This is a genomic window from Lactobacillus sp. B4026, from assembly GCF_026535825.1.
Taxonomy (GTDB): Bacteria; Bacillota; Bacilli; order Lactobacillales; family Lactobacillaceae; genus Lactobacillus; species Lactobacillus panisapium.
Window position 1 is genome coordinate 346,030 of the sequence record NZ_JAFNPD010000001.1, and the last position, 57,671, is coordinate 403,700.

38 protein-coding genes and 2 tRNA genes (2 of these 40 only partly in view) are annotated in these 57,671 nt (G+C 37.1%); 34 read left to right on the plus strand and 6 right to left on the minus strand.

The features are described 5' to 3' along the window. The 4 genes from J3U69_RS01720 to J3U69_RS01735 all read left to right on the plus strand — a co-directional run. Positions 1–991 carry the 3' portion of a glycoside hydrolase family 1 protein gene (locus tag J3U69_RS01720; protein ID WP_267412840.1) on the plus strand. Its footprint begins 443 nt before the window's first position, so only the last 991 of its 1,434 coding nucleotides appear in the window; the start codon falls outside the window, past its left edge; it ends in the stop codon at positions 989–991. 2 nt (positions 992–993) lie between these two features. Continuing rightward, positions 994–1,314: a PTS sugar transporter subunit IIB gene (locus J3U69_RS01725; RefSeq protein ID WP_220232978.1), complete on the plus strand. Its 321-nt coding sequence runs from the start codon at positions 994–996 to the stop codon at positions 1,312–1,314. Between the two features lie 164 nt (positions 1,315–1,478). Beyond that, positions 1,479–2,945: a GH39 family glycosyl hydrolase gene (locus J3U69_RS01730; protein ID WP_267412841.1), complete on the plus strand. Its 1,467-nt coding sequence runs from the start codon at positions 1,479–1,481 to the stop codon at positions 2,943–2,945. A 248-nt stretch (positions 2,946–3,193) separates the two neighbouring features. Then, positions 3,194–3,370 (plus strand): hypothetical protein, encoded by a 177-nt coding sequence (locus tag J3U69_RS01735; protein ID WP_267412842.1) that lies wholly within the window; start codon positions 3,194–3,196, stop codon positions 3,368–3,370. A gap of 27 nt (positions 3,371–3,397) precedes the next feature. Here the strand turns inward: J3U69_RS01735 and J3U69_RS01740 are convergent, their stop codons facing one another. Continuing rightward, entirely contained in the window at positions 3,398–4,408 is a 1,011-nt protein-coding gene (locus tag J3U69_RS01740) for a serine hydrolase domain-containing protein (RefSeq protein WP_267412843.1), read from the minus strand. Positions 4,409–4,770: 362 nt separating this feature from the next. Between J3U69_RS01740 and J3U69_RS01745 the strand changes: the two genes are divergently transcribed. The 8 genes from J3U69_RS01745 (at position 4,771) to J3U69_RS01780 (ending at position 11,508) form a co-directional block, all read left to right on the plus strand. Further along, on the plus strand, positions 4,771–6,699 hold the full coding sequence (locus J3U69_RS01745; protein ID WP_267412844.1) for a beta-glucoside-specific PTS transporter subunit IIABC: 1,929 nt from the start codon (positions 4,771–4,773) through the stop codon (positions 6,697–6,699). 36 nt (positions 6,700–6,735) lie between these two features. Beyond that, positions 6,736–8,139 (plus strand): glycoside hydrolase family 1 protein, encoded by a 1,404-nt coding sequence (locus tag J3U69_RS01750; protein ID WP_267412845.1) that lies wholly within the window; start codon positions 6,736–6,738, stop codon positions 8,137–8,139. Between the two features lie 21 nt (positions 8,140–8,160). Further along, complete coding sequence (locus J3U69_RS01755; protein ID WP_267412846.1) at positions 8,161–9,024, plus strand: PRD domain-containing protein; 864 nt, start codon at positions 8,161–8,163, stop codon at positions 9,022–9,024. 201 nt (positions 9,025–9,225) lie between these two features. Further along, positions 9,226–9,297 (plus strand) — tRNA-Glu (locus J3U69_RS01760). Between the two features lie 8 nt (positions 9,298–9,305). Further along, positions 9,306–9,377 (plus strand) — tRNA-Gln (locus J3U69_RS01765). 290 nt (positions 9,378–9,667) lie between these two features. Next, positions 9,668–9,940, plus strand: coding sequence for a hypothetical protein (locus J3U69_RS01770; RefSeq protein ID WP_267412847.1), 273 nt, complete (start codon positions 9,668–9,670; stop codon positions 9,938–9,940). 127 nt (positions 9,941–10,067) lie between these two features. Continuing rightward, positions 10,068–10,451 carry a hypothetical protein gene (locus tag J3U69_RS01775; RefSeq protein WP_267412848.1) on the plus strand — a complete coding sequence of 128 codons (384 nt, stop codon included), beginning with the start codon at positions 10,068–10,070 and terminating at the stop codon, positions 10,449–10,451. A gap of 238 nt (positions 10,452–10,689) precedes the next feature. Then, entirely contained in the window at positions 10,690–11,508 is an 819-nt protein-coding gene (locus tag J3U69_RS01780) for a hypothetical protein (RefSeq protein WP_267412850.1), read from the plus strand. A 1,035-nt stretch (positions 11,509–12,543) separates the two neighbouring features. Here the strand turns inward: J3U69_RS01780 and J3U69_RS01785 are convergent. Continuing rightward, complete coding sequence (locus J3U69_RS01785) at positions 12,544–12,735, minus strand: winged-helix domain-containing protein (RefSeq protein ID WP_267412851.1); 192 nt, start codon at positions 12,733–12,735, stop codon at positions 12,544–12,546. Then, entirely contained in the window at positions 12,732–13,721 is a 990-nt protein-coding gene (locus tag J3U69_RS01790) for a Fic family protein (protein ID WP_267412852.1), read from the minus strand. Before J3U69_RS01790 ends, J3U69_RS01785 begins: the two co-directional genes overlap by 4 nt. A 218-nt stretch (positions 13,722–13,939) precedes the next feature. On the opposite strand from J3U69_RS01790, the gene J3U69_RS01795 reads away from it, so the two are divergent. Together J3U69_RS01795 and J3U69_RS01800 are read left to right on the plus strand one after the other, a co-directional pair. Continuing rightward, the gene (locus J3U69_RS01795) at positions 13,940–15,946 is read left to right on the plus strand and encodes a BspA family leucine-rich repeat surface protein (protein ID WP_267412853.1); all 2,007 of its coding nucleotides are present in this window, start codon (positions 13,940–13,942) and stop codon (positions 15,944–15,946) included. 889 nt (positions 15,947–16,835) lie between these two features. Continuing rightward, entirely contained in the window at positions 16,836–17,528 is a 693-nt protein-coding gene (locus tag J3U69_RS01800; protein ID WP_267412854.1) for a MucBP domain-containing protein, read from the plus strand. 373 nt (positions 17,529–17,901) lie between these two features. Here J3U69_RS01800 and J3U69_RS01805 read toward each other — a convergent pair whose 3' ends face one another. Then, positions 17,902–19,782, minus strand: a complete 1,881-nt coding sequence (locus J3U69_RS01805) for a beta-glucoside-specific PTS transporter subunit IIABC (protein ID WP_267412855.1) — start codon at positions 19,780–19,782, stop codon at positions 17,902–17,904. Between the two features lie 555 nt (positions 19,783–20,337). Next, positions 20,338–21,690: a Mur ligase family protein gene (locus J3U69_RS01810; protein ID WP_220232986.1), complete on the minus strand. Its 1,353-nt coding sequence runs from the start codon at positions 21,688–21,690 to the stop codon at positions 20,338–20,340. 145 nt (positions 21,691–21,835) lie between these two features. Between J3U69_RS01810 and J3U69_RS01815 the strand changes: the two genes are divergently transcribed. The 18 genes from J3U69_RS01815 (at position 21,836) to J3U69_RS01900 (ending at position 35,838) form a co-directional block, all read left to right on the plus strand. Continuing rightward, a complete protein-coding gene (locus tag J3U69_RS01815) occupies positions 21,836–22,435 on the plus strand; it encodes a thymidine kinase (RefSeq protein WP_103752223.1) in 600 nt (199 codons plus the stop codon). Between the two features lie 17 nt (positions 22,436–22,452). Continuing rightward, positions 22,453–23,541 (plus strand): peptide chain release factor 1, encoded by a 1,089-nt coding sequence (gene prfA, locus J3U69_RS01820; protein ID WP_103752224.1) that lies wholly within the window; start codon positions 22,453–22,455, stop codon positions 23,539–23,541. After that, on the plus strand, positions 23,534–24,382 hold the full coding sequence (gene prmC, locus J3U69_RS01825; protein ID WP_267412856.1) for a peptide chain release factor N(5)-glutamine methyltransferase: 849 nt from the start codon (positions 23,534–23,536) through the stop codon (positions 24,380–24,382). Before prfA ends, prmC begins: the two co-directional genes overlap by 8 nt. After that, positions 24,382–25,386 (plus strand): L-threonylcarbamoyladenylate synthase, encoded by a 1,005-nt coding sequence (locus tag J3U69_RS01830; RefSeq protein WP_267412857.1) that lies wholly within the window; start codon positions 24,382–24,384, stop codon positions 25,384–25,386. The genes prmC and J3U69_RS01830 overlap by 1 nt, the downstream gene beginning before the upstream one ends. Before the next feature lie 86 nt (positions 25,387–25,472). Continuing rightward, positions 25,473–26,102, plus strand: coding sequence for a uracil phosphoribosyltransferase (gene upp / locus J3U69_RS01835; protein WP_220221047.1), 630 nt, complete (start codon positions 25,473–25,475; stop codon positions 26,100–26,102). Between the two features lie 120 nt (positions 26,103–26,222). Next, the gene (gene atpB, locus J3U69_RS01840) at positions 26,223–26,936 is read left to right on the plus strand and encodes a F0F1 ATP synthase subunit A (RefSeq protein WP_220221048.1); all 714 of its coding nucleotides are present in this window, start codon (positions 26,223–26,225) and stop codon (positions 26,934–26,936) included. An 18-nt stretch (positions 26,937–26,954) separates the two neighbouring features. Continuing rightward, positions 26,955–27,179, plus strand: a complete 225-nt coding sequence (atpE, locus tag J3U69_RS01845; protein WP_220221049.1) for a F0F1 ATP synthase subunit C — start codon at positions 26,955–26,957, stop codon at positions 27,177–27,179. Positions 27,180–27,224: 45 nt separating this feature from the next. Beyond that, positions 27,225–27,737 (plus strand): F0F1 ATP synthase subunit B, encoded by a 513-nt coding sequence (gene atpF / locus J3U69_RS01850; protein WP_220221050.1) that lies wholly within the window; start codon positions 27,225–27,227, stop codon positions 27,735–27,737. Further along, on the plus strand, positions 27,737–28,285 hold the full coding sequence (gene atpH, locus J3U69_RS01855) for an ATP synthase F1 subunit delta (protein ID WP_220221051.1): 549 nt from the start codon (positions 27,737–27,739) through the stop codon (positions 28,283–28,285). The genes atpF and atpH overlap by 1 nt, the downstream gene beginning before the upstream one ends. Before the next feature lie 14 nt (positions 28,286–28,299). Further along, entirely contained in the window at positions 28,300–29,811 is a 1,512-nt protein-coding gene (atpA, locus tag J3U69_RS01860) for a F0F1 ATP synthase subunit alpha (RefSeq protein ID WP_103752232.1), read from the plus strand. Between the two features lie 10 nt (positions 29,812–29,821). Beyond that, positions 29,822–30,784: a F0F1 ATP synthase subunit gamma gene (locus tag J3U69_RS01865; RefSeq protein WP_220221052.1), complete on the plus strand. Its 963-nt coding sequence runs from the start codon at positions 29,822–29,824 to the stop codon at positions 30,782–30,784. A 23-nt stretch (positions 30,785–30,807) separates the two neighbouring features. Further along, positions 30,808–32,247: a F0F1 ATP synthase subunit beta gene (gene atpD / locus J3U69_RS01870; RefSeq protein ID WP_220221053.1), complete on the plus strand. Its 1,440-nt coding sequence runs from the start codon at positions 30,808–30,810 to the stop codon at positions 32,245–32,247. Positions 32,248–32,258: 11 nt separating this feature from the next. Continuing rightward, positions 32,259–32,696, plus strand: a complete 438-nt coding sequence (locus J3U69_RS01875) for a F0F1 ATP synthase subunit epsilon (RefSeq protein ID WP_103752235.1) — start codon at positions 32,259–32,261, stop codon at positions 32,694–32,696. Positions 32,697–32,767: 71 nt separating this feature from the next. Continuing rightward, positions 32,768–32,998, plus strand: coding sequence for a DUF1146 family protein (locus tag J3U69_RS01880; RefSeq protein ID WP_220221054.1), 231 nt, complete (start codon positions 32,768–32,770; stop codon positions 32,996–32,998). 82 nt (positions 32,999–33,080) lie between these two features. Further along, a complete protein-coding gene (locus tag J3U69_RS01885; RefSeq protein ID WP_220221055.1) occupies positions 33,081–34,070 on the plus strand; it encodes a rod shape-determining protein in 990 nt (329 codons plus the stop codon). A gap of 18 nt (positions 34,071–34,088) precedes the next feature. Further along, a complete protein-coding gene (yidD, locus tag J3U69_RS01890) occupies positions 34,089–34,382 on the plus strand; it encodes a membrane protein insertion efficiency factor YidD (RefSeq protein WP_220221056.1) in 294 nt (97 codons plus the stop codon). Positions 34,383–34,390: 8 nt separating this feature from the next. Next, positions 34,391–34,618, plus strand: coding sequence for a DUF2969 domain-containing protein (locus J3U69_RS01895; RefSeq protein ID WP_220221057.1), 228 nt, complete (start codon positions 34,391–34,393; stop codon positions 34,616–34,618). Positions 34,619–34,644: 26 nt separating this feature from the next. Continuing rightward, positions 34,645–35,838 carry an FtsW/RodA/SpoVE family cell cycle protein gene (locus J3U69_RS01900; protein WP_220221058.1) on the plus strand — a complete coding sequence of 398 codons (1,194 nt, stop codon included), beginning with the start codon at positions 34,645–34,647 and terminating at the stop codon, positions 35,836–35,838. Positions 35,839–35,894: 56 nt separating this feature from the next. Here the strand turns inward: J3U69_RS01900 and J3U69_RS01905 are convergent, their stop codons facing one another. Continuing rightward, positions 35,895–36,353 (minus strand): universal stress protein, encoded by a 459-nt coding sequence (locus tag J3U69_RS01905; protein ID WP_220221059.1) that lies wholly within the window; start codon positions 36,351–36,353, stop codon positions 35,895–35,897. A 1,556-nt stretch (positions 36,354–37,909) separates the two neighbouring features. On the opposite strand from J3U69_RS01905, the gene J3U69_RS01910 reads away from it, so the two are divergent. After that, positions 37,910–51,673 (plus strand): DUF1542 domain-containing protein, encoded by a 13,764-nt coding sequence (locus tag J3U69_RS01910; protein ID WP_267412858.1) that lies wholly within the window; start codon positions 37,910–37,912, stop codon positions 51,671–51,673. 392 nt (positions 51,674–52,065) lie between these two features. Then, on the plus strand, positions 52,066–57,671 hold part of the coding region annotated (locus J3U69_RS01915; protein ID WP_267412859.1) for a YSIRK-type signal peptide-containing protein (this coding region is incomplete at its 3' end). 5,294 nt of the annotated region lie beyond the right edge of the window; 5,606 of 10,900 annotated nt are visible.

The window sequence follows — 57,671 nt, forward strand, 5'->3', positions numbered from 1 at the left end:
TTATGCTAAAACAGTTCTAGAATTATTTGGGGATCGTGTTAAATACTGGCTGACGATTAATGAGCAGTCTCTGATTGCTAATGTGCCAGCGATGAATGGTATAACGGATTCAGATAAGCATCAGCTTCGGCAAAAAGGGGAAAATTCCAATTATTACATGTTTTTGGCTCAGGCTAAAGTTTATGCGTTATGTCATAAATTATATCCGGAAAGTAAAATTGGTCCTGCGGTTTCTTATATGACTAATTTTCCTTATGATCATACATCTGCCAATGCATTAAAAAGTAAATCAATGGAAGATATGATTTCTTTTATTGATATGGATGTCGCACTACGGGGAGAATTGCCATCATATTACAAACGCTATTTGCTGGATAGTAATATTGAGCTTGACGTGCAAGATGGCGACGAGCAGATTTTACAAAATGGTAAGGCCAACTTTTTAGGCTTGAATTGGTATTCAACTTCAGTTTTTAAATTGAGCCAAGAACAAAGTCCTAAAATGCTTGATGGGGTTATTTCAAATGTTGAAAAAGTTAGGGATGATCGCCTGATGAACTCTGAATGGGACTTTTCGTATGATCCAGTTGGATTACGTTTTGCTTTGCAAAAAGTTAACGACCGTTATCCTAATATTCCAATTATTATTACTGAATGTGGTTGGCCGGAACGGGAAGAATTAGAAGAGGGCAAGGTTCACGATACCAAGCGAATTAAATATTTAAATGGTCATATTTATGAATTGCGTGAAGCAATTAAAGATGGCGTCAATGTCATTTCCTTTAATCCGTGGTCATTTTTAGATTTATTAAGTGTGAATGATGGTATGGACAAGCGCTATGGCTTAGTTTTCGTTAACCGCGATAATTATGCCGAAAAAGATTTGGCACGTTACCCGAAAGATAGTTATTATTTTTACCAAAAGGTAATTGCAACTAATGCCCAAAATGTTGTGAAGTTGAACATTGATGAAGATAAAGAGGAGATTTAAAAATGGCTGAAAAAACCATTATGCTGTGCTGTTCCGCAGGAATGAGTACAAGTTTATTAGTAACCAAAATGAAAAAAGCTGCAGAAGAACAAGGTAAGGATGTTGAAATCTTTGCTGTTCCAGCAGCTGAAGCAGATGACAAAATTGCGCAGGGCAATATTAATTGCATTTTGCTCGGACCGCAAGTTCGTTATATGGAAAATGAATTCAAGCAAAAAGTAGAAGGGAAAAATATTGGTTTAGCCGTGATTGACATGCAAGCGTATGGCTTAATGGATGGCGCCAAAGTTCTTGCCCAAGCATACCAATTGATGGGTGAATAATAATAGATGAGTATAAAAAGTCATGCCTACTAGGCTGGCTTTTTTAATTTTAAAAAACTGGGATTTGAGCATAGTTATTCTGTTTTTTGACTATAGCAGGAAAATTTTAAAATCCATATACTTAATAATGTGAAAGCGCTTCACAAATAGTAGAGGAGAAACTTATGCTAAATTTTACAATTGATGAAAATAACAAGACAGATTTTCCCCATTATTGGGAAACATGTGTTGGAAGCTGCCATGCTTATACGGCGTTGAGGGAAGATTACCGTGAGCAATTAATCAAAGTTCACCAAGAATTAGGGTTCAAGTATGTTCGCTTTCATGGTATTTTCGATGATGAAATGAGTGTTTGCATCGAAAACTTTGATTTTAACGGCAAGTCTCAAGGGATTACATATAATTTTATTAACGTTGACAAGATCTTTGATTTCTTATTAAAAATTGGTATGAAACCCTTTGTCGAATTGAGTTTTATGCCTACTTGTCTTGCCTCAGGAAAGAATCGCGTTTTTCCGTATGGTGGCAATAATACAATGCCTAAATCGGATGCAATGTGGGAAGAACTTATTAATCGTTTTATTTGTCATTTAATCGAGCGGTATGGCAAAGAGGAAGTTGAATCGTGGTTTTTTGAGGTTTGGAATGAACCCAATTTACCATTATTTTTCGCCGGGAAACAATCAGATTATTTCCACCTATACCAAATTACGGCCTTAACAATTAAGAAAATAGATTCTAAGTTAAAATTGGGTGGTCCAGCAACTTCATTTAATTCATGGATCCCTGAAATGATTGCTTTTTGTGAAAAGAATCAGGTTCCACTTGATTTCATTACGACTCACCATTACCCAACAGATGATCCCTTATGGCAAAGTGGTTTGGGAATTGAGGAGTTTTTCAAAAACTCAGATCAAGAAAAAACAGACTACCATCGTGGCATCTTGAAAGAAATGACTATTAGAACGAGGGAGCAAGCTAAATCATATCCCCTTTATTATACCGAATGGAATGTTTCCGCAATGGTAGGTGATTTAATTCATGACGAACCTTATGCTGCTGCAATGGTAGCTAAAACATTAGCTGACAATAATGGCTTAGTTGATGGCTATTCGTTCTTTACTTTTACTGATATTTTTGAAGAGCAATATCAAAAGCCGGGAGTATTTCATGGTGGCTACGGCCTGCAAACAGTTCAGGGTATTGAAAAACCTGTCTACCGTATTTTTGAAATTTACCATCAATTAGGTACTAAGCGACTAAAAGTTATCAATAAAGATCAAGGAACAGCTGAGGTACTTGCAGTCCAAAAGCAAAAAGACTTACAGATACTAACATATAATCATAATGTTCCAAGTGAAAAAATAACATCAGAAAAAGTGGTGATTAATATTGCCAATCAGAAAAACTTCAAGGCTATTATACAAAGAATAGATCAGAATCATGCTAACTCATTTGGAAAATGGCAAGAAATTGGTAAGCCAGAATATCTTAAACAAGCAGAAATTGCTGAGCTTCGAAAAGCATCACAGCTACAAAAGCAAGAAATGGTAATTGAAAACGGTCAGATTACAGTTGAAATGCCACCTCATTCATGTGCCTTGATTACTATTCACAATTATTTCGTCTAAGAAGAAGATCAGTATAATCATAATTAAATTACATAACGATAAAATTGATTAAAATCGACAAATGTAGCCGATTGCTTTTACAAAAAAGTTTGTTAATGCTTACGATTGTAAACATTTTAGAATAATAACAAAATTTCACATTAAATTTTAAAAAAGCTTATTTTTGCGATTAAATAACCTGAAAAAGCCCCATTTTTGGCTTAAAAAACGGTATAATTGGCAGAGAAACGAAGGGAGCTTTTTTACCAATGATGTGTGATAATTTGTTTTTTAAGATTGTTTGGGTAATAGTTTACGGCATTACCGCTTACTTTACATTTACTAACCAGATGATGATGGCAATGTACTGGATGGCTGGAGGCATGTTTGCTCAAGCTGTTGTTGATCTTATTTATCATTTTTGGCCAAAGCAACGTAAATGCTAAAAAAGACAGTCAGAAGACTGTCTTTTTTTATTGGTCATTTTCTTTTAAAAAACTTTGGATGATTTTTTCTCGCATAGTCAGAAAAATTTGATTATGACCGGTGGGATGAATTCTATTAGTCAATAAAATCAACCCGGATTTACGCACGCGATCAAGCAAAAGCAAGACGCCTGTAAAGCCAGTGTGCAAAATCAAAGGATAGTGCAATTCAGGATCAAAACGAAGGTCCCAGCCCCAAGAACGGGGCTGAAGTCCTGCAGGATTTTTATTATCAAAGAGCTGGGCAATAACTTCTTGATTAAACGGTAAGACGTCTCGCTCGATTCCCAAGTAGCCCTGACAAATTTTGATTAAGTCAAGCATTGATGAAAAAAGTCCCGCAGAACCGCAATCACTGCCTAACTGGCGGGCTTTGGGATCATGAGGTACGCCTTGAAGCAATTGATCATTGAGCCAGACGGTTGGCACACAGTTATTTTTAACAGGGGAAAAAGTCGTATCTGGCAAATCCATTGGCGCAATAATTTCTGACATCCCCACATCTTGGACTGGGCGACCGTAGATTTTTTTAACGACCAAGCCTAACAAAATAAAATTGGTATCCGCATAGCGCATTTTATGTTCAAATTCGTCTGTCACTGGAAGATGAATGATTGCATTGAGCAGCTCGTCATGATTTAGCTGATCGCGGTGATCAATCCAACCGCGAATTCCGCTAGTATGTGTTAAGAGGTGAAAGAGCCTAACTCTTGGATCCTTAAATTCGGGAATAAAATCAGTCAATGGCTCGGTAAAATTAAGTTTTCCTTTTTGATATAGTTTTAATAAGATGTTTTCAGTAATCAAAACTTTTGTGAGACTGGCTAAATCGTATTGGGCAAAGGGACTAAGTTGAGTCACTTTGGGATATGTACTAGCAAAACCAATGGTTGAGGTAAATACTTGCTTGTTTTTAATAAAAGCATAGTTGACGCCAGGAACGATTCGCTCCGTGACCATTGATTCAATTAAGCTTTGAGTGGTTGAATAATCAATCATAAAATTTGTCCTTCGGTAAAATGTTTCTCATTCTATTATATACAATTACAAGGCTATTTTATGGTTTAAAGTTATTAAATCTAGGCAAAAAGGTTAAGACTTATAATTGTCTTAAGTTGCTAATTTGTTAGTAAGATTAACCTTAACTCATATATGTTAAAAAAATTGTTTTATGGTGTTTTTGATAAAAGCGCTTGCAGCTGCTTATTGATGATGCTATATTAGCTTTAATAAAAGAAAAACGTGATTTTGACGCGTTACTGGTAGAGCAGGCGAGATCAAATGTACGAAAGATAACCATCATTGATGGTGTTATTTTACGTACGTTTGATCTTTTTTTATTAGAAAAAAGAAGGGTTAATATGAATGAGCATCAGATTGCTGAACAAATCCTAAGTGAAGTTGGTGGCAAAAATAATGTGTCCGGATTAACGCACTGTTTTACTCGGCTAAGATTTGTGTTAAAGGACCAGAAAAAAGCGAATAAGGATGCGCTTGGTCAGATTGAAGGGGTAATCCAGGTTGTCGAGGCAGGAGGGCAGCTTCAAGTTGTTTTGGGTAATAAAGTCGAACAAGTTTATGACCAATTAATGCCTTTATTAGCTGAACATGTCAATGACGATCAATCTTCGCCAAAAGTTGGTTGGGGCACCAAAATTCTCAACGTGGTCACCGCGATTTTTACCCCGACAGTGCCAGCTATTGCGGCTTCGGGGATGCTTAAAGGTATTCTAGCAGTTGCAGCTTTAATTGGTTTAAATGCATATCATACCGATATTAAAACTTTTAATACCTATATTATCTTAAACGCTGCTTCAGATGCACTTTTCTACTTTATGCCAATTATATTGGCTCGTTCAGCTGCTAAAGTATTTAAGACAAACGATTATATTGCGATGACTTTAGGTGCTACACTTTGCTATCCAACGATTGTAGCTTTAATGACTGGTAAGAACAATGTGACTCTTTTTGGCATTGGCATTACCAAGGCTAATTATGTTTCGTCTGTTGTTCCCATAATTATCGCCGTTTTTGTCTTATCATATGTCGAAAAATTTATTAAAAAAATTATGCCGGATGTTTTAAAAGTGATTATGGTCCCAACGTTGTCACTTGTAATCATGGTACCGGCAACTTTAATGCTTTTTGGTCCGATTGGAATTTACTTTGGTGACTTTATTAATTGGGCATACCATTGCATTATGAATTTGAGTCCAATCTTACTTGGTGCATTTATTGGTGGTATTTGGTGCATCTTGGTCATTTTTGGCGCACACCGAGCTATTATCCCGATTGGGATTAACGATGTTGCCAAAACTGGTCGCCAGAATCTTTTAGCCTTTGCAGGAGCAGCTAATTTTTCGCAAGCTGGAGCAGCACTGGGCGTGTTTTTAAAAACTAGAAATAAAAATCTGAAGACTGTAGCAGCTTCAGCTACAGTTACCGCTCTGTTTGGCATCACGGAACCAGCTATTTATGGGGCTAATTTACGTTTGAAAAAGCCAATGGTTTACGCTGTTATTAGCGGCGCGCTAGGCGGCGCTCTAATGGGCTGGGGCGGCTCATACGGCAATGCTTTTGCCAACCAAGGAATTTTAACCATTCCTGTCTATGCTTCAGCTGGGACTAAAGCTTTCATTTGTTACGTTTTAGGTTGTCTAATTGCGTTTGGTGGAGCATGTTTAATGACCGTTATTTTTGGCTTTACTGATTTACCGGAAAAAGATTCTGGAAATACAGGTAAGCAGGCAATAAATAATAATGAGGAGGCCACAGCAACGAAACAAGAGAAGTTAACAACTATTGATCAACAGCTCGTTTTACAAGATTGCGACTTAAAGATTACTTCACCGGTCCAAGGAAAAGCAATTCCGCTTGCCCAAGTAGCTGACGAAGTATTTGCTTCCGGCGTTATGGGGAAAGGAATTGCGGTGTATCCTGATAAGGGAGAAATAGTTGCCCCCGCGGCCGCAACTATTAGTGTTTTATATCCGACAATGCATGCATTAGGGTTGATGCTAGATAATGGTGTTGAAATGTTAATTCATATTGGAATTGATACGGTTAAGCTGCAAGGTAAGTATTTTAATAAGCATGCTGAAGTGGGTGACCATGTCGAAAAAGGCCAAGTAATTATTACTTTCGATCAAAAAGCAATGGAACGCGAAGGATACGATTTAACAACATCGATCATCATTACTAATTCCAAAAAATACGCTGCAATTGGAGCAACTAAAAAGGATTACTTAAAAGAAGATGGTCCTTTGCTCTATCTCTTAACTAATGATTAACAAGCTACAGGTTTTAATTTTAAAAAGGAGAAACGAATGAAAAAATTTGCGAAAGATTTTTTATGGGGCGCATCATCTTCTGCCTTTCAAATTGAAGGTGCCTGGAATGAAGCGGGTAAAGGCGAGTCGATTGCCGACTTTAACTCTTTTAAACACTCAACAGAACAAGCAGATACTAAAATTGCTAGTGATTTTTACCATCACTATCGTGAAGACATTAAGTTAATGAAGGAGTTAGGATTAAATGTTTATCGTTTTTCTATTTCCTGGTCAAGGATCATTCCTGATGGTGATGGCGAAGTGAACCCAGATGGAATTAACTTTTATAATCAAGTGATCGATTGTTTACTAGAAAATGGGATTACACCTTTTGTTACGCTATACCACTTTGATTTGCCCTATGCGTTAGTTTTAAAGTATAATGGCTGGCAAGATAGGGCGTGTGTTGCCGCATTTAGACGGTATGCCCAGATTTGCTTCAATGCTTTCGGGGACCGAGTAAAAAATTGGCAGGTAATCAACGAGCAGAATTTAATGATTAGGGTCGACGAGCGCATGAACATGGATCATGTTCCGATTAAAGATAGGGAACGGATTAGGGCGCAAATGGATTATCATATGTTTTTGGCAAATGCATATGCAGTTAATGATTGTCATGCAATCATCCCAAATAGCCAAGTAGGACCGGCTGTTTCGGCTACCATGACATATCCGATTTCCAGTAAGCCCGAGGATGTATGGGCTGCCAAAATGAATGATAATTTCAAAACTAATTATGCTTTGGAAATGTACTGCATTGGCCGCTATCCTGGATATTATTTAGAATACTTAAATAAACTAGACATTTTACCGGACTTTGAAGCTGGGGATCAGGCGCTTTTGGAAGAAGCCAAGCCAGATTTTATTGCAGTAAATTATTATCGTACATTAGCTGCACGCTATTTTCCAGCTGACGAAAAGCATCCCTTAGGCAGTCGCAAACATGATGTTGACTTTGATTTAGCGGGCTATTTTAAAATTGAGCAGAATCCTAATCTTAAATCAACTGAATATGGCGCACAAATTGATCCATTAGGGCTGAAAATGGTTTTAAACGAGTATTATCATCAGTTTCGATTGCCACTAATTATTACTGAAAATGGTTTGGGTACAGGCGATCATTTAAGTGCTGATGGTAAAATTCATGATCAATATCGGATTGCATATTTACGAGATCATATTGCTGCTTGTTACGATGCTATTCAAGATGGCGTAGAGCTAGTTGGGTATTGTCCGTGGTCAGTGATGGATTTATTAAGCTCACATCAAGGATTTAAGAAGCGTTATGGCTTTATTTATGTCAATCGGACTGATGATAACTTAAAAGACATGCAGCGCATTCCTAAAGATAGTTTTTATTGGTACCAAAATGTTATCAAGAATAATGGTTTAACAGACTAAAAAAGATAAGGCGCAAGGTTAATGCAAGTATTGAAAGTCCTGAATAATTCACTTATTTTGGCGCTCGACAGATCAGGTAATGAATGTATCTTAATGGGAAAAGGAATAGGTTATCATAAGGCCATTGGTTGTCCTATTCAAAAAAAGGAAATTCAAAAAGTTTTTGTTCTTACAGATAATCTTACAGATAATAAGAAGTTAAAAGAATTTGTTCAGTTGGCAAATAATATTCCTGATCAGTATTTGACTTTAGTTAAGGAAGTCATTGATTTTGCCGCCAGTCAATATCAGATCAAAGTGCGTGATTATCTCTATTTGTCACTAGCAGATCATCTATCGTTTGTCGTTAAGCGGGTAAAAGCAGGTAAAAGTGGGCCAAATTTTGATTATCCAGATGTAATGGTACACCATCCAGAAGAGTATGAAATTGGCAAGTTTGCTTTGAGCTTAGTCAAAAAGAGACTAAAAATTGAATTACCTAAAAGCGAGGCGACAGTTATTGGGCTGCATTTTATTGATGCCGAAATAACTAGTTCAAAGTCCAATAAAAATAATAACGTTGCTCAACTAGTGTCCAATTTAGAAAAAATAGTTAAAAGGTCAATTGGTAGACCGATTGACACTGACACAATTACTTACACACGCTTTTTGACTCATCTTAATTATTTTGCCGAGCGAGTTTATGATCATAAATTATTTCCTGACGAAGATCGAGAAAATTTGTACCAAGACCCTGCTAATAAAATGCCGTTAGAAGTTGAAATTATTAATCATATTGCTAGCTTTATTGCTCAAAATTATCATCTGCAAATTACCAAGCAAGAAAAAGTTTATTTGTTAATTCATTTGCACAAAATTGTTGCTGAAGAGATAAACAAAGAGTAGTTTAATTTTGGCTGGTCATTAAGGCGATTAGTTTTATTGTTTCACTCCAAGATAAGCTGCTTTTTTATTATGCATTTTGAGATTGGTCAGGAAATGGGGAGAGTTTTAAGAAATGCCATATTAAAAATAAAAATCATACTTTATACGAGAAAATCTCTTGACATTAGCCTCGCCTTCAAGCATAATAATTAATGTTGATTTTGCCCGTTGGTCAAATGGTTAAGACGCCACCCTCTCAAGGTGGAGTTACGAGTTCAATTCTCGTACGGGTGATTTAACACTGGGATATAGCCAAATGGTAAGGCACAGGTTTCTGGTTCCTGCATGTTTCGGTTCGAGCCCGGATATCCCAATAATTGTGATTTGTCTTAGTTTCAACTAGCTTAAAACGTTGATACTAAGGCATTTTTATTTTTTGCGATTTTTTGAAAATAGCCTAAAATGAGCCAAAAAACTTCATATTAGACTTCATATTTTTAAGTAGACGTGCAAGTGGGCTAATCTTAGATATTTAGCTGAATTGGTATAGGTGCGCAATGAAAAACGTTGATTTAAAGGTAACTTCAAGAAGTGTCAAACGGTTTATAAACTTCTATTTAGAAATGTTTTGTCTACGAACGGGACTAAAAGGAAGGATCTAAATATGAATTTTAGTCAAAAAGACTTCATATTATTGACTAATGACCTTAATACTGCATTAGGCTTATATGTGATCTATCAAGCCATCAATAATTGTGATGCAAAATATCAGACTATACTAAAGAAGCTGTATTTTGATAATAAAAGACAGCTTGATGTAATGAGAGAGCTAAATATAACTCATAATACAGCGTGGAGATGGCGCCTAGATGCATACAACCAGTCTGCTGTTAACCTGATTAAGTTGCAAAAGCAGGTTGGTATCAACGATTTATAAGATTTACGAGTATTTGGATAGCAGGGTGTGTAATACGCTTTTTTATTATGTCTATGGTAAGATATCATGCTCAAGTAATTAATGACGCTTAGAGGGCCGAAATAAGCCTATTAGGAGGGATGGATAAATGGAAAATGTAAGAGTATTTCTTAAACATGATCTGGCAATGTTTGTTATTTGGTCAGGAAGGCGCAAGACTGATTTAGTATCTGATAAGGTTGATAAGCTAACCACTCTTGATGCAAAACGCACTACTAAAAAGATTGTTTTTGCTGAAAATATTACTTGGTGCAACGGTAAAGCTATCCAAGCATGCTCTGATAAATCAAGAAAAATACTAACGAGTATTTATTTACTTGATCATTTGAATAAAACAGCTATGAAAGAAATAGGTTATGGCCAATCTAGATATTGGGAATTAAAGCAAAAGGCACTAGATGAATTCATGGAAAACTTTGCTGAATATCAAAAAAAGATAGGGTTGGAATTATATATTAAGTTAGTCAAATAAAAAAGAGGTCGCATTTTTCGACTACCTAAATGAAAAAGCTGAACCATAAATATAACGAGATAGATTCATAGCAAGTGTAGATACAATTATATTTCAGCACTTCTTAGCATTTACGAGGGTTTTATTTTATAAAAAATAGGCAAAAATGTTGTTTTATATTTTTTAAGATCTGTACATATAAAAAGTGTATATAATATATAGTGAATTTTTAAAGTAGTGATTTAAGTGAGGTAGATACATGAGTGCTTTTACAGGTTTATTACAATTTGTTCCAAATATTGAAATTGCAAATCAGTTTTTAGAAAGTGACTTTTGTTTAAAAGATATACTTAGTTATAAGAAAAAAGATTTTAAATCAGATCATTGTAATAATGTTAAGTATGATAATTTGGAAGGTAAAATCTTAACTGTTGGTATAATTGAAAAATGTTGTTTTATATCTTGTTTTACAATACTAAAAGACTCGTTTTTCGAAGAATATTCACCATATAAATTAAAAAAGGAAGCTATAGAAGGTTTAGAAAGGGGCAATGTAAACGAGCATGGGAAAAAGATCCTAAGACCATTTATCACTATAAAAGAAGCAAATCTGAAGCCTGTAGATGATGAACTAAATGTTCAAACTGAGTCCTTTTTCAAAAGTAACAATTATAATGGACAACATTTTTCTGCTAATAATTATAAGGGACCACATTTTTCTGCAAAAAAAGTTAATTATCTTGCGGTTGGAGACTATTTAGTAAGAGGGAGTGAAACACAAGAAAAGCTTAAAAAAATTAGATCATCAAATAAAAAAGTTAAACGAATAGATACAAATAAATTAACAAATCAGCAGAAAAGTGATCTTTGTGATGCTCTAAAATTTATGTATTTAACTAAGTTAGAAAAGTATCAAGTTCAAAACGAATATAGAATGCTTATTATTTCTGATGAACCATTATCTGAAGAGTATTTAGACAACGATCTTTTAAGAGTACCTATTGGAAGAAGTCTACATAATTATATTAAGGTACATAAACATGAAGATATATATAATCTTACTAAGTTTGATTTATAAATGATTTTTAGTACTTGAAACGATTTGATATATATTGTTATTTAAGTATCATACAATAATTCAACTGTTTTTTCTGTTCATTATTTTGATATTTTTTTAAAAATGAAGTAAATAAGATACCTACATCGCTTATTAGCAAAGATTTGTTTTGCGACCTGCTTAAATTTGGGTACTGTTCAATAGTAAGTTTTTAAATGGGTAGCACAAGACGTGGTAAGATGTCTTAAGTTAGAGAAGTAGTTGTATGAATTATAGGAAAAATCAATTATGAACTTATCTTAATGTGCTTCAAGCTCAAATGTAAGGCCAATCAAGTTAACTTCGAAATGTGAGCACAGCCATAACGACTTTCTAGGTGAGTTTTAGATACTTATAGATGTTCAATGGGGGCAGTTGTTAGTATGTTCATACAGAGATTATCTGTTAAGCTGATGTACCGTTTTAACGCGTTATGTTTTTATGATAAGGGGTCGGTAATTTAAAGACTCCTTTAGATCAATAGGAAGTGGGGTCCTTATGCGCACTCTCTATAAAATTAAAGGCACTTCAATCTCTTAATACAAAGATCCACTGCCCTCCCTTTTAAAAAATATTAAAAAAGTGTCCGTCTAGAAAGCGAACACCACTTGTTGCGGCTCCTCACCAAGTAAAAAGGGGGCGGGGGATAAAATTACCATAACCTGCAATACTTGATTTGGTCCCGATGCATATCTTTATAAGCCTTAACAAAAGATTCAATCACTACCGATACAATGAAACCACCCAATTTGAATATTGCCCACAGATTTAATATTGCAACTGTAAATGGCCAAATGTTACTACTTAATGCCCTCCAAATATTATTAAACATATCTATTCCCTTTCGATTTCTAAGCATAAAGAAGCACTCATTCACGAGTGCTAAGTTGTATATTTTGATTAGTTTAGCCTATTCACCTGCTAACTTTTTTGTAAAAAATTTTGCACCAACTTGTTTCTTTCTACATTTCATGTTTTTCTCCAAATAAAAAGACGACTGTTAAATCGTCCTTTATTTTATATATCAAAATCTATTTCGTTAAAAAATTTAGTAGTTAATTTTCTCTTAATTGGTCTATTTTTTACTCTCTCAATATATCCCTGATTTTCTAATTCATCTAACTGATTTCGAATACTCTTTTTAGAATACTTCTTTCCCTTGTTGACTTCTAGTCTTAATTCGTCATCCTCGGCAATAACATTAATCATCTCATCATCCTTAATATCTCTATCAGTAGAGTTGAAGAAAAAACCTGTGAATAAACAAATAATACTGATGATTCAAAATCAGAAAATTTACTTTGCGCTAGCTTATCACCAATAAAGTCTAGAACTGCTTTAGAAGTTTCAAGTTCTTGTAATACATATTTTTGACCAGAAACTAAGTACTTTAGCAATGTAATTACAAAAAACGTTAATTCACCCTTATTTTTTTTGTTTTCTACCTCCTCAAAGCCTTTATAATAATTTATTTTTTTAAGATTTACTTGATATGAAAAGCTAAGAGCTGTATATGGATCAAGTTTTTTCCCTATATAACTACAAAAAATATATCTTCCTAATCTACCATTTCCATCATAAAATGGATGTATGTATTCAAAATAATAATGAGCTACACAAGCTTTCAAAATAGAATCATATTTATCTTCGTTTATAAACATTATCCAATTATTTAATTGTTCATCTATCCCTTGTTCACTAGTCTCAGGAAAATGAACAGTTTTAGTTGAAGTTCCTATTCTAACAAATCCAGCTCTAAACAATTTTCCATCAGGTAATTTCTTCTTAGGAATTTCACCCTCTAATAAAAAATCATATAAATCTCTGACATCTTGCAATTTATTTATTCTATTTACCTTTCCTTCTTTAATAGAAAAATACATTTTTGCAAATGACTTAAATCTTATTTTTTTATCATCATTGTCTTTATTATCTATTGCCTTATTTATTTTCTCAGTAGTTGAAGCGACATTCTCAATATCATTAGTTCCCTTAATTTCATTAAAAAGAATTTGATCAAAAAATTTATCACTGGCTATTCCTGGAAGTTTAGCTATTAATTTTTTTATTTTAAACGAATTGTTTCTAATAGAATTTAATAATGATTCATATTTGTCAATTGGTACTAAAAAAAGTTCAAATCTGTCAGAGCATTTTACAGTTTCACCTTCTTTTTTTTCTATCGGATTAATCATTAATGAAAACCTTCGTGTTCCTCTACTATTAAACCTTTTATCATATTCTTTATCTATGGGTTCGCCAGGGTGCATATACGAATAAATCTTCAATAACTCGTATTTATCCTCTAACTAAAATTGTTATTTTTTGATAGTTTTCTTCAATTTATAAAAAATGTGTTAAAATAAAATATGTATACAAGAATACATATAAAATATATAGAAAGGAAATCATTTTGAAAAAAGAAAAGAATACTAAAGCCTTTATTACAACTACAGTAGTCGGATTAGTATGTGGGCTGGCTTTAACGCAGCAGCAGGCAAAGGCAGCAACGATAGATCCTGCTGACAATCAAAGCAATACTGCAATTGTACAGGCACCGAAGACAGACCAAGGTGTTATACCAGCAGAAACGGATTCTCAAGCTAATACTGATACAGAAGATGATTCGGCTGAAAAAGCAACCGAAAACAAGCCAAAAGATAATGCTGGTAAAGATGTTGCTCCGGACAAGAGTGAAGCCGCAAATAAACAAACAGTAACTGCTAAGGCAGCAATAGATCCTGAAATAATTGATCAAGGTACTTGGGGGACAAGTAAATGGGAATATAAGCATGAAGGTGATGATTATGTTCTTTACCTGCATGAAGGAACTTTGGGGAAGACTAACATTAGTCAATTAAATGGTACTTTTGAAGTTCAATTAACAAAAATTAAGATTGATCGAGGTGTAGTTGCCAATCAAGATTCACAAGGACTATTTATGGACTTGAGCAAGCTGACCACAATTGATGGCTTAGAAAATTTAGATACGTCAAAAGCTACAAGTATGGATAGCATGTTTGATGGATGTAGTAATTTACGGAATTTAGATTTAAGCAATTTTAATACTTCCAAGGTTACTTCCATGGGTGCTATGTTTCAAAAATGTAGTAATTTAAAAACATTGGGGTTAAGTCATTTTGACACTTCTCATGTTACTAACATGGGTTGGATGTTTTATGAATGTAATAATTTAAAAACATTGGATGTAAATCATTTTGACACTTCTCATGTTGTTGATATGGCTGCTATGTTTTCTGGGTGTAGTAAATTAGAAACATTGGATGTAAGTCACTTTGACACTTCTAAAGTGGCTTGCATGCCTACTATGTTTGACGGTTGCGTTAATTTAAAAGCATTAGATTTAAGCAACTTTGACACATCTCATGTTACAGACATAAATTATATGTTTAACTTATGTAATAAACTTAATCACTTAGTTCTTGGAGCAAAAGCTAAGTTAACTTCTGATGTTAAATTGCCTGCTGTGCCTGCAGTTAATACCGTTGTTTCCGGCTCTAATCGAATTGTAACTGCGCCTTACTGGGTGGCAACTAGCGGTTATGCACAAGGTAAGCGTTATACATCGGATGAGTTAATGTCATTAACTGGGCGTGATCAAGTCACAACCTATGACTGGGTTACGCAAACAGTAGCGGCTGATACAACGCAAACTAAGGCAGTAACGCGTTTAATTGTTATTCATCAGCCAGATGGCTCAACTAAGACAGATGCGCAAACGGTAATGATTACTAGACCTGTAATAATTAAGCCAAATGGTTCAATTTCATGGGGCAGCTGGACAACAGCACAATGGACAGCACATGAAGTACCCGCTTTTGCTGGTTATAATCCAAGCGTTAAAGAGATACCTGCCCAAACAGTTACTAGTCAGACTGGTGATCAGGCAATCGATATATACTATGACCCAATTGAACAAACAATCACGGTGCAATATGTCGATGCTAGTGGCAAAGTCGTTGGTACGCAGGAGATAACTGGCTACACTGGCGATACATTGACGCCTAATTATCATGCGCCAGCTGGCTATGAACTAGCCGCTGCACCACAGCCAAGTATTAAAGTTGACGGTTCAGGAAAGCAAGTTATCAAAGTTTCGGTTAATCCTAAGTCAGTTCAAAATACGGAGCTGAAGACTATTACTAGAACAATTAATGTCCACCAACCTGATGGCAGCATTAAAACTTATAATCAAGTGGCGGTTATCAGACGAACTGTAAGCCTAGACCAAATAACAGGGGAAAAGACCTATGGCAGTTGGCACAATGATAGCTGGGACGAATTCAAGGTACCAGCAATTACTGGCTATACGCCAAGTCAAACAACAGTAACTGGTCAAGAAGTAACAGCGGATAGTGAAAATGAACAAGTAGAAATATACTATTTTGCGAATAAATAAAATTAGTTCGTTGTTAATAAAACTTTATAATTTTCTAATTGAGCATTAGGCTGTTAACTAGCTTGATGCTCTTTTTTGATTGTAGCTTTTGACGCTTTTGATTTCTTGCAGGCAATTAAATGACATAGTCACAGTATACCTTTCAGGTTATTTAGATTTTGTCTGGACATACGTTAAGTTGGTTTTACTTGGCTATGTTGCGCATGTTGAACATACTTTATTAAAGAAATTTATGTTTGCGGCATTATATGGTAACAGCTCTAAATTCGGTAGAATAGTTTGCTGCCAGTTAAAGATCTGATTGTGATTAACTAGGCTTGAACTGAATGACAATTTAAGTAAGGCAGAAATTCAAGCATGTGGCGAGGTCCTTAGTTACCGCACTTTTAATTATTTTTGTCTTGAAATACCAATGCTCTTATTTATGGCAAAATTAGAAATAGTCTTTCTATAATCACTACATAACCAACTGATATTTGTAGCTTATAACACGTTAATAACTATTAAGTAATAAAAAACGTGTTTATCAAGAAAGCTAATTTTAGCTAATGTTTAAAGTAAGTCCAGTTTAATCAATGCATGCTTATTTTTCAAAATGAATGTGTTAAGGAAATTTTGATATTGATTTTGCGTTTATTTTCTCTATATAAGCAATAATAAATTCATAGTTATTTTTACTATTATCTTAATCAGAAATTTCCGAATTTCATATAGATTACAAGCAAAAAGTGCTATAATATCACCAACAGATTAAGGTTAAGCATTTCCTTAAAAAGTTCATTTTTCTTTTTCTGGTTAGTAATGATTTTTGATATTTCATGGTAAGCAAAGAAGAAAAGGTTTGTTGAAGAGATGTAATAATTTGAAGTAAAAACTTGGAGATGAAATTATGAAAAGAACACAAATTGCAAATAAAAAGATTAAGGCGTTATTAGTCACTGGTATTTCATTTGCAGCATTAACATTTGGCTATGCTAACACGTCTAATGTAGTTAAGGCTGATGCTGATACAACTACCACTGCCGCTACAACCTTGGGTAGGTCAACTGTGATTGCTCACTACCAAGATGAAAATGGTAATAAACTTGCGGAAGACCAAGTAATTGATGGTCGGACAGGTGTTGGCTACGGTACAATGCGGAAAGCTATTGATGGCTACACATTAAAGGACTGGCAAGGTCCAACAGAAGGCTACTTCCAAGACCAACCAACAGAAGAAGTAACTTATATTTATACTAAGGGTAATGTTGCGGTAAATAATGAGCAGGATCCTGTAGTTAATAATGGTGAACAAACTGGTACGGATAATAACCAACCCGAAGCACCAGCTGGCGATAAGCAAAATGCACAAAAGCCAGGTGATGATAAACAAAATAATACTGGTAAAACAGATAAGCAAGCTCAAGTTGCTTCAAGCAAGACTCAGCAAGGAAAGACTAATGCAGCAGACCCTAATAGTAAAGCTCAGTTACCACAAACTGGTTCTGCTAAAAATGCTTCATTAGGTATGATTTTGGCTGGTGCTACGGCACTATTAATTTCTTTATTAGGAATGGTTGGTATTCAGAAAAAGCAAAATTAATTATTTGTGCTTAATAATACTTGACTTATAGTTTAAATAATATAAAATTTATGTAAAGACCAAATTTTTCCTATTGGGCTAGTTCTGTTATGAATGCAGAACTAGCTTTTTTTATCAATTTAACTAACGGCTCTTTTTTGAGTTAGCAAAAACCAGTTAATCTGCTTTGATTGTGCAGACTAACTGGTTTTTAATTTTAATTTCTTAATTACGTTATTAGCAATAATATTTTTGGATCAATTAAATGATTTTGAGCGCTAGTGTCAAAGTAGTGGTTCTATCATCATTTTTGATAACGGGGATAAAACCATATTTTTAGCCATTTTTCTGGTGTTAGCCGAATGCATCCCCCAAAAGAAAATCAATAGAAAAGTTAATTGCTTTTTCTCATGTCAGCTAATGAAAATACCGGATCATCAATAGTTACTTTTTGTTTGGTGGTAAATGTTAACGTATCGTCAGCTGTATTTAATGATATTAATAAAACAGTTGGATCATAACCCGCTGCTTTGATTTTGGCAAAATCTACCTGAACTAGTGGATCACCTTTTTGAACATCCTGTCCTTTAGTAACCATAACCTTAAAGCCGTCACCATTCATGTTAACTGTATCGATACCAATATGAATTAAATATTCAGTGCCTGAAGCTGAAGTAAGACCGACAGCGTGGCCAGTTTTGTATGTCATGGTTATTTTGCCAGTAATGGGTGATGTAATTAAATCAGTTGCAGGATTAATTCCGATACCTGATCCAAGCGATTTTGACGCAAAAACCTCATCATTAACTTGATCTAAGGGAATAACTTGGCCGTCTACCGGTGCATAAACAATTTCTGTTGTAGCAGTATGATTGGCATCTTTATCGCCATCTAATGTTTTTGCAATTTGCTTTTCTGGTTGGTCAGTTTTAACAATTAAAAAAGTGAAAACGAAACCGAGGATAAATGCAATGATAGCGGTAATAATTGCATTCATAAAGTTGCCGGGTTTTCCGATAAAGTTAACGATTGTAAAGATACCAGGCGAACCAAAAGAATAACGAACAACTTGCGTAATACCAGCATAAAAACCAGCGATACCACCAGCCGCCATTACAGCGTAAAGGGCACGTTGATATTTCAGCGTAACACCATAAAGTGCAGGTTCAGTAATTCCAGATAGGGCAGTTACACCTGCAGAAACTGCAATCTGGCGATTTTGTGGTCTTTTTTCTTTTAAAGAAATGGCAAATGCACAACCAGATTGGGCTATATTTGAAGCTAACATTCCGGGGCCAAGAATGTTTTCGCTTCTAGCCGGGCTAGCAAAACCGAGTGATGCAATTGGAGTTAAAGCAACGTGCATGCCGACCATAACTAATAATGGCGAACAAGCGCCCATGATCGTTGGAACTAGCCATGGTGCAACTTTATTAAGTGAATTAATTAAAAGGGCGAGCAGGTCACCAAGCCATGAACCGATTGGTCCAATCAATAGTAGGGCCAACGGAGCCATGATAATAAAGATAAGTAATGGCTTCAGCATCGTTTTAATGACGTTTGGCGAAACTCTTTCGGCAAATTTTTCAACGTAGGATTGAATCCAGACACAAAGAATAATGGGAATGACAGTACTGCTATATGATGCTAGTGTGATCGGAACGCCAAATAGTGCGACTGGCTTACCAGCTAAAACCATTGCTGCCCAATTAGGATGAAGGAGGACACCGGCAGTTGCAATTGCAAGAAACTTATTAGTCTTAAAGTGTTCAGCAGCGCTGACAGCCAACATCATCGGTAAGAAGTAAAAGACCGCATCGGCCATAAAGCTCAGGATTGCGTAATTTTGCGATTTAACAGATATGAGATTGAAAGTTGTTAAAAGTGAAATAACGACTTTGAACATCCCGCCAGCAATTAATGGCGTAATAATCGGTGCCATAATTGCAACGATAATATTGATGAATTTACGAATAATACCAACATGCTCATCACTAGGAACGGGACTTTCAGTATTATTTGCTGCAATATCGTAATCTTTTTCAATTTGGTTAAAGTATTCACCGACCTTGGCGCCAATAATTACTTGGGATTCATCTCCGGCTTGAACAGCACCCAATATTTCCGGTTGCTGTTTTAAAAATTCAGCATTAAATTTACTTTTATCTTTGAGGGTAAAACGGATACGAGTTGCGCAATGATAAAAACTAATAATATTAGCGGCACCGCCAACATTTTTAATTATCATGTCCGTAACTTCTTTATTACTTCTCATGAAATTCTCCTTCTAAAAAATATAACTAATTAAATATTACTGGTTTACTAGTGTCGAGATAAATGGTCAGGACGTGCTCTAAAAGTTTGGAGTCGACTGCTAACATTTGGCACCTTTCTAATTAATTTTTGGATTACTACATAAAAAATGCAGGTAGAGCAACATAAATAACTAAATTGAAAAAACAACAAGTTAGCTATTAGTGTAGTCTTGCCTGCATTACCAGTAACATGCGCTATCATTAACGATTATAAGAATAACAGATTAGGTCTATTTATGCAAGCGCTATCCAAAAGTTTCTTGATAAATATCGGAACCAAAAAAATGGCAAGAGCCAAACAATACTTCAGGAATGGCCTCGTTTAAGGGAAATTATTGATATAAAACTGTAAATTTTATTTATAAAAGCTAAAAATGATTACTGCAATAAAAAATTTTCTCAATTGATATTACTAAAATTAGTCTTTTAGTGCAGCAGAATTAAAAAAGCACCAAGGAAACAGTCTTGGTGCTTTAAAATTGCTAATTAAGCTTGCATTTCTTATTAGGTACAAGTTACATGCCAGCTTTAATGATTTTTTGTTCAGCCATTGTTTTACGCAAAGAAAGCAGTGCGGTATAAGTTGATAAAATATAAACTTTTTCTGTTGGCAATTTAGCGATTTCATTGATAACAGACTCATTGTCAGGGCAGGTGGTCATGATACTTGGGTCAAAACCGGCAACATTAAGACGAAAGCCCATATCGTGCCAACGCTCGCCCCCAACTAAAATCTTTTTAATTTGCTCATGATTAAGATCCTCAAACTGACCATCCCATATCCAAGAGGTATCGATTCCGTCAGCATGGTTGGCGTTAAGAAGAGTAACAAGTGAGTAATCGTCTTTTTCAGTGTTTAGCATGTGTAATACTTCATCAAGTCCGACCGGATTTTTCACCAAAATTAAGTTAATCTTTTTTCCGGCATAATCAATCAGTTCTTGGCGGCCAAAGACGCGTTTGTTTTTAGCAAAAGCATTAGCTACTTCATCATCACTCAAGCCAAAATGTCTGGCAACCGAATAGGCGGTCAACGCATTGTAAATATTATAGGTTCCACCAACATTGATGCTATAATTTTTAGAGCCCATTTGAAATTCTAAATGATTTGGGCTTTGTGCAACGATCTTGTTAACGGAATAAGTTAGTTCTGGACGATGATAGTCGCAGTTGGGGCAGAAAAAATCACCTAAATTAGCGTAAATCCGTTCGTGGTAATGTAAAATATGATCACATTTCGGGCAAAGAACACCATCAGTGTTGACTGGCGCTTTTACATCGTTTTTTGCTTGGTCACTGGCAAGTTTGAAGCCATAAAAAATCTTCGGATTTGGTAAGTCAACGGATGAGAAGATACTTGCATCACCATTAGCAATAATAGTTGCTTGGGGCGCAAGCTTGATTCCAGCAATAATTTTTTCGTAAGTAGTATAAATTTCACCGTAACGATCCATTTGGTCACGAAAAATATTGGTCAAAACAAATACACTTGGATGAACCAGTTGTGTAACCATTTTAACGTTAGCTTCATCAACCTCAAGAACAGCGATTTTCCGACGTGTTTTTTTATTTTTATGAGCTAAAAAGGCGGTAACAATTCCTTGCTGCATATTAGAACCGGATGGGTTGGTAAGGACATCACCATATTTTTCCCGCAGTGCTTCAACAATGAGAGCTGTGGTCATGGTTTTACCGTTTGTTCCCGTTACAATTACTGTTTCGTAATCCTTAGCTAACGTGTTCAAAATTTCTGGATCAAGATTCATAGCCAGCTTACCTGGAAAGCTGGTCCCGCCTTTTAAAACATTGTGCAGAAACCAGTAGCTTGATTTTCCGGCAAATTTTGCAATTCCAGATTTTACGTTCATGTTTATCCCTCGCTTTAAAATCATTATCAACTATAGCATAGGGAGCAAATGAAAACGAGTTTTTGACAACGATTTAAATGCATAGAATTTATTTTTCATCTATACTAGATGAGTTAGGTGAATTTAATTAGACAAAGGAGCAAAAATGGCACAATTATTTTTTCACTACGGGACAATGAGTAGTGGCAAAACACTTGAAATTCTCAAGGATGCACATAATTATGAAGCCCAGGGGCGCAAAATTGTGCTGATGACAAGCGGAATTGATAATCGTAGTGGGGTTGGAGTAATTGCTTCGCGAATCGGACTGCACCGCGAGGCAGTTCCAATTGAACGTGAAATGGATGTTTTTGCTTATATTAAAAAGATTAATGTCCAAGAAGAAAAACGTGGTGATGGCCCGATTGCCTGTGTTTTCATTGATGAAGCGCAGTTCTTAGAGCGGCATCATGTTTTTGAATGCGCCAAAATTGTTGATGAATTAGGCATTCCGGTGATGACTTTTGGGTTAAAAAATGACTTTCAGAATAATTTGTTTGAAGGCACTAAGAACTTATTGATTGTAGCTGATAAAATTAATGAGATTAAAACAATTTGCCACTATTGTGGCCGTAAGGCTACAATGAATCTACGGATTCATAATGGCAAGCCTGTTTATGAAGGTGAGCAGGTCCAAATTGGTGGAGATGAAAGCTATTACCCGGTTTGTCGTTTTCATTATTTTCACCCAGATAAGCAAAGATAGAGAGGGATTGAGAAAACATGGATAAGATTATGGCACAGCTTGAAGGGCTTGTGGCTCACTATGATGAGTTGCAGGAAATGATGGCCGATCCAGAAGTTATCAATGATACTAAGCGCTACATGGAGATATCTAAAGAAGAATCTGACTTGCGCGAAGTAGTCGAAAAGTATCGTAAATATAAAGCAGATAAAAAAGAAATTGCAGAAAATAAGGAAATTATCTCCAATGAAAGTGATTCTGATTTAGTTGAAATGGCTAAAGAGGAAAACAGCGACTTAGAAAAAGAAATCTCGGATTTGGAAGACCAGATTAAAATTTTGATGCTGCCCAAAGATCCTAACGATGATAAAGATATCATTATGGAAATTCGGGGCGCTGCTGGTGGAGATGAAGCTTCATTATTCGCCGGTGACTTACTTAGAATGTATGAAAAGTATGCTGAGCGACAAAACTGGCAAGTTTCAATTGTTGATAGTGAAGCGACTGAAGTGGGCGGTTATAAGCGCGTCGCAGTTATGATTACTGGTGATAAGGTTTACTCTAAGCTTAAATACGAAAATGGTGCTCATCGGGTACAAAGAATTCCAGTTACTGAGTCCCAAGGTCGTGTTCATACGTCAACTGCCACTGTGGCCGTAATGCCAGAATATGAACAAGTTGATTTCGAACTTGATCCAAAGGATATTCGTGTTGACGTTTACCGTTCAAGTGGTGCCGGTGGTCAGCACATTAACAAGACTTCTAGTGCTGTTCGGATGACGCACTTGCCAACTGGAATCGTAGTGGCGATGCAAGATCAGCGTAGCCAGCAGCAAAACCGGGAAAAAGCAATGCAAATTCTAACTTCTCGTGTCTATGACTATTACGAAAGTCAAAATAGGGATCAATATGATGCCAAAAGAAAAAGCGCTGTTGGGACAGGTGATCGTTCCGAAAGAATTAGGACATATAACTATCCGCAAAATCGGGTGACAGATCATCGCATTGGTCTAACCCTAAATAAATTAGACCGAATTATGAACGGTGAACTTGATGAAATTATTGATGCACTGATTTTATATAATCAAACTAAGCAGTTAGAGGAGCTGGCTGAGCAAAATGTCTAAGATTGTCACTTTAAGTGATTTACGAATCTGGTCTTCTGAAACAGCGCCTAATGAGCGCCCAGAAGATATTGCTTTTCTATTGGCCGAGCGGCTAGGATTGAGCCCCAGTGAATTTCAATTAAAACAGGATTTGCAATTAACTACTGAGCAGATAGCCCAAGCAAAAAAAGATATTACTAAACTGGCCAAAGGTATATCACCGCAATATATCTTGGGTTACTCTTGGTTTTACGGCTATAAAATAATGGTTCAGCGGGGTGTGCTAATTCCGCGCCTTGAAACTGAAGAACTAGTAAGTTGGGCTTTGGCGCATTTAGCAAATGAGCAAACAATTCTTGATTTGGGCACTGGTTCAGGCTGTATTACGGTAGCTTTGGCTAAACAAGCGGAAGAAAAGGGGATTAGTAACCTGAATTTTTATGCTTCAGATGTTACTGATGCTGCCCTTAGAATTAGTGAGGAAAACTTTTTACTTCATGACATCGATGTAACCGTAAGAAAGGCTAATATTTTAATTGGATTAGAAAAATTTGATGTGATTGTTTCTAATCCTCCTTATATTAAGGAAACAGAAAAAGATGTCATGGATCAAAATGTCCTGCAAAATGAGCCAAAAGAAGCGCTGTTTGGTGGTAAAGACGGAATTGTTTTTTATCAAAAATTTGTCAAGCAAGTTCGGCAGCATTTAAATCCTGGTGGAAGATTCTTCTTAGAGTTTGGCTTTAGTGAAAAAAAGCAGCTTGAAGAATTGTTTGCTAAAGAATTGCCTGACTTTACGATTGAATTTAAAAATGATTTGGCTAATAAGCCCCGTATGGTAAGTGGAAAGTGGAATAAGTGATGGAAACAAAGATTTTTGATCAAGAAAAAATCAATGATGCAGTTGAACTTTTAGCTGCTGGGGAACTGGTAGCTTTTCCGACCGAAACGGTTTATGGCTTAGGCGCTTTGGCAACTAATGAAACAGCCGTGAAGAATGTTTATGCTGCCAAAGGTCGCCCCAGCGATAATCCATTAATTGTCACAGTTTCTGATGAAAAAATGATGGCTAAATATGCTAGGGAAATTCCAGAAAGAGCCCAGAAACTGATTAAACATTTTTGGCCGGGTCCATTGACTATTTTGCTTTTTGTCAAACCGGGCAGTTTACCGTCCGCTGTGACTGGCGGTTTGGAAACAGTTGCGTTTCGTTGTCCTGATGATAAATTGACCCATGAACTTATTGCTAAACTGGGAGAGCCAATTGTGGGTCCGTCGGCAAATACTTCGACTAAGCCGAGTCCAACGACTGCCCAACATGTTTACCATGATTTAAATGGCAAGATTGCTGGAATTATTGATGGCGGACCAACAAAGGTCGGTCTTGAGTCAACAATTATTGATTTATCTGTTAAAACACCAGTTGTTTTACGTCCTGGTGAAATAACTCCTGAAGAATTGAGCCAAGTTTTAGGTGAAAAAGTACTGATTAATTCCGGTAAGGTAGCTGAAAAGGGTGTACCCAAAGCTCCTGGAATGAAGTATCGGCATTATGCACCAAGTGCTCCCGTCATTGTGGTTGATCACTCTGAGGATTTTTTGCAAATTGATTTCAATGATACGATTGGGGTCATGGCAGTAGAAGATATACTCGCAAAGATTAAATTACCAAAAGAAAACAAGTTTAATTTAGGCAATTGCTTACAAGAAGCTGATCATAATTTGTTTGGTGGCTTGCGTTATTTTGATGATAAACCACAAATTAAACAAATTTTTGTCCAGGGATTTAGCGGAAGTGAGTCGTCGCTTGCTTACATGAATCGGTTAGACAAAGCCGCTGCGGGGCATCACTATATGACAAAATAAAAAAACGACAGCAAAGGACTTTAAACCCTTTGCTTTTTTGATTAAAATAAGCGAGAAGTATTATTTATTTTGTAGGAGGAAAAAAGATGGGCAAATTTACGGTTTTAGATCATCCGTTAATTCAACATAAGTTAACAATTATTCGCCGTAAGGAAACAAGTTCCAACGAATTTCGACAAATTGTTGGTGAAATTGGGGGACTAATGACTTATGAAATTACTCGCGATTTACCGTTAAAAGATGTTGAAATTGAAACACCTATTGGCAAAACCACGCAAAAAGAGATTGCTGGCAAAAAGATGACTATTGTCCCAATCTTACGTGCAGGAATCGGGATGCTCAATGGTGTGATGGAAATGATTCCGTCAGCCAAAGTTGGCGTAATTGGAATGTACCGTGACGAAGAAACATTAAAGCCACATGAGTACTTTTGCAAAATGCCAAAGGATATTGCTGAACGTGAATGCCTAGTTGTTGACCCAATGCTGGCAACTGGTGGTTCTGCTAACATGGCCATTGGTGCTTTGAAAAAGCGTGGCGTTAAAACAATTAAGCTAGCGGTTTTAGTTGCTGCTCCTGAAGGTGTTAAAGCAATTCAAGAAGAAAATCCTGACGTTGACATCTATGCGGCTGCTGAAGACGAAAAACTACTGCCAAACGGTTACATCACACCAGGTTTAGGTGATGCTGGTGATCGTTTATTTGGTACAAAATAAGCGTCTTTAAGCAAATAAATCGGTGGAATTCGCTTACAAATTTTCACAAAATTCTTGATTGGTGTTAATATTGTATGAGTGTTCTATAATTTTGAGCACGAGAAGGGAGGTCACGAAGTAATGGAGAGACCATTTGTTTTTAAGTTTTTGGGTTTAAACTTTGATCTTTCAGGGATGATTGGTTCAACTTTAATGGCAGCTGTAGTTCTATTTGTCTGCATCTGGCTTTCGCAAAAAGTTGAAATGAAGCCTAACAAGAAGCAAAATGTGATTGAGTACCTACTTGATTTTACTGATGGAATTGTTAAAGACAATGTCAGTGATTCTGATGCACGTAAGCACCTTTCTTTGTATGCTTTTGTTTTATTTCTATTTATCTTTTGCATGAACCAATTAGGTCTTTTCTTGGAAGTCAAGGCTGGCGATAGCGTTTTCGTTAAGTCCCCAACGGCTGATCCAGTAACGACAATGTCGTTTGCAATGATGACCTTGCTTCTATCATTTACATTTGGAATGCAAAAATTCGGTACTTCTGGTTATTGGCGTAATTACGCCGAACCTGTTAGTTTCCTATTCCCGATTAATATGATTGAGGAAGTAACTAACTTTTTAACTCTATCTTTGCGTCTATATGGTAATATTTATGCAGGTGAAGTTTTATTAACATTAATTGGTAATAGTTTAGCTCCTAGCTTTGGTATTACTACATTAGTCTTAGCAGCACCACTTGCTATGATATGGCAAGGTTTCTCTGTCTTCATTGGCTCTATCCAGGCATATGTTTTCGTAACTTTATCAATGGTATATATTGGTAAAAAGGTTACAAAAGAATAATTTTTCGGAGGTTTAAATATGTCACAAGCATTTAAATATATTTCTGCGGCGATTGTAGCTGGTATTGCTGCTTTAGCTGCTTCTTGGGGTAATGGTAAAGTTATCACAAAGACGGTCGAAAGCATGGCTCGTCAACCTGAAAGTGCCGGCAACTTGAGATCAACAATGTTTATCGGTGTTGGTTTGATCGAAGCCGTTCCTATTTTGGCGATTGTTGTTGCTTTCCTGATTCTCTTCCTTTAATTTTTACTATTAAGTATTTAGGTTAAAAAGAGAGAAGGGCAGTAAATGACATTTCAAACTTTATTTGCAGCCTCTGCAGGTCATATTTATCTCGGTAATACCATTTGGTATTTAATTGTTTTTGCGATTTTGCTTGTTTTAGTAAAACATTATGCTTGGGGACCAGTCTCCGACATGATGGAAAAAAGACGGCAAAAGGTGATTAATGATTTGGATTCGGCTGCTGACAACCGTAAAAAAGCTGAGGTTTTGGCTAATGAACGTGAAGCTGCCTTGAAGAATTCAAGACAAGAGGCAACGCAAATTCTCTCTGATGCAAAGGCAAATGCTCAGAAAACTAGCAGTCAAATTGTTGCTGAAGCTAATGATGATGCTGCTTCTATTCATGAGAAAGCTAAAGCCGATGCTGTTCAAGCTAAAGCTGACGCTTTAAATGAAGCCCGCGCACAGGTCGCAGATATTTCAGTGACAATTGCTGAAAAAGTAATTGCAAAGAATTTGTCTGCAGATGACCAAAAAGATTTAGTCGATCAATTTATTAAGGGGCTGAATGAATAATGGCCTTGACTAGAGAAGAAATTGCTGCACGTTATGGTACTGCACTATTTGATTATGCGCAGGATATGAACGCTTTAGAGGAAGTTCATGCAGACTTACAGGAATTGCGTCAAGCAGTTTCTGCAAATCCAAAGATTTTAAGTGTTTTTAGTGATCCAATTTTTAATAGCACTGAAAAGAAAAAGTCATTATCAATAATTGAAGAGGGCTTTACTAAAGAAGTTCAGACTTTTTTGAATTTGCTGTTAGATTATAACCATTTTTTACAATTAGTTGACATTATTGATTGCTTTAATGAGCTATATAATGACAACAAGAAAATTATGGTTGGTACGGCAGTTACTGCTGTTGAGCTTGATGATGCACAATTAAAAGCTTTAGGCCAAAGTTACGCAAAAAAGTACGATTTAACTAGTGTTAATCTAAAAAATGAGGTTGATAAGAGTATAATCGGAGGCGTAATTCTTAAAGTTGGCGATTGCGTTATTGATGGTTCAGTTAAAAACAAACTGAAAAAAATTCGTGCGCAGTTAATTAGTAAAAATTAAAAGAGGTGAAACCATTGAGCATTAAAGCAGAAGAGATTAGCTCTTTAATCAAGCAACAGCTTGAACACTATGATGACAAACTCGACATCAACGAAGTTGGGGTTGTAACTTACATAGGTGATGGTATCGCCCGGGCTCACGGATTGAATAATGTTCTTGCTAACGAACTATTGGAATTTGACAATGGTTCTTATGGTATTGCCCAAAACCTTGAATCTAATGATGTTGGTATCATTATTTTGGGTAACTTTGATGATATTCGTGAAGGTGACCAAGTCAAAAGAACCGGTGAAATTATGAGAGTGCCGGTTGGTGATGAGTTAATTGGTCGGGTCGTAAACCCATTGGGTCAGCCAGTTGATGGCTTAGGCGACATTAAGACCTCAAAGACTCGTCCAATCGAGGCTTCAGCACCGGGTGTTATGCAGCGACAATCAGTTAATCAACCACTGCAAACTGGTATTAAAGCGATTGATGCTTTAGTTCCTATCGGTCGTGGTCAGCGTGAGTTAATCATTGGTGACCGTAAAACCGGTAAAACTAGTCTGGCAGTTGATACAATTTTGAACCAAAAGGGACAAGACGTAATTTGTATTTATGTCTTCATTGGTCAAAAAGAGTCAACTGTTAGAACACAAGTAGAAACATTAAAACGTTTTGGCGCAATGGACTATACCATTGTTGTTGAAGCAGGACCAAGTGAACCAGCACCAATGCTATATATTGCACCATATGCTGGTACAGCTATGGGTGAAGAATTTATGTACAATGGCAAGGATGTTCTGGTGATCTTTGATGATCTATCCAAGCAAGCTGTTGCTTACCGTGAACTTTCTTTGCTACTTCGTCGTCCGCCTGGTCGTGAAGCTTATCCTGGTGATGTTTTCTATTTGCATTCACGTCTGTTGGAGCGTAGTGCAAAGTTGAGTGATGATCTTGGTGGCGGTTCGATGACTGCCATTCCATTTATCCAAACTGAAGCTGGCGATATTTCGGCTTATATTCCAACCAACGTAATTTCTATTACAGATGGTCAGATTTTCTTACAAAGTGATTTGTTCTTTGCGGGAACTCGGCCAGCTATTGATGCTGGTAACTCAGTTTCTCGTGTTGGTGGTAGTGCCCAGATAAAGGCTATGAAGAAGGTTGCTGGTACATTGCGTACAGATTTGGCAGCCTACCATGAATTGGAAAGTTTCGCTCAATTTGGCAGTGATTTGGATCAGGCAACCCAGGCTAAGTTAAACCGTGGACGCAGAGTTGTTGAAGTATTGAAGCAACCTCTGCACGACCCAATTCCAGTCGAAAAGCAAGTTATTTTATTGTATTCATTAACTCACGGCTATATTGATTCTGTTCCTGTTGAAGATATCGCACGGTTTGAAAAAGAACTTTACGATAATTTTGACAGTAATCATGCAGATCTCTTAGATCATATTCGTGAGACTGGAGAACTGCCAGATGAAACTGAGCTGAAATCTGCAATTTCACAATTTGCTGATAGTTTTTCACCAAGTAATAAATAGGAGGTAGCTTATGCCTGCATCTTTACTTGAGTTGAAGAAAAAAATTGCTTCAGTTAAGCAAACCGGTAAAATCACAGAAGCCATGAGAATGGTTTCTGCTTCAAAACTTAATCAAACTGAAAAGCGTGATGAGGGCTACACGATTTATAACGATCATGTAAGACAAACCTTGTCTCGCTTGATGAGTGCAGAAGTCGTCCGACATTTACAAAAAGAAAATGTTACTGTTGACGAAGATAGTATTGGAAAAATCGATTATGAAAATGTTTTTGGCTTAGGAATCGTTTCTGATATGGTTCAAGCAAGGAAAAAGGTCAAATCAACTGGTTATTTAGTTGTAACTGGTGATCGTGGTCTTGTTGGCTCATATAACAGTGCTGTCATTAAAAATATGATGGGTCTTGTTGAAGATTCCAAAGCTGAAAATAAAGATATTAAAATTTTAGCAGTAGGTTCTGTAGGAGCGGACTTTTTTAAAAAGAACAATTTAAATGTTGTGTATGAAAATGCTGCTATTTCTGATGTTCCCACATTTGATGAGGTTTTACCAATCGTCTCAACAGCGATTAAAATGTATTTAAACGGTGTTTATGATGAATTGTATGTTTGTTATACGCACCACATTAACTCTTTGTCTTCTGCATTTAGAGTTGAAAAAATGTTACCGGTTGTCGATATTGATATTGGAATCAAAGAAGCTGAAGCACACAGAGATTTAGAATATGATATTGAACCAGATGTTAACGCAGTTTTAACCACTTTAATTCCACAATATGCTCGTTCAACTATTTACGGAGCTATTTTGGACGCAAAAACAGCAGAGCATGCAAGTTCAATGACTGCTATGCAGAGTGCGACAGACAATGTTAATGACTTGGTTTCAAGTCTGACAACTAAATTAAACCGTGCAAGACAAGCAGAAATTACCACTGAAATCACTGAAATTGTCAGTGGTGCTAATGCTTTGAAATAAATTGAGAAAAGGAGGTAGATGTTTTGAGTGAAGGTGAAGTTGTTCAAGTAATCGGCCCAGTTGTCGATGTTAAATTTCCACTTGATAAAAACCTACCTGATATTGACAATGCTTTGCGTGTAGTTAAATCAGAGGATGAAACTATTGTCCTTGAAGTCACGCTAGAGCTTGGGGATGGCGTTTTAAGAACAATCGCCATGGAATCTACCAATGGTCTCCGTCGCGGAATGAAAGTCGAAGATACCGGCGGTCCAATATCCGTTCCTGTTGGTAACGATACTTTAGGACGTGTGTTTAATGTTCTCGGTGAACCAATCGATAATGGTCCAAAATTTGATAAGGATCATGCTCGTAATAGTATTCACCGTAATGCACCAAAGTATGATGAACTAACAACTAGTCAAGAAATACTTGAAACTGGAATTAAGGTTATTGACCTGCTAGAGCCATATGTTCGTGGTGGTAAAGTTGGGCTATTCGGCGGTGCCGGTGTTGGTAAAACAACTATTATTCAAGAGCTAATCCATAACATTGCGCAAGAACACGGTGGTATTTCCGTTTTCACTGGTGTTGGTGAAAGAACTCGTGAAGGTAACGACCTTTATTTTGAAATGAAAGCATCTGGCGTTTTGAGTAAAACCGCCATGGTTTTCGGACAAATGAATGAACCGCCTGGTGCCAGAATGCGAGTTGCATTAACTGGATTAACTTTAGCAGAATACTTTAGAGATGTTGAAGGGCAAGATGTGTTGCTCTTTATCGATAACATCTTCCGGTTTACCCAAGCTGGTTCTGAGGTTTCAGCTTTACTTGGTCGAATGCCAAGTGCCGTTGGTTATCAGCCAACTTTGGCAACTGAAATGGGCCAATTGCAGGAAAGAATTACTTCGACAAAGAAGGGTTCAATTACTTCAATTCAAGCCGTTTATGTGCCTGCTGATGACTATACTGACCCAGCACCTGCTACTACTTTTGCTCACTTGGATGCGACTACTAATTTGGAGCGTAGCCTGGTTGAGCAAGGTATCTATCCGGCAGTTGACCCCTTAGAGTCAACATCAAGCGCTTTGGATCCTGAAGTAGTTGGTGAGGAGCATTATGATGTTGCAACTCGTGTACAACATATTTTGCAACGTTACCATGAACTGCAAGATATTATCTCTGTTTTAGGTATGGATGAATTATCTGATGAAGAAAAAGTAATTGTTAGTCGTGCTCGTAAGATTCAGTTCTTCTTGTCACAAAACTTCTTCGTTGCTGAACAATTTACTGGGGTTCCTGGTTCATATGTTCCAATTAAAGAAACAATTAAAGGCTTTAAGATGATTCTAGATGGTCATTTGGATGATCTTCCTGAAGATGCATTTCGTAGTGTAGGCCCAATCGAAGATGTTTTGCAAAAAGCAAAAGATATGGGTGTAACAGCTAGTGATCCTGAAGCTAAAGCATTGTTAGAAAAGTAGGGTGATGTCACATGGCAGATCCAGAAAAGCTTTTTAAGGTTAATGTTGTAACTCCAGATGGGCTAATTTTTTCACATCATTGCAGTATTGTGGAAATGCGAGCAATAGATGGTCAGCGTTCAATTATGTACAATCACTTACCGATTTTAACGCCTCTTGCAATTGGCGAAATCAAAGTGAAACGTAGTCGGCAGATGAATAATGCTGTCAATCATATTGCTGTTAGCGGCGGTTACTTTGAATTTTCGAATAACGTCGCAACCATTATTGCAGATAGTGCAGAGCGTTCTAATAACATTGATGTTTCGCGTGCTGAAGCGGCACGGAAACGTGCGCAAAATGCGATGAAAGAAGCTAAGGCTGCGCATGATCAACGATCATTAGAAAGAGCCCAAGTTGCATTAAGAAGGGCTGTAAACAGAATTAGTGTTTACAATTCAAGTAAATAGTATTAAAGTTTTAACGGACGCACAATTTTGTGCATCCGTTTTTATTTAATTGAAGAAATGTGAGAAGAAGTATGTTTCAACTTGGTGTTCACGCCCTAATTAGTATTGTAATTTACTTGATTACAATAGGCTTATCGTTTCAAATTATGAAAAGCGTTCAAGTAGAGAAAATTATTAGAAAAAACAAAATTTTTGAGGCTCAGCTTTTGCTGATTTTTGCTGCAATTGCTTTAGGCTTCCTAGTTGGCAACTTTTTCATTACTCTAATTGATACATCTTTGCAATTGAGTAATTTCTTTTAAGACTTACTTAAACGAATGAAGCTAACAGCAAACTTGTTATCTTTATGGTAAAATGTACAATGAATATTTATGGAGGATTATTGTGGCACGAGATATAGGAATAGATTTAGGGACAGCCAATGTGCTTATCAATGTTTCTGGTAAAGGAATAGTTTTGAATGAGCCTTCAGTTGTCGCCGTTAATACAAGTACGAATAAAGTTGTAGCCGTTGGTACAGAAGCTTATAAAATGGTTGGACGGACACCTGGTAATATTCGGGTAATTCGACCATTAAAAAATGGTGTCATTGCCGATTTTGATATTACAGAGGCGATGCTGTCTTACTTTATTGAAAAGTTAAATGTCAAAGGCTTTATGTCAAAGCCTAACATACTAATTTGTGCGCCAACAGGAGTTACGTCAATTGAGCAAAAGGCGATAATTCAAGCAGCCGAAAAATCCGGTGGCGGTAAGGTCTATTTAGACTTTGAACCTAAGGTTGCTGCTGTAGGTGCTGGCCTTGACATTTTTAAGCCGCAAGGAAACATTGTGATTGATATTGGTGGTGGAACTACTGATATTGCTGTTTTGTCGATGGGTGAAATTGTGACTAGCCAGTCTCTACGCTATGCCGGCGATCATATGAATCAAGCAGTTGTCTCTTATATTAAAAATAAGCACAATCTTTTGATTGGTTCACGTACAGCTGAGCAAATTAAAATTGAAATTGGTAGTGCTTTTGAACCGGATAAAGAAGAAACGATTACAGTTCGTGGTAGAGATGTTGTTGATGGTTTACCAAAACAAGCTACTGTTTCAGCTCCTGAAATTCAAGAGGCTCTTCATGATGGTTTAATGACTATTATTGCAGCTACAAAAGATGTTTTAGAGAAAACACCACCAGAACTATCGGCTGATATTATTGACCGTGGCATAATGCTTACTGGTGGTGGAGCGCTACTTAAAAATATTGATAAGCTTATATCGTATTACCTTAAAGTTCCCGTATTAACTGCCGATCACCCGTTAGAAGCTGTGGCATTGGGAACTGGTATTTTACTTAAAAATATTGAAAAGCATCAACGTCATTAGCAGAAGTAGGAGGTTGACTTGCGTAAGTTACTGATTTTTCTAGTTAAAATTTATCAAAGGGTTATATCACCGGCTTTACCTAGCAGTTGTCGATATTATCCAACATGTTCAACCTATATGATCGATGCACTAAAGAAATTTGGCCCGGTTTTAGGGTTAGTCATGGGAATTTGCCGAATTTTTCGTTGCAATCCATTTGTACGAGGTGGTGTAGATCCCGTGCCAGATAAATTTACTATTTTTCGTAATCCTCATCCAGAAAAATATGAGGATGAAATTATTGCTAAAAAATTTCATCCGTATGTGAAGTAGGAGAAGTTATGTCAAGAAAACCAGAGAATATAAACGTAGAAATAAACGAGTTAAAGGGAAAGGAAAATCCAACTTGGGAAGTCGTAATTCCTAATAAAAAGGCGATTGGCTTGATTGAAAAAATTTCTGGTCGCTATCGCGCCACAACTGGAAAAACTAACAGTGTTTTGTATTCCAAGAGCTTAGAAAGTAGTATCAATGATCTGCTTTCTTACTTTGCTTTACACGAAAAATAGTTAGCAGTATCGGACAGTGATAATTAATGGTAAAAGTACAAAATAAAACAGATCTTTTTGATCAGATAGCATGGAACATTGTGATTCCAGTTTTAATTCTTGCCGCAATTGGACTTTATTCTATCTATTTTGCTGCAGTTGATGATCCTAGTCATATGGGTAGTCCACTAAAGGCCGTATTAATGCAGGGATTATGGTATGTTATCTCGTTAGTAATTGTTGTCTTTGTGATTCAGTTTGACGCAGAGCAATTGTTTAGAATTGCACCATACGTGTATGGCTTTGGAATAATACTTCTCATTGCAGTTTTATTCTTTTATAACCGTAGTATCGCGGCTGATGCGGGAGCAAAGAGCTGGTTTAAGCTCGGACCAATTTCTTTTCAGCCTTCGGAGGTTATGAAGCCAGCATTTATCTTAATGTTGGCACGAGTTGTTCATGAGCATAACCAAAAGATGGCACATACAATAAAAAACGATTGGCTACTCATTGGTAAAATGATTGCCTGGCTTTTTCCAATTGCAATTTTGCTAAAATTACAAAATGACTTTGGAACTATGTTAGTATTTATTGCTATTGTTGGTGGCGTTATACTCGTTTCAGGAATATCGTGGAAAATTATCACGCCCATGTTTGTAGCCGTCTTTATCTTAGGAGCAGTAACTATTTTTATGGTTACTACTGCTGGGGGACAGTCTTTTCTTAGCCATTTCTTTCAGCCGTATCAGTTTAGACGGATTATGTCTTGGCTTAATCCTTCTACTGATACTTCAAAAGCAGCCTATCAGTTGTGGCAGAGCATGCAGGCAATTGGTTCTGGACAGATTTTTGGCAATGGCTTTGGCAATTTAAGCGTATATGTTCCAGTTCGCGGCTCCGATATGGTTTATTCTGTTATTGGTGAATCCCTTGGCTTTGTAGGTAGTGTTGCGGTTATATTATTATACTTATATTTGATTATTCAAATGGTCCGCATTACTTTTGATACTAAAAATGCTTTTTATTCTTATGTTTCTACAGGGGTGATTATGATGATCTTATTTCACGTCTTTGAGAACATTGGGATGAGCATTGATTTATTGCCCTTAACCGGTATACCTTTACCATTTATTTCGCAGGGAGGATCAGCCTTAATTGGCAACATGATTGGAATTGGAATGATTCTTTCAATGAAATTTCATAATAAGGATTACATGTTCAGCCAGGCTGGTGACTTTTAATTAATTTATTTATTGCAAAAAAAACACTTCAAAATTTTTTGAAGTGCTTTTTTAGTTTAAATTAAATCTTGATTCTCTTTTGAACGACAAACAAGAACATCACAGTCAGCAGTTCTAGTAACATATTCGGTAACACTACCAATTAAAATTCGTTCGACTGCATTTAAGCCAGTAGCACCAACGATGATTAGATCAATTTGATGCTTCTTTGGAAATTCGTGAGCGATGATTGATTTTGGAGAGCCAAATTCAATTGAAAAGTGTACTTCTTCAACACCAGCTTCCTTAGCTTCGTCGTAATATTTTTGCAGTTTGTCTTTAGCGTCATTTGATACCTGTTCGACCATTTCCGAATCAAAACTCGAAACATTTTGAAATGAACGCGTGTCAATGACATGTAAAATTTCAAGTACAGCTTCGTTACGCTTAGCTGCAGCGACAGACTTTTTAAAAGCTAAATCCGCTTCTTTTGACCCATCAACGGCCACCTGAATACGGTGATATTGTTTCATCATATAAAACACCTCTCTTACATCCATTTTAACAAATTTTTGTCAGATTAATCATTCTTTTGATTAATTAAAAGGCTAAAAATTAAAATGGTGACAGAACTAAGGATCAGCGTTATCAGGTTTAAATACTTATTTGACTGAAATAACAGATAGCAGCCAAGAATACATTCTATTGTAAGGATGATTGCAGTCCAAGACATGATTTGTGTAAAACCAGTATTACTTTTTTGACTATAAATTAAAAAGTGCCGTTTACGATTACTCCATAAGTAAAGAGCAGTCGCCAATATAATTACAAGGTATACAGCTATAACAAATTTAAGAATCATTAATTTCTCCAAATAAAAAAACGGTCAACAGACCGTTTCGTAATATTCTAAAGAAATCTGAGTCTGCTAAAGTAGCAAAACAATGCTTGTTGAACCCGCAGTGTTCAAAAAAATGAGACGTATCGCAACGAATATGGATCCTATCAAAAGATAGTATTCCGATTCGAAAGTTATTTACAATCTCGCATGTCTTATGTTTGACCGGTCAACTATAAATAATTAAGCCATTAGTCCGACTCAGATCATCTATAATACTACTCAATGACATAATGTTTGTCAAGGATTTAAAAATTAGCAAAAGCTAGAAGAGACGTATCTAATACGCATTTTAATACTATATTAGATTAACATAAGTTGATTGAATCAATTATAATCAAATTCATATTATTTATAAAGCAAAAGATAATAGTGGCAAATATTATTATTACGAAATTTATTAGTACATGGAATTACCAATTTTTGTTTTTGATATTAATGCCACCTTGTTCCTTATAAGAATCAAATTATCAGCTTTAGTGAATAAATTAAATAAGTACTTAAGTAATTGTAATTAACGCTTGTGAAGTATTTATTTTTTAAAAGAAAAATGATTTTTTCTACTGCATTAATGAATTGAACTTATTAACTTGAGCATCTATTTTTTGCTTAAGACTAGCAACTAATACTTTGTTCTAGTCAAAATTGTAAGTATTAGCAATTCAACTCATACCAGCTAAAGTATCACTAGGTTATTGCATAGCAATACAGAACTGAAGTGGTGCTTTTTTATTTTGGTTATGGTCTTCATTAATCATGTATGTATAAAAATGCTATTAATATGTATATCTATAATAATATCTTAAAGCGTTTACTGTTATATAATTGATATTTACTAAATTGATTTACCTTTAAATTACAAATTATTTAACTAAAAGATTTCGAAGGCTTCTAGCATGACTAAAATAAAATAGTTTTAAATAATGCAAGAAGCCTATAGGGATTAATTAAAAATAATTGTATTTGGTTTAGTTTAATGGTTAAAGAAAAATCCATCTAATGTGTTATTTTATTTAAGCCAAAACTTTTAGGGCTTTACGGAAAAAAATTATTAAAGACTAACAAAAACATTTAAAAAAATCTGATTGAAGTTTTTTATAAAAGCACATAAAAAATAAATTAAATATTGACATTAGTATAATTTGGGGCTATCTTATTTTTGTATAGTATTTGTCAATAGGAAAGGATGTTTGTATGTTAGGAAAGAATAATTACAAAGAGCGGTTGAAAAGGATGGAAATGCAATCTAAGCAAGACCATTTTTCAATACGTAAATTAAGTATTGGAGCTGCCTCTGTGTTACTCGGATTTACTTTCTTTGGGTTAAATAGTCAAACGGCAAAAGCTGATACTGTTGATCCAAAACAGGAAGTTAGTGAAAATGTAAACACAAAGTCAGTTCAATCCTCTTCGATTAGTTCTGATAAAAAAACTGAAACCCAGGACACTCAATCTGACGTTACAAATGAAAATGATTCCAAGCTGTCTACTTTTACTGGCTTAACTTCATTTTTTAAAGGTACGAATAAGGTAACTGTAAAAAATGATAACAGTAACAATAATCAGTCTTTGAGTAAATCTAGTGAAAAGCAATCTGTTGCAGAAAAAGACAATCAGATTGCTAATTCCGCTGAAAAACCAGCAACTGATCAGAAAAATTCAGATCAAAGCCAAAGCTCTGCTCTTACCAAATCAGGTCAGAGTAATACTTCTGACATCACTGGTTCAACGGATGTAAAAGAAGACGCTAGTAAATTAACGGCTAATTCTACCACTAATCAGGAAGAAACTGATGAATTAGCTGGGACTGATAATCCGAATCTTGCCGTTACTAATCAAGAGCAAAAGATTCAAACTAGAGCCGATATAGAGACAGGCTCTACACCAACAATTATTAATGGTGCAGCGTATATTTATAACTGGGATCAATTTAGATCTGCTTATGCGAATGCTAATGTTTCAGAAATTGATATTATGAAAGATATTGCTAACCCTAATGGTAACGATCAAGAAACAGGCTTCGACATTCCCGGAAGAACATTATTAATTACATCAGGTGGTAATACTAGGCATATTATTGATTTTAAGGGTTCACATCCTAATTTAACTGGTAGCCAAAAACTCCAGATAACTTATCGTAACTTAACAGTTTGGTGTTCAGATTGGTACGGTATAATTAAAACCGATCAGTACGGTTATGATGCAACTAAGAATAATACAGCGATTATTACACTGGATGATATTGATTTCCATGGTTCCCAAATGTTATATGTTGGTAGCCATAACGAAATTCACTTGAAGAATAACATTACTGCAGAAACAATTAATTATAGTTATACCAGTCCTGTAGATGGCGGCACAGCAGGTGGTAAAGATAATAAACAACAACTATTTGAATTTACTAATAACGATAATAATATTTATTTCGATACGGGCTGTACTTTCACAGGTACAACTTATGGCGGTAATGTTATCCAGATGTCACAAGGCAACGGCAACATCCATGTTGAGCAAGGTGCCACTGTTACTTTAAATCCATTAGGTAATGCAGATGGTTCTCTAGGTAACAATCCTAGTGAAACTACTGGTACTACATATGGTATTTACATAGCCGGCTCAGGAAAGATTGACGTTGAAGGTGTTTTAAACATTAACGTCGGCAAGAGCAAATCTAATGCCTCTCAGGCTATTTATAATGGAACACGAAATGCTGTGCAAGCAAAGGCTATTGGACTTAATGATGCTAATTCATCGTTTAATATTGGATCCGGCGGTAGTGTTAACATTACTACTAACGGTAATATTTCTAATAATACTAATACCAGCTTAATTTTCGATGGCGGTAATTTCATCATTAATCCCAATGGTTCTTTGAAAATAACCGGGGAAGATATGGGTGACTATAATGGTACATTAGTTGCAATTGCCAGCAGTGCAGACATTGAAAATGGTACTTTTGAAATTCGCTTGAAAAATGGTGGATCGACTAATGCAGGTAGTGGAGCAATAACACTAATTGATGCGACTGGTAATTTGACAGTTAATAACCCCGAATCTTTAGTTCTGGATGCACACCTTAACAAGAATCCCGCTACCAGTCTTATCGGCAATAACCAGGTTACCATCACCAACGTACGGCAAAAGTTAAATCTTTCTAGTATTGTTCCTAGTCTCAAAGATCTCACATTGCCACCATATCACTTGTTAAAGGTTAGGAAGGATAGTAATGGAAATATCCAGGTTGCTCCAAATGGTATTGAAGTATTAAACGGTCAGCAAGTTTTTGATACAGCTGCTCTTCAAAAAATCCAGGATGATAAAGACTTAGGTCCTATATTTAAAAATTTACCAGATAATATTCTAAGTGAATTAAAGCAGCTTGCCGGTAGTGGCAGTGCCACATATGATGATGTCTTTAGTGGAATTATCAATTACGCCTTTAGCGATCCTTCAAACATAGGCTATAACGATATTAGCTTTATTCCAGCCAACCCAAGTGGCTTTTTGGATATTAATCCTGCTAATGTTAAAGTATCGTATAACGAAGATGGCACTAGCACTATCACTGGAGCAATTTTGAATTATACAGATGCAACAGATGGTGTGAACAGTGACGGCCTATTTAGTAAGATTCTTCCAGGTGGAACCAATGCTTATGTAAGAGCTTATGTCAAAGATTCATCTGGTAAAGAAACAGCTATTAAGTCTAACAGCGAAATAGATGATCCGTATAAGCAAACAGCAGATTCCGGTAAGACTTTGTCTCATGACTTTACTGCTATGGCTAAATATAATGAGCAAACTGGCCGTTATGAATTTAGTTTTAACATTCCAGCTGAAACAACCAAAGCCCTGAAAAAAGGCGATAAAATCGAATTATACCCTAATGCTAATTTTATCGAATATAATCCACTGGCAACTAAATTGCCTGAATCAGATTCAAACCATAGACCAATTGCTGTTGACGTTTTAGCAGCAGCTCAAGATACAGCAGCCCAGGAAATCAATGATGAGTTACAAAAGATTAATAATGATCAATCAATAAAACATAATAAAGATTTAGACGATGCTATTGCCAATGCAAAACAGGTTGCTGCTAAGTCAGATTCAAGCAACTATGATTCTGGCAAATCAGTTTATGGTGCTGATAATATTCCAGAAGTAGAGAAGAGAAAGAAAGATGCTTTAAGTGATTTACAAACAGCTTATGAAACAGCCCAGAAGGAGTCGCAAGCTTTAAGTGACCAGGTAAAAGCTTCTAAGACAGCGATTACGGATGCTGCAAAAGAAGCTGAGAATAGAGTACGTAGTACCAGCCTTACTAATGATGAGCAACAAACATATATTGATGCAATTGAAAAGGCCAAGGATGAAGCTTTAGCAACGAAAGATGACGCTAATTTCGATCCTGCGAAGTCGATTTATGGCAGTGACAACGTTGATGACGTTAAGAATAAAGAGACTAAAGCTACTAACATTTTTAATAAGGAAGCTGCCAAAGGTGAACTTGACGGTTTTGCCAAAGACTGTGAAACAACATTAGGCTTAGACTCAACAACTAATAAGGGTGTTGACGATGCTAAGACAGCTGCCATTACTGCTATTGATAACATATCTGATAGTGCTGTGCCTGCTAGTGATAACACAACAGATGTAAACAACAGTGAAAATGATGGTAAAACTAATATTTTAGATGCCGTTAAAGCGGCTGCTAAGGATCAGCTATCTAATAGTAATACTTCTGTGCAAGGTGCTATTGATAAAATTGATGGTCTGTCTACAGAAGAGAAAAAAGCGGATAAAGCTCAAGCAGATGAGCTAGTTACAAACGATAAAAAAACTGGCTATGCAGATTTAATTGATCAAGATTCAACTGCTGCTGATATCAAAGGTCACTTAAATGATGGAATAGCAGCGCTAAATGAACTGGAAACCAAAGCAAAGGCTATTGGCCGTATTAATGACGCTGCAACTAATGCAAAAGCACAGATTGATCAGAATAACGACTTAACTGCTGCGCAAAAAACTAAATATGAAGGTGATATTAGTACTTTAGTTAGCGAAGGAACGCAAGCTGTTAAGAATGCTAAAAGTGCAGATATTGATACTACAGCACAGGAATATATTGATCAAATTAATAATGTTCCAAAAACAGCTGGAAGCGATTTATTAGATGCTCAACGTGATACTGCCAAACAAGCAGTTGAAGCTGCAGCTAAAAAAGCAAGCGATGCTATTTCTGCAATTTCTGATGATTTACTTGATCCAGCAACAAAGACAAAATACAACAAGCAAATTACAGATGCTGAAAATGCCGCAAAATCAGCTATCGATGCCGCTACAACTGCAGACGCAATTACTTCTGAACAAACAAAAGGTATAAACGATATTAACGATATCTACCAAGACGCCTTACTTGCCAAAGAAAAAGCTAGCGCATTAACTGAATTGGCTACTGCTAAGGATAAAGATCTTGGTCTTATAGACGCTGACCTTAAGGATGGCTCCATTGATGATGAAACAGCACAAAATGCAAAAGCTAATATAAATAGTATTTATACGCAAGCAGTTGTTAAAATCACAACCAAGGATAATGATATCAAGACAGTCGATGATGATAAAAACAAAGCCATCGATGACATGGATAAGATTGCAGAAAACATCAAGGGTAGTCAAGAAGAACAAGATGTAAGAAAAGCAAAAAAGACTGCAATTGATGAACTAGCGGGATTAGCTGATAAAGTTAAGACTGAGATTGCCGCTGATAAGAACTTATCCCAAGTCGAAAAAGACGGCTATACAGATCAAGTTGATCAAGCTTTAGCTAATGCTAAGAATAAAATCAACGCTGCCACAACTACAGATGAAGTTACAAAGAATGAAGCTGCGGGTAAAGCAAATATAACCCAAGTTGAAAATGATGCATCACTTCAATCTGCTAAAGATCTAGGCTTAGCAGATATTCAGAAGGCCAAGAAGGACGCTCTTGATCAAGTTAAGAAATTAACTAATGTTGATGACGATACCAAGAATCAGCTAAATAGTGAAATAAATGATGCTTATGATGCCGCTAAAGACAAGATTGAAAGTCCCGACCCAGCAACAGCAGACCAAGTTAATAAGAACGCTCAAGAAGGCGTGACAAACATCAACAACGTGGTTAGTGATCTTAATGTTGCCAAAGCGGCAAATAAACGGAAACTTGCCAAATATGCCGAAAAGGCAATTGATCGCATTGATGCCAATACGGATTTAACTGCTGATGATAAGACAAAAATAGAACAAGCAATTAACGATGCTCGCGATAAGGGCATAACTAATATTGATGCAGTTACAACCACGGTAGCTGATGTTGAGGCAGCAGAAAAAGAAGCTGAGGAAAACATTGATGTTGCGGCAACAGCTGGAGACAATTTATTAAATACTCAACGTAATACAGCAAAACAAGCAGTTGAAGATGCAGCAACAAAGGCCAAGAATGCCATTGAAAACAATAAATTTCTTGATGCTGACAGCAAGACGAAATATGAAGATAAAATTGAGGCTGCTCAGAAAGCCGCAGAAACAGCTATCGATGCCGCTACAACCGCAAACGCAATTACCTCTGCACAAAACACCGGTATTAATAATATTAGTGATGTCTCACTTGCTGCAGAAAAAGCCAGTGCATTAACTGAATTAACTGCTGCTAAGAATAACGATCTTGAAACTGTAAATGCTGCTCATGATAATGGTTCTGTTGACGATTCAAATTGGAAAGATGCAGTAAATGAGATAAATAGTATTTATGATGCTGCCGTTAAGAAAATTACGAACGATGATGATATTACTACAATCGGTACGGATAAAACCAAAGCCATCGATGACATGGATAAGATTGCAGAAAACATCAATGGCAGTCAGGCAGAACAAGATTTAAGAAAAGCGAAAAAGAATGCAATTGATGATCTAACGGAATCGGCTGATAAAGTTAAGACTGAGATTGCCAATGATAAGAACTTATCCCAAGTCGAAAAAGATGGCTATACAGATCAAGTTGATCAAGCTTTAGCTGATGCTAAGAATAAAATCAACGCTGCCACAACTACAGATGAAGTTACAAAGAATGAAGCTGCGGGTAAAGCAAATATAACCCAAGTTGAAAATGATGCATCACTTCAATCCGCTAAAGATTTAGGCTTAGCAGATATTCAGAAGGCCAAGAAGGACGCTCTTGACCAAGTTAAGAAATTAACTAATGTTGATGACGATACCAAGAATCAGCTAAATAGTGAAATAAATGATGCTTATGATGCCGCTAAAGACAAGATTGAAAATCCTGATCCAGCAACAGCAGACCAAGTTAATAAGAACGCTCAAGAAGGCGTGACAAACATCAACAACGTGGTTAGTGATCTTAATGTTGCCAAAGCAACAAATAAACGGAAACTTGCCAAATATGCCGAAAAGGCAATTGACCGCATTGATGCCAATACGGACTTAGCGGCTGACGATAAGACAAAAATAGAACAAGCAATTAACGATGCTCGTGATAAGGGCATAACTGATATTGATGCAGTTACAACCACGGTAGCTGATGTTGAGGCAGCAGAAAAAGAAGCTGAGGAAAACATTGATGTTGCGGCAACAGTAAGCCTTGATACCAATAAGACTGCTGCAAAACAAGCAGTTGAAGATGCAGCAACAAAGGCCAAGAGTGACATTGATAACAATAAATCTCTTGATGCTGTCAGCAAGAAGAAATATGAAGATAAAATTGAAGCTGCCAAGAAAGCCGCAGAAACAGCTATCGATGCCGCTACAACCGCAACTGCAATTACTTCTGAACAAACAAGAGGTATTAACGATATTAACAATATCTACCAAGACGCCTCACTTGCTGCAGAAAAAGCCAGTGCATTAACTGAATTAACTGCTGCTAAGAATAAAGATCTTGATACTGTAAATGCTGCTCATGATAAGGGTTCAGTTGACGATCCAAATTGGAAAGATGCAGTAAATGATATAAATAGTATTTATGATGCCGCGGTTAAGAAAATTACGAACGATGATGATGTTACTACAGTCGGTACGGATAAAAATGACGCTATCAGTGCCATGGATAAGATTGCAAATGGCATTGATGGCGATCAGGATGCACAAGATTTAAGATCTGCGAAAAATAAGGCGATTAATGAATTAGCGGGATTAGCTGATCAAGTTAAGAATGAGATTGCCAATGATAAGAACTTAACCCAACTTGAAAAAGATGGCTATACAGATCGAGTTGATCAAGCTTTAGCTAATGCTAAGAATGAGATCAACGCTGCCACAACTACAGATGAAGTTACAAAGAATGAGGCTGCGGGTAAAGAAGACATAACCAAAGTTGAAAATGATGCATCACTTCAATCTGCTAAAGATCTAGGCTTGACGGACATTCAAATGGCCAAGAAGGACGCTCTTGACCAAGTTAAGAAATTAACTAATGTTGATGAAGATACCAAGAATCAGCTAAATAGTGAAATAAATGATGCTTATGATGCCGCTAAAGACAAGATTGAAAATCCTGATCCAGCAACGGCAGACCAAGTTAATAAGAGCGCTCAAGAAGGCGTGACAAACATCAACAACGTGGTTAGTGATCTTAATGTTGCCAAAGCAGCAAATAAACGGAAACTTGCCAAATATGCCGAAAAGGCAATCGATCGCATTGATGCCAATACGGATTTAACGGCTGATGATAAGACAAAAATAGAACAAGCAATTAACGATGCTCGCGATAAGGGCATAACTGATATTGATGCAGCTACAACTTCAGCAAACGTTGAGACAGCAGAAAAAGCTGCTGAGAATGCAATTGATGTTGCGGCAACAGTAAACCTTGATACTAATAAGAATTCAGCCAAGAGTGCTTTGGATACTACAGCTGCAAATGCTAAGACTGATCTTAAGAATATTTATGATAAGTTAACTACTGACTATCAAAAGTTAACTGATGATCAAAAAGCAACAGCAAAAGCTGATTATGATAAAGCAACCCAAGCTTATGAGGATGCTACTAAGGATGGTGGTACAATCGATCAGGCTTGTGCTGCTGCAAAAGCAAAAGTTGATTCAGCTAAAAATAAAGATGAATTAAACAAGGTAATAACTGATGGAAACTCCAGCATTTTAAATGAAGAGTCAGCAGCTTCCTTGGCAATAATTAAGGCTCAAGCTAAGCAAGACATTCAAAAAGCGGTGGATGAAGCTAAAGCTGAACTTAAGGACAAGAATAATGAAATTAATCTAAGTGATCAGAGTGCCTTAGACGAAGTTCAAAAACTTGGTAATTCAGATATTGATGCAGAAACTAATGCAGAAACCGTTTCAACAATCAGAGATAATACGATTAAGGGCATTAATAACATTGTCACTAATGCTAAGGCAACAAATGCAGATCAAATTAGAAAAGATCGCGACGATGCCATCAAAGAACTTGATAAGGTCCTTAAAGGTGATAAAGATGCTGGCATTTCTGGAGTACTAGACAAGATTGATGCTCTTGAAGATGATACTGGTAAAACCGGCTTAACAGCTGATGAAATAACTAAGTTTAAAGAACAAGCTCAAAAAGCTCATGATGAAGCCGTAGCAGCAATTAGTGGCGCTACTGATGATCAAATCAATGATTTGAAACAAAAGGGAATTGATGCAATAAATCAAGCTTTAATTGATGCACAAATCCAGGCGGCTAAGCGTAAGGGCAATAGTGATCTAGATACTGCTGCCAAAGAAGCTAAAGACAAGATCGCACAATCTAATAATCTTACAGACACTGAAAAAGCTGAAGCCAACCAAGCAATCGATGATGCTACAACTACAGCTAAAAAAGATGTTGATGCAGCTACTAGTGTGGACGAAGTTAATAAGGCTGTTTCTGACGGTAAGGATGCAATCAATGATGCTGTTACAAAGGCAAATAGCGCCAAGGACTTGACTTCTAAAAAGAAAGATGCCAAAGATGCTATTGATGCTGAAGCGGCAGTAATTAAAAAGAGAATTAATAGTGATGCCAACTTATCTAGGTCAGAAAGACTTAGCCAATCTGCAAATGTTGATCTTGAAGCAGGCAAAGCCAAAAATGCAATTGATCGTGCTGATAACGTTGCAGATGTAATTAAGCAACGTGATACTGGTGTAAATGCAATTGATGCGCAATACGTATCTGGTAAGCCACTTGCTGATCAAAAGACTGATGCTATTAAAGAAATCACTAGTGTTGCAACTGAAGCTGTAAATAAGGTTGACAAAGATGACTCGAAGTCAGCTAACGAGAAAGATAAAGAAAAGAAAGCGATTGCTGATGCTGCAGCAGAAGCAAAAGATGCAATTAATAGAGCAAAAGGAGCTGAAGGTGTTAATAAAGCCAAGGTAGACGGTATTGCAAAAATTGAGGCTGCACAAAAACCAGTCATTACTCTTGCTGATCAAAAGAAAACAGCAAAAGATGCAATTGATGATGCTGCTAATAAGGCCAAGAATAAGATTTCTCAAGATCCAGGATTAACTAATGATGAAAAAGCTACTGCTAATAAAGAGATTGATAGTCTAGCAGATGATGCTAAAAATAATATTGATCAAGCAACAAATATTGATGAAGTTGAAAAAGCAGAGGCTGAAGGAACTGCGAATATAACCCAGGTACAGAGTAAAGTTAATATTCAGAAGAAAAAGGATCGCGCCAAGAAGATTATTAATGATGAAGGTATTGACGCTAAGAAAGATATTGATCGTGCTTCTGTAAGTGATAGTGAAAAGCAAGCCGCAAAAGCTAAAGTTGATCAAGCAGTTAAAGATGAACAGGCTAAAGTTGACAAAGCTAATGATGGAGACGAGATCTTAGATATAATTGATGAGTCCCAAGAAATCATTCATTCATTTGTTCCTGAAACAAGTGGCTCCGGCAGCAATGGTTCTGACTCAAACGGTTCAGGCTCGAATGGTTCAGGCAGCAACGGTTCTGACTCAAATGGTTCAGGCAGCAACGGTTCTGGTTCAAACGGTTCCGGCAGCAACGGCTCAGGCTCAAACGGTTCTGACTCAAATGGTTCAGGATCAAATGGCTCCGGCAGCAATGGTTCAGATTCCAATGGCTCCGGCTCTAACGGTTCCGGCTCAAACGGTTCAGGCTCAAACGGTTCAGGATCAAATGGTTCAGGCAGCAACGGCTCTGGCTCCAATGGTTCAGGCAGCAACGGCTCAGGTTCAAATGGTTCCGGCAGCAATGGTTCCGGCAGCAACGGCTCGGGCTCAAATGGCTCAGGCAGCAATGGTTCCGGCAGCAACGGTTCTGGCTCAAATGGTTCCGGCTCAAATGGTTCCGGCAGCAACGGTTCTGGCTCAAATGGCTCAGGCTCCAATGGTTCCGGCAGTAACGGCTCTGGATCAAATGGTTCCGGCAGCAATGGTTCCGGCAGCAACGGCTCGGGGTCAAATGGCTCAGACTCTAATGGTTCAGGCAGCAATGGTTCCGGTTCAAACGGTTCCGGTAGCAACGGCTCCGGTTCAAACGGTTCTGGCAGCAATGGTTCTGGCTCAAATGGCTCAGGCTCAAATGGTTCTGGATCAAATGGTTCCGGCAGCAACGGTTCTGGCTCCAATGGTTCCGGCTCCAATGGCTCAGGCTCCAATGGTTCCGGCAGCAACGGCTCGGGATCAAATGGCTCAGGCTCCAATGGTTCCGGCAGCAACGGCTCGGGATCAAATGGTTCCGGCTCAAATGGCTCAGGCTCTAATGGTTCTGGCAGCAATGGTTCTGGCAGCAATGGCTCTGGATCAAATGGCTCCGGCTCGAACGGCTCTGGTTCTAATGGTTCTGGCTCCAACGGTTCTGGCTCGAATGGCTCCGGCAGCAACGGCTCAGGCTCCAATGGCTCCGGCAGCAACGGTTCCGGCTCGAACGGCTCCGGCAGCAATGGTTCCGGCTCAAATGGCTCCGGCTCCAATGGTTCCGGCTCGAACGGCTCCGGCAGCAATGGTTCAGGTTCAAACGGCTCAGGCAGCAATGGTTCTGGCAGCAACGGCTCAGGCTCTAATGGCTCTGGATCAAATGGTTCCGGCTCGAACGGCTCCGGCAGCAATGGTTCAGGTTCAAACGGCTCAGGCAGCAATGGCTCAGGCTCCAACGGCTCCGGCTCCAATGGTTCTGGCTCGAATGGTTCCGGCAGCAACGGCTCAGGCAGCAACGGCTCCGGTAGCAATGGCTCCGGATCAAACGGCTCAGGTTCAAATGGTTCAGGTTCAAACGGCTCAGGCAGCAACGGCTCCGGTAGCAATGGCTCTGGTAGCAATGGCTCAGGCTCCAATGGTTCTGGATCAAACGGCTCAGGCAGCAACGGCTCAGGATCCAACGGTTCTGGCTCGAATGGCTCCGGCAGCAACGGTTCCGGCTCGAACGGTTCTGGATCGAATGGCTCCGGCAGCAACGGTTCCGGCTCGAACGGCTCCGGCAGCAATGGTTCCGGCAGCAACGGCTCAGGTTCAAATGGTTCCGGCAGCAACGGTTCCGGCTCGAACGGCTCCGGCAGCAACGGTTCAGGCAGCAACGGCTCAGGCTCGAATGGCTCCGGATCAAACGGTTCTGGCAGCAATGGTTCCGGCTCTAACGGTTCAGGCAGCAACGGTTCAGGCAGCAACGGTTCTGGATCAAATGGTTCCGGCTCCAATGGCTCAGGATCAAATGGTTCCGGCAGCAACGGTTCTGGCTCAAATGGCTCAGGCTCAAATGGTTCCGGCAGTAACGGCTCAGGCTCAAATGGTTCCGGCAGCAATGGCTCTGGCAGCAATGGTTCCGGCAGCAATGGCTCTGGCAGCAATGGTTCCGGCAGCAACGGCTCAGGATCAAATGGTTCCGGCAGCAACGGCTCAGGCTCGAATGGCTCCGGTTCAAACGGTTCTGGCAGCAATGGTTCCGGCTCTAACGGTTCAGGCTCCAATGGCTCCGGCTCTAACGGTTCAGGATCAAATGGTTCCGGCAGCAACGGTTCAGGATCAAATGGTTCCGGCTCCAATGGCTCCGGCTCTAATGGTTCTGGCAGCAACGGTTCTGGCTCAAATGGCTCAGGATCAAATGGTTCTGGCAGCAATGGTTCAGGCTCAAATGGTTCCGGCAGCAATGGCTCAGGATCAAATGGTTCCGGCAACAACGGTTCTGGCTCAAATGGTTCAGGCAGCAATGGCTCAGGCTCAAATGGTTCTGGCAGTAACGGCTCTGGCTCAAATGGTTCCGGCAGCAATGGCTCAGGCTCAAATGGTTCCGGCAGCAATGGCTCAGGATCAAACGGTTCCGGCAGCAATGGTTCCGGTTCAAATGGCTCAGGATCAAATGGTTCTGGCTCAAATGGTTCCGGCTCCAACGGCTCAGGCTCAAATGGTTCAGGCAGCAATGGCTCAGGTTCCAACGGTTCCGGCAGCAACGGCTCTGGATCAAATGGTTCAGGATCTAACGGTTCTGGCTCAAATGGCTCGGGTTCCAATGGCTCAGGCTCAAATGGCTCAGGCTCAAATGGTTCCGGCTCTAACGGCTCAGGCAGCAACGGCTCAGGCTCCAATGGCTCAGGCAGCAATGGTTCTGGCTCCAATGGCTCAGGCAGCAATGGTTCTGGCTCTAACGGTTCCGGCAGCAATGGCTCCGGCTCAAATGGTTCTGGCTCCAACGGCTCCGGCTCAAATGGTTCTGGCTCCAACGGCTCCGGCTCAAATGGTTCCGGCACCAACGGTTCTGATTCCAATGGCTCAGGCTCCAATGGCTCCGGCTCAAACGGCTCAGGCTCAAATGGTTCCGGTTCAAACGGTTCTGGCAGCAACGGCTCAGGTTCAAACGGTTCCGGCAGCAATGGTTCTGGTTCAAATGGCTCCGGCTCAAACGGCTCGGGCTCAAACGGCTCCGGCTCAAACGGTTCAGGTTCAAATGGTTCCGGCTCGAATGGTTCTGGTAGCAACGGCTCCGGCAGCTCTAGCACCTCTGGCGGCAATAGTTCCGATTCGCAGGGCACTGGAACAGCTGGTAATATTGCCGGCAATGGTGACATTAACGGCAATAATGCTACAAATAAGAATCCTGGAACTAGTGGCTCAGAAACTGGAAGTTCAACAGAAAATGTTGATGTTGATTTGAACAACAGCAAAGAAGTAAAATTGATGCACAATGCCTATGTTTACGATATTCATGGTAATCGGGCAAATCAGATTACATTAGGTGCTGGTTCAATTATCAGATTTTATGGCATCAAGAATATTGCTGGTGTAGACTACTATATTGTTGTTGACCAAGGAGAAGATAATGAGAAGCTCTTCGTTAAAGTTGCCAATGCTGAAGCTGCAAAGCTGAAGTTAAAGCATAATAGTTATGTTTATAACAAGCATGGCAAACGAGTAAAGAAAGACGGTGTTCTTAAGAAGGGTGTACTTGTTAATATCTACGGTGGCGCAGTTAAAATACGTGGTAAGAAATACTATATTATTGACAGCAATCGTTACATTAAAGCTGCAAACGTTACTGTAAAATCAAGCTCAGCCAAGACTTCTAAAGCTGAGGTAGTACCAGTCAACTTGCCAACTAATACCAATACTCAAAATATCGTTGAAAAGGATATCATTCATAATTCATATTTGTATGATGACAAAGGCAGAAGAGCAAATAAATTAATCTTTTTAGGTGGCTCAATAGTTAATACGACTAGTCAAAGAATGATTGATGGCAAGTTATACTATGAGCTAGATGATGGCCTTTATATCAAGGTAAACAACGTTGATGGTAAAAAGAGTAAATTAACCCACAATGCGTTTATCTATAGTAAACACGGTAATAGAATTGGAAAGAAGGTCTTGAAGAAGAATAGTTTGGTAAAAACTTATGGTGCTGCAATTAAGATTAATCATAAGAAGTTCTATCTTATTGACAAAGATAAATATGTAAAAAAGGCTAATTTCTAATTAGTAATTTTACTTAGTTAAATAAAAAAATGTCGCAAGTTATTTTGGTAATAGCTTGTGGCATTTTTTGTTTAAACTTTATGCATATATATAATTCACTCTTATTATCTATATAAATACATAAAATAAAAAAAGATATAATATATTTTTATTAAATAAACTTAATTTTTTCAAAAATATATTATCTTATATTTGCTAAATTGATGGTTGGACTTGTTTCTTAGTGTTTTCAGGAAATTAAGTTATTGTGCAAAATTTTTAAAATATAAAAATGATTATTTAAGATAACAATAACTACTGTATTTTTAATATAATAACAAGCAATATATTAGCATTTATTAGCCGTGCCAATAAAATGAAAGATATAAGGTGTCTTTATAGGGAGGCTAATTATGTTAGGAAAAAATAATTTGAACGAAAAGAAAAGAAAAATGAACATGCAAAATAAAAAGGAGCGATTTTCAATTCGGAAATTCACTGTTGGCGCTGCTTCTGTTTTGCTTGGTTTTACTTTTTTTGGAATGAATACTCAATTTGTAAAAGCCGATAATATTAGTTCAGAACAGGAAGAAAAAAAAGAAAATATTGATACAACCCAATCTGATACAACGTTAAATAAGACAGATCAAAATGTAAAACCGGATTTATCTACATACTCAGGACTGACCTCATTTTTAAAGGCAAGTACTGTTACTCAAACTGGCTCAACCAAACTTCAAACTAGTTCGTCAGGTTCAACTAGTAGCGAAACAAACAAAGATAATCACGTTAATAATGATCAAAATAGTCAAACACAAAGTACAAATGGCACTAATACTTCAGATCAAACGGACAAATTAAATCAGAATGGTTCGAATTCAGATCAAACGGATAAAACTAATTCAAATGGTTCGAATTCAGATCAAACGGATAAAAATAACTCAAAAGGTTCCAATTCAGATCAATCCTCTGATATTACTGGATCAGGTGATAATAGCAAAGATAATGGTAAACTACCAGATAATTCAAAAGACAATAATGATCCAGCAAATACTGGTGATCAATCAGGAAAAACTCCTGACAGCATTAAGAAAAAAGACACTGACTTAACTGCAAACGATAATAAAACCGGTTATCTGCCAACAATTGTTAATGGTGCAGCTCACGTATATAATTGGGCACAATTTAGAAATGCATATCAAAATAAAACTATTAATGAAATCGATATTATGCAAAATATTGTTGCTGATAATAACATCAACTGGGTTGGATTTGACTTTGATGGTAGAACCCTACTTATTAAGAGTTATGATGCTGATAAAAGAACGGATAAATATACAATCAATTTCAAAGGTAATCACCCTAATTTAAATGGATATACTTCTTTGGACTTAACTTATGAAAACCTAAACATTTGGAGTGCTGACTTTTATGGTATTGCAAGGGCATATGATTTGATAGGTAATAATTATGCTAACATCACTTTTAAAAATGTTGATTTTCATGGTTCTCAGATGATATATACCAACAATAATACGCATATTTTCTTTGTCGGCAATAACACTGCAGAAACAGTTAAGACACCATATGATGTCAATGGTCCTTCCGATGGTAATAACCAGCAATTATTCCAATATACTGGTAATAACAACTCAATTACTTTTTCAGGGACATTTGTTGGTAAAACATATGGCGGTAATGTAATTGAAATGTCTGGTGATTATAACAAGGTTACTATTGATAAAGGAGCAACAGTTAGCTTGTATCCTCGTGGTAATAGTGACGGTACTAGTTGGATTAGTAATCCTGCAGAAACGACTGGAACCATTTTCGCTATTGTTTTAAGAGGTAATAATGAATCCGTTGATGTTAACGGGACGCTTAATATTGTAGTTCAAAATGATAAATATAAAGGGCAATACGATAATAACCAGGCTACTGCCATTTACATAAATGATAGTACAACTTCGACCTTTAATATTTTAAATGACGCCACGGTAAATATAAATACTAACGGCGATATCGCTGATTTTAACTATAGAAGAAATGTTATTTACGATGGTGGTAATTTTAATATTCGGCCAAGAGGGACACTGAATGTTACTGGTCAAAATATGGGTAACTATTCAGATACATTGGTTTATATCAAAGGTAAAGCTGATATCGAAAATGGTGCTTTTAATATCAGATTGTTGGATAATGCGGGTACTGGTGCTATTACTCTAGTTGATGTCCAGGGTGGTACTTTAATTGTTAATAACCCGACTTCTTTAATTTTGGATGCACACTTAAATAAAAACCCTAATACCAGTATTATTGGTTCAATGCCAATAACTATTACTAATGTTAGACAAAAATTTGATTTAAGTGGATTAGGCATTAATATTAATGAGCTTCAGTTGCCACCATTCCATGTTTTAAAGGTTAGGAAGACTAATCAAACAATTTCTGTTGATAATATTGAATTACTGAATGGACTTCGTAAAATTACCCAAAAGGATTTGACTGATTTAAAGGACAAAATGGCCAATTCTGGGATTAAGTTCGAAGCTTTACCGCCAGACGTAATCACTTCTTTACAAACGGCTGCAAGTACTAATGCCACTTATGACAGTCTTTTTAAAGATATCATTCAGAAGGCCTTTAATAACCAAAATAATTTCGGTTATAACAACATTAGTTTTATTCCAGCTAATCCAAGTGGATTTTTGGATATTGATCCAAGTAAAGTTGATGTTGTTAGAAATAGTGATGGATCCCAAACAATTTCTGGTAAAGCAGGAAGCGTAATTAATTATGATGCTGCCTTGGACGGGCCAGATACTGATTTGCAACATCCAAAAAACATCTTTAGTTTAGTTTTACCTGTAGCTACTAAGGCTTATATCACAGCAAACTTAGTTGACGGTAATAAAAATAAGTCTGTTTGGTCACCAAAAGATGCGAACGGTAATGAACTAATAGCCAATCCGTATGCGGATACAAATGATTCATTACGAGATACAGGCAATAGCTCTCTTGATCCATTACCTAAACAATTTGTTGCTGTTGTTAATGATGATGGTTCATTTGAATTTACGATTCCAGCCGAGCAAGTACTTAAGTTGAATAAAGCATATTCAGTAGAACTATCTCCAAGTGCCAACTTTATTGGCTATGATCAAACCGAAATTAATTCAGGAAGTAGGCCAATTTCTAAGAACTTAAATATTCAAACTCTTAACGAAGCGCGTAATCATGCAGCTCAAGAAATTAACGATGCTATTAATAATGCAAAAACTAATCTACCGAATAATTTGACCCCAGAACAAAATGCAGCATTTAATGATGCCATTGCTAAAGCAGCTGCAGCAGCTTCACAAACTATTACGGATGATAATAAAACTACCTCGGTTTACGATCCAAGTGCAAATACCTATGTTGAAGTTAATAATCGGAAGCAAGCAGCTATAGATATCATTGAACAAGCACTAAAAAATGCTAAGTCATCTTCAGAAACTGAAACTAATCGTGCAGATGCAATTAATGAGTTAAATGATGCTGCCAATAAACAAATCAGTTCTTATCCATCTCAAACCGCTACAATAATGCAAGCGCGGGATAATGCCATTAACCAAGTTAAAGCTGCAAAAACTCCTGAAGAAATTACCAAGGCAAAAGAAACAGGTGTTGATGCAATTAATCATGTAGCACAAGGATATAAAGACGCTATTAAGGCAGATTTAGATAGTCAAATTAAGCAGGTTAAATCGGCTTTGCAAGGTATTGCAGAGGATACAAATCTAGATCAAAAGCAAAAAGATGATATCTTAGCACTGGCTGATCGGCTTAATCGACCGCAAGCAATTATTACGGATAAGGGTGACATTGATAAAGATGAAGACCAGCCGTCCGTTGAAAGTCATCAAAAAGAAGCACAAGACGCAATTACCGCTTTACAAAATACAATTAATGCAATAACCAAGCTTGAAAATTCTGCTAAGGATCAAATTACAAAGCATACCGATAAAGCCGAACAAATAAAGGATGCACTAAATAAGACGGTTCATGACGTCATAACAGGGGATGATCCTGATGGCTCTAAAGGTCTAGAGGTAATTGATAAGGTATATGCTGACCAAGAAGCAGAAAACATTATTAATGCTGCACAGGCAGCCAAAAAGCGTGTGCAAGAATCTGGGTTATCAGCTGATGATCAAGCTAGCTATTTAACCGAAATAGATAATGCAGTTAAATTAGCTACAGCACAGCCTGGAACTGATGGTTATGATGCTAATGAATCTATCTATGGCACTTCGGATGAAAATGCTATCAAACAGAGAATTGCCAAGGCACAAAATGCTTTTGCTAAAGCGGCAGCTAAGGCTGAATTGGTAGGATTTGGTCAAACGAGTAACACCAATATCGGTGTTACTACGACTCCTGCAATTGACCAAGCAATTAAAGCTGGCTTGACTGCTATTGATCAAGCAACTGATATTGATGCTGCAGAAGAACAAGCAAAGAAAAATGTTTTGAAAGAAATTTCTAAGAAGAAGTTAAATGATGCTGAATCAGATTTTGAAAATCAACTAGATAATGTTACTGGCTTGACTGCAAAAGATATTGATGATGTCAAAGAGCAGGCAAGAAAATTAATCAATAATGAGCAAAAGCCAGTTGGCTATAATCAAAAGATTGATCAGGCAGATAGTTTAGAAGCAATTGATTCTGTCAGAAACGATGGAGTTGACGCTTTAAGCAAATTGCTAGCTGCTCAAACAGAAAAGGGTCAACTTAATAAGCAAATCACTGAAGCTACGCAAAAGATTCGTCAAAAGCAAGAGCAGGCCAATCAGGCTATCGATAATATTAATTCTTTAACTGACGAACAAAAAGCCGCATATCATAAGCAGGTTAATGATTTAGCCGATCAAGGAGTTAATGATTTAGCAACGACACAAAGTTCTAAGATTGATGATTTGGTAAATACAGTTAATGGCAACATTGATAACGTGGTAACCAAAGCTCAAGGTAAAGCTAATGAAGTAGTAGAAACTGCTAAAACTTCAGCTAAACAAAAACTTGCAGATGAAGCAACTGCTGCTAAGAATGCAATTGACCAAATTCCTGATAGCCAACTTAGTCAAACAAGTAAGGATTACTACAAGGACTTAATTGATAAGCATGTTAAGGAAGCTACAGATAAAATTGATGCGACTACAGTTGTTGATGCAATAGCTTCAATTCAAAAAGATGGTGAAGCTAATATTAATCGTGATTTGAATGATGCTCAGATTTCGGCTGCTAGGTCAAAAGCTATTAAAGATTTACGTGATGCCAAAGAAGCAGCTAAAAAAGTGCTCAATGACGCGCATGATGCAAAATCAATTAGTGATAGTAGTTGGCAAGATAAGCTTAATCAAATTGATAAATACTATGATCAAGCCACCGAGGCAATAGCTGTAGATTACCAGCTTGGAGATATCACCAATCATGCTACAAAAGGAATAGCAGATATTAAGAGTGTAGCTGATAGTATTTCATCGGATATCGAATCGCAAAAATTAGCACAACAAAAGCAAAATGCGCTTAATGATTTACAAAAAGCGGTAGACAATGTTCGGAATCATATTACAAATGATCCTAATTTATCACCTACAGAAAAGACTAAATATTATAATCAAATTACCGAAAAGTTTAATAATGCTCAATCTGCTATTCAAGCGGCTGGTAAGGATCAAGTACAAGCAGCTTTAAATGATGGTAAAGCGGAATTAAATAAAATTCAAGAAGATGCTGATATTCAATCAGCTAAGGATAAGGCAATTTCTGAATTATTAGCTGAGAAAAACACAATTTACCAAAAGATCGGTAACTTGGATGAAGTTACAAGCGCAAACAAAGATCAGCTGCGGAAAAAAGTTGATGCTGCATATGATGCTGCAATAAGTAAAGTTAATAATCCTTCTCCTGCAACAATTGACCAAATTACCTCGGAAAAAGAGCAAGGTAAAAAGAATATTGACGATGTTATTAC

Coding starts and splice junctions, on each gene's coding strand:
- J3U69_RS01725 (WP_220232978.1), top strand. CDS start 994: ATGGCTGAAAAAACCATTATGCTGTGCTGTTCCGCAGGAATGAGTACA.
- J3U69_RS01730 (WP_267412841.1), top strand. CDS start 1,479: ATGCTAAATTTTACAATTGATGAAAATAACAAGACAGATTTTCCCCAT.
- J3U69_RS01735 (WP_267412842.1), top strand. CDS start 3,194: ATGATGTGTGATAATTTGTTTTTTAAGATTGTTTGGGTAATAGTTTAC.
- J3U69_RS01740 (WP_267412843.1), bottom strand. CDS start 4,408: ATGATTGATTATTCAACCACTCAAAGCTTAATTGAATCAATGGTCACG.
- J3U69_RS01745 (WP_267412844.1), top strand. CDS start 4,771: ATGAATGAGCATCAGATTGCTGAACAAATCCTAAGTGAAGTTGGTGGC.
- J3U69_RS01750 (WP_267412845.1), top strand. CDS start 6,736: ATGAAAAAATTTGCGAAAGATTTTTTATGGGGCGCATCATCTTCTGCC.
- J3U69_RS01755 (WP_267412846.1), top strand. CDS start 8,161: ATGCAAGTATTGAAAGTCCTGAATAATTCACTTATTTTGGCGCTCGAC.
- J3U69_RS01770 (WP_267412847.1), top strand. CDS start 9,668: ATGAATTTTAGTCAAAAAGACTTCATATTATTGACTAATGACCTTAAT.
- J3U69_RS01775 (WP_267412848.1), top strand. CDS start 10,068: ATGGAAAATGTAAGAGTATTTCTTAAACATGATCTGGCAATGTTTGTT.
- J3U69_RS01780 (WP_267412850.1), top strand. CDS start 10,690: ATGAGTGCTTTTACAGGTTTATTACAATTTGTTCCAAATATTGAAATT.
- J3U69_RS01785 (WP_267412851.1), bottom strand. CDS start 12,735: ATGATTAATGTTATTGCCGAGGATGACGAATTAAGACTAGAAGTCAAC.
- J3U69_RS01790 (WP_267412852.1), bottom strand. CDS start 13,721: ATGATTAATCCGATAGAAAAAAAAGAAGGTGAAACTGTAAAATGCTCT.
- J3U69_RS01800 (WP_267412854.1), top strand. CDS start 16,836: ATGAAAAGAACACAAATTGCAAATAAAAAGATTAAGGCGTTATTAGTC.
- J3U69_RS01805 (WP_267412855.1), bottom strand. CDS start 19,782: ATGAGAAGTAATAAAGAAGTTACGGACATGATAATTAAAAATGTTGGC.
- J3U69_RS01810 (WP_220232986.1), bottom strand. CDS start 21,690: ATGAACGTAAAATCTGGAATTGCAAAATTTGCCGGAAAATCAAGCTAC.
- J3U69_RS01815 (WP_103752223.1), top strand. CDS start 21,836: ATGGCACAATTATTTTTTCACTACGGGACAATGAGTAGTGGCAAAACA.
- prfA (WP_103752224.1), top strand. CDS start 22,453: ATGGATAAGATTATGGCACAGCTTGAAGGGCTTGTGGCTCACTATGAT.
- prmC (WP_267412856.1), top strand. CDS start 23,534: ATGTCTAAGATTGTCACTTTAAGTGATTTACGAATCTGGTCTTCTGAA.
- J3U69_RS01830 (WP_267412857.1), top strand. CDS start 24,382: ATGGAAACAAAGATTTTTGATCAAGAAAAAATCAATGATGCAGTTGAA.
- upp (WP_220221047.1), top strand. CDS start 25,473: ATGGGCAAATTTACGGTTTTAGATCATCCGTTAATTCAACATAAGTTA.
- atpB (WP_220221048.1), top strand. CDS start 26,223: ATGGAGAGACCATTTGTTTTTAAGTTTTTGGGTTTAAACTTTGATCTT.
- atpE (WP_220221049.1), top strand. CDS start 26,955: ATGTCACAAGCATTTAAATATATTTCTGCGGCGATTGTAGCTGGTATT.
- atpF (WP_220221050.1), top strand. CDS start 27,225: ATGACATTTCAAACTTTATTTGCAGCCTCTGCAGGTCATATTTATCTC.
- atpH (WP_220221051.1), top strand. CDS start 27,737: ATGGCCTTGACTAGAGAAGAAATTGCTGCACGTTATGGTACTGCACTA.
- J3U69_RS01865 (WP_220221052.1), top strand. CDS start 29,822: ATGCCTGCATCTTTACTTGAGTTGAAGAAAAAAATTGCTTCAGTTAAG.
- J3U69_RS01875 (WP_103752235.1), top strand. CDS start 32,259: ATGGCAGATCCAGAAAAGCTTTTTAAGGTTAATGTTGTAACTCCAGAT.
- J3U69_RS01880 (WP_220221054.1), top strand. CDS start 32,768: ATGTTTCAACTTGGTGTTCACGCCCTAATTAGTATTGTAATTTACTTG.
- J3U69_RS01895 (WP_220221057.1), top strand. CDS start 34,391: ATGTCAAGAAAACCAGAGAATATAAACGTAGAAATAAACGAGTTAAAG.
- J3U69_RS01900 (WP_220221058.1), top strand. CDS start 34,645: ATGGTAAAAGTACAAAATAAAACAGATCTTTTTGATCAGATAGCATGG.
- J3U69_RS01905 (WP_220221059.1), bottom strand. CDS start 36,353: ATGATGAAACAATATCACCGTATTCAGGTGGCCGTTGATGGGTCAAAA.
- J3U69_RS01910 (WP_267412858.1), top strand. CDS start 37,910: ATGTTAGGAAAGAATAATTACAAAGAGCGGTTGAAAAGGATGGAAATG.